The sequence below is a fragment of the Pantoea sp. genome (assembly GCF_028283705.1).
Classification (GTDB): domain Bacteria; phylum Pseudomonadota; class Gammaproteobacteria; order Enterobacterales; family Enterobacteriaceae; genus Pantoea.
The window spans coordinates 572305-629596 of sequence record NZ_JAPWKD010000032.1 but is presented as its reverse complement, the minus strand read 5'-3'; the positions used below and the strand labels follow the sequence as shown (position 1 = coordinate 629596).

56 protein-coding genes and 1 tRNA gene (2 of these 57 running past the window's edge) are annotated in these 57292 nt (G+C 53.0%); 28 read left to right on the top strand and 29 right to left on the bottom strand.

Annotated features, from left to right (window positions below):
- Together cydD and cydC are read left to right on the top strand one after the other, a co-directional pair.
- Positions 1-473, top strand: partial view of a thiol reductant ABC exporter subunit CydD gene (gene cydD, locus PW844_RS25900; protein WP_299457977.1) — the end only. 1282 nt of this gene lie to the left of the window's left edge; the window shows 473 of its 1755 coding nt (coding positions 1283-1755); its start codon lies off the left edge, out of view; the stop codon is at positions 471-473.
- Positions 474-475: 2 nt separating this feature from the next.
- The gene (cydC, locus tag PW844_RS25895) at positions 476-2122 is read left to right on the top strand and encodes a thiol reductant ABC exporter subunit CydC (protein ID WP_299457974.1); all 1647 of its coding nucleotides are present in this window, start codon (positions 476-478) and stop codon (positions 2120-2122) included.
- A gap of 162 nt (positions 2123-2284) precedes the next feature.
- Here cydC and PW844_RS25890 read toward each other — a convergent pair whose 3' ends face one another.
- The 7 genes from PW844_RS25890 to aspA all read right to left on the bottom strand — a co-directional run bounded on the left by PW844_RS25890 (position 2285) and on the right by aspA (position 8595).
- Positions 2285-2461, bottom strand: a complete 177-nt coding sequence (locus PW844_RS25890; protein ID WP_299457971.1) for a YlcI/YnfO family protein — start codon at positions 2459-2461, stop codon at positions 2285-2287.
- A 393-nt stretch (positions 2462-2854) separates the two neighbouring features.
- Positions 2855-2930, bottom strand: a tRNA-Phe gene (locus tag PW844_RS25885).
- A 108-nt stretch (positions 2931-3038) separates the two neighbouring features.
- Positions 3039-3617, bottom strand: coding sequence for a transcriptional regulator (locus PW844_RS25880; protein ID WP_299457968.1), 579 nt, complete (start codon positions 3615-3617; stop codon positions 3039-3041).
- Between the two features lie 64 nt (positions 3618-3681).
- Positions 3682-5379 carry a protein-disulfide reductase DsbD gene (locus PW844_RS25875; RefSeq protein WP_299457965.1) on the bottom strand — a complete coding sequence of 566 codons (1698 nt, stop codon included), beginning with the start codon at positions 5377-5379 and terminating at the stop codon, positions 3682-3684.
- Positions 5355-5678, bottom strand: a complete 324-nt coding sequence (gene cutA, locus PW844_RS25870) for a divalent cation tolerance protein CutA (protein ID WP_299457962.1) — start codon at positions 5676-5678, stop codon at positions 5355-5357. The genes PW844_RS25875 and cutA overlap by 25 nt, the downstream gene beginning before the upstream one ends.
- A gap of 74 nt (positions 5679-5752) precedes the next feature.
- The gene (locus PW844_RS25865) at positions 5753-7054 is read right to left on the bottom strand and encodes an anaerobic C4-dicarboxylate transporter (protein ID WP_299457959.1); all 1302 of its coding nucleotides are present in this window, start codon (positions 7052-7054) and stop codon (positions 5753-5755) included.
- A gap of 104 nt (positions 7055-7158) precedes the next feature.
- Positions 7159-8595, bottom strand: a complete 1437-nt coding sequence (gene aspA / locus PW844_RS25860; protein ID WP_084872109.1) for an aspartate ammonia-lyase — start codon at positions 8593-8595, stop codon at positions 7159-7161.
- A gap of 385 nt (positions 8596-8980) precedes the next feature.
- Here aspA and PW844_RS25855 point away from each other — a divergent pair, with 385 nt between their 5' ends.
- The 4 genes from PW844_RS25855 (at position 8981) to PW844_RS25840 (ending at position 12165) form a co-directional block, all read left to right on the top strand.
- Complete coding sequence (locus PW844_RS25855) at positions 8981-9433, top strand: FxsA family protein (RefSeq protein WP_208617275.1); 453 nt, start codon at positions 8981-8983, stop codon at positions 9431-9433.
- Between the two features lie 197 nt (positions 9434-9630).
- Positions 9631-9924 (top strand): co-chaperone GroES, encoded by a 294-nt coding sequence (locus PW844_RS25850; protein ID WP_013507632.1) that lies wholly within the window; start codon positions 9631-9633, stop codon positions 9922-9924.
- A gap of 48 nt (positions 9925-9972) precedes the next feature.
- Positions 9973-11622 (top strand): chaperonin GroEL, encoded by a 1650-nt coding sequence (gene groL / locus PW844_RS25845; RefSeq protein ID WP_084872114.1) that lies wholly within the window; start codon positions 9973-9975, stop codon positions 11620-11622.
- 195 nt (positions 11623-11817) lie between these two features.
- A complete protein-coding gene (locus PW844_RS25840; protein WP_299457920.1) occupies positions 11818-12165 on the top strand; it encodes a DUF4156 domain-containing protein in 348 nt (115 codons plus the stop codon).
- A 49-nt stretch (positions 12166-12214) separates the two neighbouring features.
- Here PW844_RS25840 and epmB read toward each other — a convergent pair whose 3' ends face one another.
- Positions 12215-13243 (bottom strand): EF-P beta-lysylation protein EpmB, encoded by a 1029-nt coding sequence (epmB, locus tag PW844_RS25835; RefSeq protein ID WP_299457918.1) that lies wholly within the window; start codon positions 13241-13243, stop codon positions 12215-12217.
- Between the two features lie 41 nt (positions 13244-13284).
- Between epmB and efp the strand changes: the two genes are divergently transcribed.
- From efp to epmA, 4 genes are all read left to right on the top strand, one after another.
- Positions 13285-13851: an elongation factor P gene (gene efp, locus PW844_RS25830; RefSeq protein WP_084872120.1), complete on the top strand. Its 567-nt coding sequence runs from the start codon at positions 13285-13287 to the stop codon at positions 13849-13851.
- 55 nt (positions 13852-13906) lie between these two features.
- Positions 13907-14038: an entericidin A/B family lipoprotein gene (locus PW844_RS25825; RefSeq protein WP_013507637.1), complete on the top strand. Its 132-nt coding sequence runs from the start codon at positions 13907-13909 to the stop codon at positions 14036-14038.
- A gap of 102 nt (positions 14039-14140) precedes the next feature.
- Positions 14141-14275, top strand: coding sequence for an entericidin A/B family lipoprotein (locus PW844_RS25820; RefSeq protein WP_299457914.1), 135 nt, complete (start codon positions 14141-14143; stop codon positions 14273-14275).
- A gap of 211 nt (positions 14276-14486) precedes the next feature.
- Complete coding sequence (gene epmA, locus PW844_RS25815) at positions 14487-15464, top strand: elongation factor P--(R)-beta-lysine ligase (protein ID WP_208713811.1); 978 nt, start codon at positions 14487-14489, stop codon at positions 15462-15464.
- 87 nt (positions 15465-15551) lie between these two features.
- On the opposite strand, the gene degS is transcribed toward epmA, so the two are convergent.
- The 3 genes from degS to zapG form a co-directional block, all read right to left on the bottom strand.
- A complete protein-coding gene (gene degS / locus PW844_RS25810) occupies positions 15552-16613 on the bottom strand; it encodes an outer membrane-stress sensor serine endopeptidase DegS (protein ID WP_299457912.1) in 1062 nt (353 codons plus the stop codon).
- A gap of 86 nt (positions 16614-16699) precedes the next feature.
- Complete coding sequence (degQ, locus tag PW844_RS25805; protein ID WP_299457910.1) at positions 16700-18073, bottom strand: serine endoprotease DegQ; 1374 nt, start codon at positions 18071-18073, stop codon at positions 16700-16702.
- Between the two features lie 108 nt (positions 18074-18181).
- Entirely contained in the window at positions 18182-18586 is a 405-nt protein-coding gene (zapG, locus tag PW844_RS25800; protein WP_299457908.1) for a Z-ring associated protein ZapG, read from the bottom strand.
- 184 nt (positions 18587-18770) lie between these two features.
- Between zapG and zapE the strand changes: the two genes are divergently transcribed.
- The 5 genes from zapE (at position 18771) to sspB (ending at position 22429) form a co-directional block, all read left to right on the top strand.
- On the top strand, positions 18771-19898 hold the full coding sequence (zapE, locus tag PW844_RS25795; RefSeq protein ID WP_299457906.1) for a cell division protein ZapE: 1128 nt from the start codon (positions 18771-18773) through the stop codon (positions 19896-19898).
- A gap of 236 nt (positions 19899-20134) precedes the next feature.
- On the top strand, positions 20135-20563 hold the full coding sequence (gene rplM / locus PW844_RS25790; RefSeq protein WP_084872133.1) for a 50S ribosomal protein L13: 429 nt from the start codon (positions 20135-20137) through the stop codon (positions 20561-20563).
- Positions 20564-20578: 15 nt separating this feature from the next.
- Complete coding sequence (gene rpsI, locus PW844_RS25785) at positions 20579-20971, top strand: 30S ribosomal protein S9 (protein ID WP_013507645.1); 393 nt, start codon at positions 20579-20581, stop codon at positions 20969-20971.
- A 327-nt stretch (positions 20972-21298) separates the two neighbouring features.
- The gene (sspA, locus tag PW844_RS25780) at positions 21299-21940 is read left to right on the top strand and encodes a stringent starvation protein SspA (RefSeq protein ID WP_021184232.1); all 642 of its coding nucleotides are present in this window, start codon (positions 21299-21301) and stop codon (positions 21938-21940) included.
- A gap of 3 nt (positions 21941-21943) precedes the next feature.
- The gene (gene sspB / locus PW844_RS25775) at positions 21944-22429 is read left to right on the top strand and encodes a ClpXP protease specificity-enhancing factor (RefSeq protein ID WP_084872135.1); all 486 of its coding nucleotides are present in this window, start codon (positions 21944-21946) and stop codon (positions 22427-22429) included.
- A 78-nt stretch (positions 22430-22507) separates the two neighbouring features.
- Here sspB and PW844_RS25770 read toward each other — a convergent pair whose 3' ends face one another.
- The 3 genes from PW844_RS25770 to PW844_RS25760 all read right to left on the bottom strand — a co-directional run bounded on the left by PW844_RS25770 (position 22508) and on the right by PW844_RS25760 (position 31873).
- Entirely contained in the window at positions 22508-24301 is a 1794-nt protein-coding gene (locus PW844_RS25770) for a glycosyl hydrolase family 18 protein (protein ID WP_299457900.1), read from the bottom strand.
- Between the two features lie 215 nt (positions 24302-24516).
- Positions 24517-26274 (bottom strand): sulfite reductase subunit alpha, encoded by a 1758-nt coding sequence (locus PW844_RS25765; protein ID WP_299457898.1) that lies wholly within the window; start codon positions 26272-26274, stop codon positions 24517-24519.
- Between the two features lie 67 nt (positions 26275-26341).
- Positions 26342-31873, bottom strand: a complete 5532-nt coding sequence (locus tag PW844_RS25760; RefSeq protein ID WP_299457897.1) for a glutamate synthase-related protein — start codon at positions 31871-31873, stop codon at positions 26342-26344.
- A gap of 907 nt (positions 31874-32780) precedes the next feature.
- On the opposite strand from PW844_RS25760, the gene arcB reads away from it, so the two are divergent.
- Together arcB and mtgA are read left to right on the top strand one after the other, a co-directional pair.
- The gene (gene arcB, locus PW844_RS25755; RefSeq protein ID WP_299457896.1) at positions 32781-35126 is read left to right on the top strand and encodes an aerobic respiration two-component sensor histidine kinase ArcB; all 2346 of its coding nucleotides are present in this window, start codon (positions 32781-32783) and stop codon (positions 35124-35126) included.
- Positions 35127-36012: 886 nt separating this feature from the next.
- A complete protein-coding gene (gene mtgA, locus PW844_RS25750) occupies positions 36013-36735 on the top strand; it encodes a monofunctional biosynthetic peptidoglycan transglycosylase (RefSeq protein ID WP_299457894.1) in 723 nt (240 codons plus the stop codon).
- A gap of 5 nt (positions 36736-36740) precedes the next feature.
- Here mtgA and npr read toward each other — a convergent pair whose 3' ends face one another.
- The 11 genes from npr to PW844_RS25695 form a co-directional block, all read right to left on the bottom strand.
- Positions 36741-37013 (bottom strand): PTS phosphocarrier protein NPr, encoded by a 273-nt coding sequence (gene npr, locus PW844_RS25745; RefSeq protein WP_013507653.1) that lies wholly within the window; start codon positions 37011-37013, stop codon positions 36741-36743.
- Entirely contained in the window at positions 37010-37864 is an 855-nt protein-coding gene (rapZ, locus tag PW844_RS25740; protein WP_084872149.1) for an RNase adapter RapZ, read from the bottom strand. The genes npr and rapZ overlap by 4 nt, the downstream gene beginning before the upstream one ends.
- 52 nt (positions 37865-37916) lie before the next feature.
- A complete protein-coding gene (gene ptsN / locus PW844_RS25735) occupies positions 37917-38399 on the bottom strand; it encodes a PTS IIA-like nitrogen regulatory protein PtsN (RefSeq protein ID WP_299458331.1) in 483 nt (160 codons plus the stop codon).
- Between the two features lie 173 nt (positions 38400-38572).
- Positions 38573-38860 (bottom strand): ribosome hibernation promoting factor, encoded by a 288-nt coding sequence (gene hpf / locus PW844_RS25730; RefSeq protein WP_013507656.1) that lies wholly within the window; start codon positions 38858-38860, stop codon positions 38573-38575.
- Between the two features lie 21 nt (positions 38861-38881).
- The gene (rpoN, locus tag PW844_RS25725) at positions 38882-40315 is read right to left on the bottom strand and encodes an RNA polymerase factor sigma-54 (protein ID WP_084872155.1); all 1434 of its coding nucleotides are present in this window, start codon (positions 40313-40315) and stop codon (positions 38882-38884) included.
- A gap of 48 nt (positions 40316-40363) precedes the next feature.
- Positions 40364-41089, bottom strand: coding sequence for an LPS export ABC transporter ATP-binding protein (gene lptB / locus PW844_RS25720; RefSeq protein ID WP_299457887.1), 726 nt, complete (start codon positions 41087-41089; stop codon positions 40364-40366).
- Positions 41090-41094: 5 nt separating this feature from the next.
- Positions 41095-41649 (bottom strand): lipopolysaccharide ABC transporter substrate-binding protein LptA, encoded by a 555-nt coding sequence (lptA, locus tag PW844_RS25715; RefSeq protein ID WP_299457885.1) that lies wholly within the window; start codon positions 41647-41649, stop codon positions 41095-41097.
- Complete coding sequence (lptC, locus tag PW844_RS25710) at positions 41618-42196, bottom strand: LPS export ABC transporter periplasmic protein LptC (RefSeq protein ID WP_084872164.1); 579 nt, start codon at positions 42194-42196, stop codon at positions 41618-41620. Before lptC ends, lptA begins: the two co-directional genes overlap by 32 nt.
- The gene (gene kdsC / locus PW844_RS25705; protein WP_299457882.1) at positions 42193-42759 is read right to left on the bottom strand and encodes a 3-deoxy-manno-octulosonate-8-phosphatase KdsC; all 567 of its coding nucleotides are present in this window, start codon (positions 42757-42759) and stop codon (positions 42193-42195) included. The genes lptC and kdsC overlap by 4 nt, the downstream gene beginning before the upstream one ends.
- A 13-nt stretch (positions 42760-42772) precedes the next feature.
- On the bottom strand, positions 42773-43753 hold the full coding sequence (gene kdsD / locus PW844_RS25700; protein ID WP_084872170.1) for an arabinose-5-phosphate isomerase KdsD: 981 nt from the start codon (positions 43751-43753) through the stop codon (positions 42773-42775).
- A gap of 17 nt (positions 43754-43770) precedes the next feature.
- Positions 43771-44751: a calcium/sodium antiporter gene (locus PW844_RS25695; protein WP_299457879.1), complete on the bottom strand. Its 981-nt coding sequence runs from the start codon at positions 44749-44751 to the stop codon at positions 43771-43773.
- Positions 44752-44977: 226 nt separating this feature from the next.
- On the opposite strand from PW844_RS25695, the gene mlaF reads away from it, so the two are divergent.
- From mlaF to murA, 7 genes are all read left to right on the top strand, one after another.
- Entirely contained in the window at positions 44978-45793 is an 816-nt protein-coding gene (mlaF, locus tag PW844_RS25690) for a phospholipid ABC transporter ATP-binding protein MlaF (protein ID WP_299457877.1), read from the top strand.
- Between the two features lie 4 nt (positions 45794-45797).
- Positions 45798-46580, top strand: coding sequence for a lipid asymmetry maintenance ABC transporter permease subunit MlaE (gene mlaE, locus PW844_RS25685; RefSeq protein ID WP_299457875.1), 783 nt, complete (start codon positions 45798-45800; stop codon positions 46578-46580).
- Between the two features lie 4 nt (positions 46581-46584).
- Positions 46585-47112 carry an outer membrane lipid asymmetry maintenance protein MlaD gene (gene mlaD / locus PW844_RS25680; RefSeq protein ID WP_084872179.1) on the top strand — a complete coding sequence of 176 codons (528 nt, stop codon included), beginning with the start codon at positions 46585-46587 and terminating at the stop codon, positions 47110-47112.
- A gap of 18 nt (positions 47113-47130) precedes the next feature.
- Positions 47131-47763: a phospholipid-binding protein MlaC gene (gene mlaC / locus PW844_RS25675; RefSeq protein WP_299457872.1), complete on the top strand. Its 633-nt coding sequence runs from the start codon at positions 47131-47133 to the stop codon at positions 47761-47763.
- Positions 47763-48068, top strand: coding sequence for a lipid asymmetry maintenance protein MlaB (mlaB, locus tag PW844_RS25670; RefSeq protein WP_299457870.1), 306 nt, complete (start codon positions 47763-47765; stop codon positions 48066-48068). Before mlaC ends, mlaB begins: the two co-directional genes overlap by 1 nt.
- A gap of 115 nt (positions 48069-48183) precedes the next feature.
- Positions 48184-48441, top strand: coding sequence for a BolA family iron metabolism protein IbaG (gene ibaG, locus PW844_RS25665; RefSeq protein ID WP_007886637.1), 258 nt, complete (start codon positions 48184-48186; stop codon positions 48439-48441).
- A gap of 63 nt (positions 48442-48504) precedes the next feature.
- The gene (murA, locus tag PW844_RS25660) at positions 48505-49764 is read left to right on the top strand and encodes a UDP-N-acetylglucosamine 1-carboxyvinyltransferase (protein WP_299457866.1); all 1260 of its coding nucleotides are present in this window, start codon (positions 48505-48507) and stop codon (positions 49762-49764) included.
- A gap of 66 nt (positions 49765-49830) precedes the next feature.
- Here murA and PW844_RS25655 read toward each other — a convergent pair whose 3' ends face one another.
- Complete coding sequence (locus PW844_RS25655; RefSeq protein ID WP_299457864.1) at positions 49831-50115, bottom strand: helix-turn-helix transcriptional regulator; 285 nt, start codon at positions 50113-50115, stop codon at positions 49831-49833.
- Between the two features lie 237 nt (positions 50116-50352).
- Complete coding sequence (gene ispB / locus PW844_RS25650; RefSeq protein WP_084872191.1) at positions 50353-51324, bottom strand: octaprenyl diphosphate synthase; 972 nt, start codon at positions 51322-51324, stop codon at positions 50353-50355.
- Positions 51325-51579: 255 nt separating this feature from the next.
- Between ispB and rplU the strand changes: the two genes are divergently transcribed.
- The 4 genes from rplU to PW844_RS25630 all read left to right on the top strand — a co-directional run bounded on the left by rplU (position 51580) and on the right by PW844_RS25630 (position 56722).
- A complete protein-coding gene (rplU, locus tag PW844_RS25645) occupies positions 51580-51891 on the top strand; it encodes a 50S ribosomal protein L21 (RefSeq protein ID WP_013507673.1) in 312 nt (103 codons plus the stop codon).
- 15 nt (positions 51892-51906) lie between these two features.
- Complete coding sequence (rpmA, locus tag PW844_RS25640; protein WP_006121751.1) at positions 51907-52164, top strand: 50S ribosomal protein L27; 258 nt, start codon at positions 51907-51909, stop codon at positions 52162-52164.
- A gap of 247 nt (positions 52165-52411) precedes the next feature.
- The gene (gene cgtA / locus PW844_RS25635; RefSeq protein ID WP_299457846.1) at positions 52412-53587 is read left to right on the top strand and encodes an Obg family GTPase CgtA; all 1176 of its coding nucleotides are present in this window, start codon (positions 52412-52414) and stop codon (positions 53585-53587) included.
- Positions 53588-53857: 270 nt separating this feature from the next.
- A complete protein-coding gene (locus tag PW844_RS25630) occupies positions 53858-56722 on the top strand; it encodes an SET domain-containing protein-lysine N-methyltransferase (protein WP_299457843.1) in 2865 nt (954 codons plus the stop codon).
- 33 nt (positions 56723-56755) lie between these two features.
- On the opposite strand, the gene PW844_RS25625 is transcribed toward PW844_RS25630, so the two are convergent.
- Both PW844_RS25625 and dhbA read right to left on the bottom strand, forming a co-directional pair.
- Positions 56756-57172 (bottom strand): hotdog fold thioesterase, encoded by a 417-nt coding sequence (locus tag PW844_RS25625; RefSeq protein WP_299457840.1) that lies wholly within the window; start codon positions 57170-57172, stop codon positions 56756-56758.
- A 3-nt stretch (positions 57173-57175) separates the two neighbouring features.
- Positions 57176-57292, bottom strand: partial view of a 2,3-dihydro-2,3-dihydroxybenzoate dehydrogenase gene (dhbA, locus tag PW844_RS25620; RefSeq protein WP_299457837.1) — the 3' portion only. Its footprint extends 642 nt past the window's final position; the window shows 117 of its 759 coding nt (coding positions 643-759); its start codon lies off the right edge, out of view — the gene reads right to left on this strand; the stop codon is at positions 57176-57178.

Here is a 57292-nt window from a genome sequence, read left to right as displayed (position 1 = left end):
GCCCGACTTTGTTTGCCGGATCAATAGCAGACAACATTTGTCTGGCGCGACCGGAAGCCGGGAACAGCGAACTGTATGCCGCAGCCAAACTGGCTCAGGCTGCCACGTTTATCGAGGCTTTACCGACCAGTTATGCCACTCAGGTTGGCGATGGCGGCCAGGGGTTATCTGGCGGACAAATCCAGCGCGTGGCGATGGCCCGCGCGGTGCTGACTGCGCCACCGCTGCTGATTCTGGATGAACCGACGGCGGCACTGGACGGCAAAACCGCACGGCAGATGATGACTGCCCTGGCCGAGGCACTGCCGGATTCGGCACGTTTGGTGATTACCCATGACACCGAAATGGCGGCAATGGCTGACCGGGTATTGGTGCTGGCAAACGGCAGGGTGATCGAATCGGGCAAACCCGGGGAGCTGTTGCAGAGTGGCGGCGTGTTCGCCGAACTCGAACGGCTACAGAAGGGAGCATAAACATGAATGACTTACGACATTTATTGCAACTGGCGCGCCCCTGGCGCTTGCGCATGGCGCTCGGCATTGGTCTATCTGTGGTTGTCATCCTGTCTAACGTCACGTTGCTGGCACTGTCTGGCTGGTTTATCACTTCGATGGCGCTGGCTGGCATGGGAGCACTGACGCTGGAATTCTTCGCGCCTGCTGCTGCCATTCGTGGCTTAGCCGTGCTGCGTACCATCGCACGCTATCTTGAGCGATTGGTCACGCACGATGCAACATTACGGCTGCTGTCGGTTTTACGTGTCTGGTTCTATCAGCATCTTGAGCCTCTGGCTCCGGCGCGATTGCAGGCATTTCGCGATGGCGATGTGCTGGCTCGCCTGCGGGCAGATATTGATAGCCTCGACAACTTTTATCTCAGAATCTTTGCGCCTGCCGTTGCCGGGCTGATCTCATCCATTGTGATTCTGTGCGTATTGTTCTGGTTTTCTCCGGGCGTCGCGGCTATTGATGCTGCCATGCTGGTGCTGGCCGGCGTTATTGTCCCCCTCGTGGTGGTGGCACGTACCCGGACCAGCGGCAACGCGGTTGCGGGCTTACGTGCATCGATCCAGGTCGCCTCAACCGATCTTATCCGCGGTCTGGGTGAGTTGCAGATTGCAGGTGCCGTCAGCCGCCAGGCCCGGCATCTGTCGCAGCTTTCGCAAAAGCTGATTGCTGCACAGCGTCAGCAGGCCTGGATCGGCGCATTGGGCAGCGTACTGTCAGCCCTCGCGGGTCAGATCGGCATGTTTTGCGCCTTTATCCTGCTGGTTAGCGCGGGGCATGCAGGCGGCCTGGCCGGTAATGATATCGTGATGTTGTTGTTTGCCGTGCTCGCCAGCGCGGAAGCCGTGGCCGCATTACCGACCGCCTTTGCCGCGCTGGGCGTCACCCGCGAAGCGGCACGCCGTATTTTTTCTCTGGCAGAACTGACACCTGCCGTCGAGTTGCCCGCAGCCAGCCCGATGCCTGAAACCTTTGACCTGACGTTTTCAGCGGTCACCATGCGTTATGGTCCGGAGCATCCAACGGTGTTCGATTCGCTCAGCTTCCACGTGCCACAAGGGCATTGCCTTGCCATCCTTGGCCCGAGCGGGGCGGGCAAAACCACGATTCTCAACCTGATTCAGGGTTTCTGGCGTTGCGATAAGGGCAGCGTTGCGATTGGCGGCAGTGAAGTAACCGATCTGTCTGACGAGGTATTGCGCCAGGCTATTTCAGTGGTCGGGCAAAAAACCTATCTGTTTAATGCGTCGATTCGCGACAACCTGCGGCTGGTTGCCCCTGACGCGGATGATGACGTTTTATGGCAGGCGCTCAGCCAGGCTTCACTGGCAGAAGAAGTGCGGGCCTTCCCGCATGGGCTGGATACGCTGGTCGGGGAACTCGGGGCGCGTCTTTCTGGCGGACAGGCTCGCAGAATTTCCATTGCCCGCGCATTCCTGTCGCATGCACCGATTATTTTGCTGGATGAACCGACGGAAGGTTTGGATGCCACGAATACGGAAATGGTGCTGAATGCGCTGAAGGAACTGGTAAAAGGAAAAACCACGCTGTTGGTTACGCATCAGATTCAGCCATTAATGCTTGCCGATAGCCGACTGGTGCTTGAAGGCGCGTAAAATAAAAGGCCTGTGACGGATTGGATTATTATCCGGACAGGCCTTTAATTCATGTTTGATATTACCCTTCGCCAAAAATCTGTTATATCCAACCAATACTTCATCCTGAACTATTCCTTTTTCTGCTGCTAAGCTGGATAAATATTACAAGAAAGGCTGCGACTAATCCTTTTTCAGATTCTTCTGTACTTCCCGCACCTTAAGACGGCAGGCATCCACCACCCAGGCTGAGAAGTTCTGGCTGTTTTCACTCCCCATGCTGGCCTCAATCTGATCGAGCAACGAATGCGAGAAGCGAATGTGTTTGCGACGGGTCTTCGAATTTGTCATCTTGTCCATATATTTCCCCTGTGAAATTATCAAAATTTATAAAATGGATGGAAGGAAAAAATAATATTTTTATCAGACGGTTTCTGTAGAAAGAGTATCAGCAGGTGTTTTTTGATATTTTCCCGAACCGGTCAGGTATCTCTGATATGAAATACTATCTTACCAGAAGGTAGTCGAGTTCATCGTTATTTAAATTCGCGGATTCAGGATTATTCCCAGTGGGGTTTTGAGTAGCGAACTTCACGGATGTAATAATTATGCTATAAAAAATTCTGAGATATTGGTACTGAAAGTACCGAATTTTTATTTACAAAGCGTTAGCTAATGTAAACCGGCGATAGTTGCTGACAGGCGGGGGCTGAAAAGCAAAAACCCAGCCATAAGGCTGGGTTTTCTGAATTTTGGTGCCCGAACCCGGAATCGAACCAGGGACACGGGGATTTTCAATCCCCTGCTCTACCGACTGAGCTATTCGGGCAACGGGGCGCATTAAACCCTAATGGCTTACGATCGTCAACGGCTTTCGCGAAAAAACCGGAGGAAACGTGATTGATTGCCTGCTTTTCAGGCAGAACGGCCAAAATCGTCAGGATAGCGCGCCGTTCTTGCGGCACAGCGCGATGCTCAACACGTCTTCAGCCAGATGGCGCGCCATCGCTACATCATGCACGTTACGCTTCACCAGCAGCTTGCTCAGGCAGCCTTCGAGAATCAACTCCATCTGATCGGCAACCATTGGCGGGTTATCCAGCTCAAGATTGACCAGAATCTCGTGGGTAAACTGCCAGGAGGCGCGTTTCTGCTGTTCTGCCAGCTGATGAACCGGCTGATCGGGCTGTGGATAGAAGCTACAGGCGGCAATGAACAGGCAACCGGGGAAACGCCCTTTGCTGACGTGCTCTGCCAGCACTTCGTAGCGTGCCAGCAGCTTTTCCGCACCTGTCAGATGCTCGTTGAGCTGCACCTGGCGTCGCCAGCTATCAATCTGCTGGGCGTGGTAGCGCAGGGCGTCATACAGCAGGGCATCACGATCCGGCCAGTAGCGTTGTAATTGCTGCGGCGATAGATCGGTTTCTCCGGCCAGCTGTTGCAGCGAGGTGGTTGCGGCGAGGCCGCTCTGTTCAAGCACATTTAACGCATGCTCGAGTATCTGTTCACGTTGCAAGTGACTCTCCTCTGGTATGCGGCCCGTTCGGTAGGCGAACGGGCGGTGTCATGCCCAGTGTCGTTTAACGCGGCAGATTGTGCAAATGCGCGCGAAATTCATCAGCGCTCAGGAAGCCGGTCACGCGGGAGTTGGGGATTTCTTTACCTTGCGCATCGAAGAACAAAATGGTGGGTAAGCCCAGCACCTGCAAATGCTGCAGCAGGGCGTTGTCCTGTGCGCTATTAGCGGTGACGTTCGCCTGCAACAACTGCACCTGACTCAGGTCGCTGCGCACCTTGTCGTCGCTAAAGGTATATTTCTCAAACTCTTTACAGGCGACGCACCAGTCAGCATACAGATCAACCATGGTAACGCGACCCTGGGCCTGTTGCAGTGCGCTATCCAGTTGCTGGCTGCTGGCAATCGGCTGGAATGGCAGGTGCGCGACAGTTTGTACCTGGCTGCTGCCGAACGCCCAATCCTGTATAGGGCGGACCGACACCAGCGCCGCGGCCAGCAGCACAATTTGTGCGATGCGCCATTTCCCCTGCAAACCCAGGCTCAGGCGGAACGCCCAGGCAAAGAACGCCACGCCGAGCAGGCTCCACAGGCGCATGCCCCACACGTCACCCACCACGCGCTCCAGCAGGAACACCGGCAGCGCGAGGATGACGAAACCGAAACCTTCTTTGACGCTTTGCATCCAGGGACCACTTTTCGGCAGCAATTTATTGCCGAACAGCGTGATGGCAATCAGCGGCAAGCCCATACCAAAGGCGTACAGCCACAAGGTACCGGCACCGGCCAGCAAATTGCCGCTTTGCGCGATATACAACAGGATGGCGCTAAGTGGTGCGGTGGTGCAGGGGGAACAGATCAGCCCTGCCAGCGCGCCCATCATAAACACCCCTGGCAGCGAACCGCCCTGATGGCGGTTGCTCCATAGCGTCAGGCGTGTTTGCAGACTGGCGGGCAGTTGCAGGGTAAACAGGCCAAACATCGACAGCGCCAGCACGATAAACAGTAGCGAGAGGGCAATCAGCACATAAGGGTGCTGCAATGCCGCCTGGAAGCGTAAGCCCGCCGCCGCGACCACCACCCCGAGCAGGGTGTAGGTCAGCGCCATGCCCTGCACATACACCATCGCCAGGGCAAACAGCCGTCCCAGCGAGAAACGACGCGGTCCACCGAGAATAATGCTGGAGATAAGCGGATACATCGGCAGCACGCAGGGCGTAAAGGCGACGCCAATACCAATCAGCAGTGCCCACAACGGCGAGAACGGCAGCGGTGTAGCCTGGTGGCCCGGTTGCGCGCTCACCGCCGGGGCGGCGTTATTGGCCGCCACGGCATTCAGCGGCACGGAACGTGTTTCCGGCGGATAGCAGAAACCGGCGGCTGCACAGCCCTGATAAGTGACTGTCAGGGTGGCACCCTCGCTTGCCTGATGAATCGTTATCGGCAGGTGTAAATCCTGCGGGTAGATTTCACTTTTGCCATAGAACTCATCTTCATGAGGTTGCCCCTGTGGCAGCACCAGCGGTGCCAGCTGGGCCTTTTGCGGCGTGATGTGAATTTGCTGACGATAAAGGTAATAGCCGGATTTCACTTTCCAGCTCAGCGTCAGTTGATTGCCCTGCTGGCTGAAATCGAAGCCGAAGGCCTGGTCAACCGGCACAAAGCGGCTGTTGTTATTGGGCGAAAAAATAGATGCCTGCGCTGACAGGCTGATAAACAGCGCCAGGCAGATGCCGATCAGGCGAGAGATGCGTGCAACCATGACAAGTATTCACTGTCTCCATGTTGTACCGGCAGCGCCAGCAATTCCGGCACATCATAAGGATGCGCCGCTTTAAGCAAATCCATCAGCGCTTGCTGATGTTGGGTGTCGCACTTCAGCAACATCTGAACTTCGCTGGCCTGCTCCAGTTTGCCTTGCCAGACATAAAACGAGGTGGCACCTGGCAACAGCGTGACACAGGCTGCCAGTTTCGCGGCGAGCGCGCTGGCGGCCAGTTGTTCAGCAATGGCCTGGTTTGGGGCCGTGCACAGCACGACGACCGCAGAATGGATGCTCATCGGCAGGCTCCGGTGGCGAAAGGGTGGATGATAACACGGCCTGATAAACACAAGGTTTACAGGATGTAACCGCGTTACAGGATCAGGCCGCCAAGCAGAAAGCCAAACAGCACCGAGAGAGCGATAGCCAGCACCCCGGGCACGATAAAGGAGTGATTGAACACATACTTGCCAATGCGTGTGGAACCGGTGTCGTCCATTTCCACCGCTGCCAGTAGGGTGGGGTAGGTCGGCAACACAAACAAGGCTGAGACTGCAGCGAATGAGGCGATGGCAGCATGGGGAGAGACCCCCAGTAGCAGTGCGGCAGGCATCAGCGCCTTGGTGGTGGCGGCCTGCGAATACAGCAGGGTGGCAGCAAAGAACAGTACCAGCGCCAGCATCCACGGGTAGCTTTGCAGCATATCGCCCGCCAGGGTCTGAATGTTATTGAGGTGCGCTTTGACAAAGGTATCGCCCAGCCAGGCGACGCCCATCACGCAGATGCAGGCGCTCATGCCGGATTTGAAGGTGCTGGCGCTGAGGATCTCACCGGTATCGATTTTACAGGTCAGACAAATCAGCGTCGCTATGGTCAGCATAAACACCACAATGGCTTCATTGCGTGGCAGCACCGGGTGGGGAATCAGCCCAACACTGTCGCTGATGGCGGTGGCGTACAGCACCACGGCGGCAATGCCAATCAGGAATAGCAGGACGGAACGTTTTGCCCCGGGTTTGAGGTCAAACACCTGCGCACCGCGTAACGTCACTTCTCCCTTCGCCAGCCGGGCCTGGTAGACTTCATCGTCTTTCAGTTCCTTACCAAGAAAATTGGTCGCTATGGCGGCGCAGAAGATCGCCAGCATAGTCGAGGGCACCGCGACGCCGAGCAGAGCCAGATAACTGACGCCGCGCGGTTCCAGCAGTGAGGCAAAAAACACCACGGCGGCTGAAATCGGTGAGGCGGTAATCGCAATCTGCGACGCCACCACGGCGATGGCCAGCGGGCGCGAAGGGCGCACACCTTGTTCTTTTGCCACTTCCGCAATGACCGGCAGCGTCGAGAAGGCGGTGTGCCCGGTGCCCGCCAGCAAGGTCATCAGATAAGTCACCAGCGGTGCCAGCAGGGTCACGTAGCGCGGATGGCGGCGTAGCAGACGCTCGGCCAGACTCACCAGATAATCCATGCCGCCTGCCACCTGCATAGCGGCAATCGCGGCGATCACCGCCATGATGATTTCAATGACATCGAAAGGGATTGCGCCGGGTTTCATGCCAAAAAAAAGCGTCAGCACCAGTACGCCGAGACCCCCGGCGAAACCAATGCCGATCCCGCCGAGACGCGCACCCAGCCAGATCGCCAGCAGGACGATCAATAACTCCACTACCACCATCTTTTTCACTCCCTGAAATGCGACATCTGTTAGTTGTAGTCGCCAAAAAAAAGCACGCCCGCATTTTGTACGGGCGTGCTTACGACAACGTGATCCAGAATGGATTATTGTTCGTTTTCGTCGGTGTAGCGGCGGGCTTTATAGGCCGGGAACATCAGGTTCTGAATGGAGAAGATATCGTCCAGTTCGGCTTCGGTGAGCAGGCCACGTTCCAGCACCACTTCCCGTACGCTTTTACCGGTTTCGGCACAGATCTTCCCGACGATGTCACCGTTGTGGTGGCCGATGTACGGGTTGAGGTAAGTCACGATACCGATTGAGTTGAATACGTAGGCTTCACACACCGCTTTGTTGGCGGTGATGCCATTCACGCATTTCTCCAGCAGGTTGTAACAGGCGTTGGTCAGGATGCTGATGGATTCAAACAGCGCCTGGCCGATGACCGGCTCCATCACGTTGAGCTGCAACTGGCCCGCTTCGGCTGCCATAGTCACCGTGGTGTCGTTGCCAATCACTTTGAAGCACACCTGGTTGACCACTTCCGGCACCACCGGGTTGACTTTGGCTGGCATGATGGATGAACCGGCTTGCAGTTCAGGCAGGTTGATCTCGTTCAGACCGGCGCGAGGACCCGATGACAGCAGGCGCAGGTCGTTACAGATTTTCGACAGTTTCACCGCCAGGCGTTTCAGAGATGAATGCACCATGACGTAGGCACCGCAGTCTGAGGTGGCTTCAATCAGATCTTCCGCCGGGACCACCGGGAGGTTACTGACTTCCGCCAGACGCTGCACAGCCAGCTGCTGGTAGCCGTCAGGCGTGTTCAGACGTGTACCAATGGCGGTTGCGCCAAGGTTCACTTCCAGCAACAGTTCCGCCGTACGCAGGACGCTGCGCGTCTCTTCATTCAGCAGCACGTTGAAGGCATGAAACTCCTGACCGAGGGTCATCGGCACGGCATCCTGCAACTGGGTACGGCCCATCTTCAGAATATTTTCGAACTCGACCGCTTTGCGCTGGAAGCCTTCACCCAGTTGATTGATAGCATCAATCAGTTTCAGGATGGAGGTGTAAACGGCGATACGGAAACCGGTGGGGTAAGCATCGTTGGTAGACTGACACTTATTCACGTGATCGTTAGGGTTCAGATACTGGTAGTCACCTTTATGGTGCCCCATCAGTTCCAGACCGATGTTGGCCAGCACTTCGTTGGTGTTCATGTTGACGGAGGTACCGGCACCGCCCTGGTAGACGTCAACCGGGAACTGGTCCATGCATTTGCCATTGTTCAGTACCTCATCGCAGGCCTGAATAATGGTATTGGCGATATTGCGCGGGATGGTTTGCAGCTCTTTATTAGCAAGGGCGGCGGCTTTCTTTACCATCACCATACCGCGAACGAATTCGGGTATGTCACTGATTTTACTGTTACTGATATAGAAATTTTCAATCGCACGCAGAGTATGAACACCGTAGTAGGCGTCGGCAGGTACTTCACGCATGCCTAGCAGGTCTTCTTCGATACGAATGTTGTTCGCCATGATTACCTTCTTATTATTGCTGCTGAGTGGCTGCCGGGCGTACTCTGAGGCGATCAGATTCGGACGGCGAGTCACGTGCAGGTGATGCAATTATATTGTCGTGGAATACCAGCGCCGACATTTTATCCATCTTCGGTCTGGCGAGCACGATCATATTCTGTCATTCCAGAAAAGCCTGTGCACAGATCACTTTACGGGGTTTTGCAGACGTACCGGTAATAACGATACGTGATGTTTGTCACAATTTTAACCCGGCTGGAAAAATTCGGCAGGATCGGTTGAAAACAGCGGTCCGGATGACCATCTCTTTTTATACGGTCCCTTTGACCATCCCATTCTGCTGCCTGGTATGAAGCGAGGTAGCCCTAACTCACAGGAGATATCGGTGCGCTGGTTACCGTTTGTGATTTTTTTTGTACTGGCCTGGATTGAGATCACGCTTTTCATCAAGGTCGCGCATGTGCTGGGCGTGCTGCTCACTATGCTGCTGGTGATTTTCACCTCCTGTATCGGGGTGTCACTGGTAAAAAATCAGGGTGTGAAAAACTTCATGCTGATGCAGGAGAAGCTGGCGCGTAACGAAAGCCCGGCAGCGGAGATGGTGAAAAGCGTCTCGCTGATTATTTCCGGCTTTTTGCTGCTGTTGCCGGGTTTTTTCACCGACTTCCTTGGCCTGTTACTACTGCTGCCGCCGGTGCAGAAACACCTGACGCTGAAACTGATGCCGCATTTGCGGGTCTGGCGGGGGCCGGGGGCCGGGCCGGATAGTGGCTTTACCGTCGATGGCGAGTATGAGCGTAAAGACAGTGACCGTATCGGCCACGACAAAGACCAGTAATAAATATCAAAGGCGGCGCAAGCCGCCTTTTTTGTCGGGAATTTCGCCATCTGTTACAGAAACGAAAATTTTTTCTCTTTTCCCCCTTGAAACGCTTCGAAGTCACCCTAATCTCTTCCACCACGAGGCCGGAAGCCATGTAGCCCGGCGTTCAACCCTTAACTGAATGATTGGACTTTCTAAAGGAGAGCTATCACATGTCAATTCGTCCGTTACACGACCGCGTGATCGTCAAGCGTAAAGAAGTTGAAGCAAAATCAGCTGGCGGCATCGTCCTGACTGGTTCTGCGGCAGGCAAATCAACCCGTGGTGAAGTGGTTGCGGTAGGTAAAGGCCGTATCCTGGAAAACGGCAACATCCTGCCACTGGATGTCAAAGTGGGCGACGTGGTGATTTTCAACGAAGGTTACGGTGCAAAAACCGAGAAAATCGACAACGAAGAAGTCCTGATCATCTCTGAAAGCGACATTCTGGCAATTGTTGAAGCGTAATTTTTACGCGTAATTCACTGAACGAAACGAATTTAAGGGATATTTGAAATGGCAGCTAAAGACGTAAAATTCGGTAATGACGCACGCGTAAAAATGCTACGTGGCGTGAACGTACTGGCAGATGCAGTAAAAGTTACCCTGGGCCCGAAAGGCCGTAACGTGGTTCTGGATAAATCTTTTGGTGCACCGACCATCACCAAAGATGGTGTTTCTGTTGCGCGTGAAATCGAGCTGGAAGACAAGTTCGAAAACATGGGTGCGCAGATGGTGAAAGAAGTTGCCTCTAAAGCGAATGACGCAGCAGGCGACGGCACCACCACCGCTACCGTACTGGCACAGGCTATCGTTAACGAAGGTCTGAAAGCGGTTGCGGCTGGCATGAACCCGATGGACCTGAAGCGTGGTATCGACAAAGCGGTTATCGCCGCTGTTGAGCAGCTGAAAGCGCTGTCTGTTCCGTGCTCTGATTCCAAAGCGATTGCTCAGGTTGGTACCATTTCTGCTAACTCCGATGAAAGCGTCGGTACCCTGATCGCTCAGGCGATGGAAAAAGTGGGTAAAGAAGGCGTTATCACCGTTGAAGAAGGTACCGGTCTGCAGGACGAGCTGGACGTGGTTGAAGGTATGCAGTTCGACCGTGGCTACCTGTCTCCGTACTTCATCAACAAGCCGGAAACCGGTGCTGTTGAACTGGAAAGCCCGTTCATTCTGCTGGCTGACAAGAAAATCTCTAACATCCGCGAAATGCTGCCGGTGCTGGAAGCTGTTGCCAAAGCTGGCAAACCGCTGCTGATCATCGCTGAAGATGTGGAAGGCGAAGCGCTGGCGACGCTGGTGGTTAACACCATGCGTGGCATCGTGAAAGTGGCTGCGGTGAAAGCACCGGGCTTCGGCGACCGTCGTAAAGCGATGCTGCAGGATATCGCTATCCTGACTGGCGGTACCGTGATCTCTGAAGAGATCGGTATGGAGCTGGAAAAAGCGGCACTGGAAGATCTGGGCCAGGCAAAACGCGTTGTGATCAACAAAGACACCACCACCATCATCGACGGTGTGGGTGACGAAGTTGCTATCTCTGGTCGCGTGACGCAGATTCGTCAGCAGATCGAAGAAGCGACTTCTGACTACGACAAAGAAAAACTGCAGGAGCGTGTAGCGAAACTGGCAGGCGGCGTAGCCGTGTTGAAAGTGGGTGCCGCAACTGAAGTTGAAATGAAAGAGAAGAAAGCTCGCGTTGAAGATGCCCTGCACGCAACCCGTGCTGCGGTAGAAGAAGGCGTGGTTGCTGGTGGTGGTGTTGCCCTGGTGCGCGTTGCTGCTGAGCTGACTGAGCTGACTGGCCAGAACGAAGACCAGAACGTCGGTATCAAAGTTGCGCTGCGCGCTATGGAAGCTCCGTTGCGTCAGATCGTGTCTAACGCCGGTGAAGAGCCGTCTGTGGTTGCCAACAACGTGAAAGCGGGTGACGGTAACTACGGTTACAACGCGCAGACCGAAGAATACGGCAACATGATCGACTTCGGTATCCTGGATCCGACCAAAGTAACCCGTTCTGCTCTGCAGTACGCGGCTTCTGTGGCTGGTCTGATGATCACCACCGAATGTATGGTTACTGACCTGCCGAAAGGCGACGCACCTGACTTAGGCGGCGGCGCTGGCGGTATGGGTGGCATGGGCGGTATGGGCGGCATGATGTAATCGCCCCCCGGCTGCTTTTGTTATCTGAGAACCCCTGATCGGAAACGGTCAGGGGTTTTTCTTTTGCTGGCGAAAGGGTATAAGTAAGGGCGCAATACTTCGGCTTTCCGGGTTAGGGCAATGAATGTTCAGAAAAAATATGCGCTTTTCTGCTACGCTGCCGCCCGATACAGATGATAATAAATGGGGATTACAATGCGGATTAACCTCTTGCTCGGACTGGCAGTCGGTAGCCTTCTGCTGGCGGGCTGCAGCAGCTCAAATCAACTGAGTTCTGGCGGCGAGCGCGTGACCTTCGTCGATCAGCAGCCGGGCAGCCAATGTCAGCTTCTGGGAAATGTCACCGGTTCACAGAGTAACTGGCTGAGCGGTTCTGGCGGTGAGGGCAGTTCACTGCGCGGTGCAGCCAATGACCTGCGTAACCGTGCGGCCGAAATGGGTGGCAACACCATTTACGGTGCAACCAGCCCAACGCAGAATCTGCTGTCTGCTTTTGCCCCGCTCGACAGCAAAATGACTGGCCAGGTTTACAAGTGCCCATAAGGGTAGCGTTGTAAAAAAAGCCGCTGATGCGGCTTTTTTTATTGGTGGGTTACTCCTGGCGTAGCTGCAAATCCAGCGGGGTTTTGCTCGGTTCGCCACCAATCTCACGGGCCAGCTTCGGCACCAGATAACCCGACACCATGGTCAGCAGCTCGCGCACCAGCGCACGGGCTTCATCGTCTGGCACAAAGAAATGCGCGGCTCCCTGTACCTTGTCCAGCACATGCAGGTAATAAGGCAGGATACCGGCATCGAACAGCGCATTGCTGAGGTCAGCCAGACTCCGCGCATTATCGTTAACGCCACGCAGCAGCACGCTCTGATTCAGCAGGGTAACGCCCGCCCGTTTCAGCATCTGCATGCCATAGCGCAGTTCATCATCAATTTCCTGCGCATGATTGATATGGCTCACCAGCAGCACCTGCAGGCGTGTATTGGCCAGCAACTGGCACAATCCTTCGGTGATGCGCGCCGGGATAACCACCGGCAGACGGCTGTGAATGCGTAAACGCTTCAGATGCGGAATTTTTTCCAGCGCATCAACCAGCCACGCCAGTTCGTGATCCTTCGCCATCAACGGGTCGCCACCCGAGAAGATGATTTCATCCAGCTCTGGATGGTCCGCAATATAATCAATCGCAACCTGCCAGTTACGCTTGTTGCCCTGATTATCCTGATAAGGGAAATGGCGACGGAAGCAGTAACGACAGTTGACCGCGCAGCCGCCTTTTACCAATAACAGTGCGCGGTTTCTATACTTATGCAGTAAACCCGGCACCACGTTGCTCTGCTCATCAAGCGGGTCGGTGCTGTAACCTGGCGCATCATTGAATTCCTGACGGCTGGTTAATACTTGCAACAGAAGCGGGTCCTGAGCATCGCCTGTTTTCATGCGCTGAATAAACGCCCGTGGCACGCGCAGGGCAAAAAGTCGCCTTGCATCAGCGCCTTCGGCCAATTCCGCATGGCGTTCGAGAGCTAAAAGTTGCAGTAATTCAGCAGGATCGGTGACAACATCAGCAAGTTGCTGCAACCAATCTTCTCTGGAAGGGGGATTTAGGGTTACAATGTGTGCCATTTTTTTGGCTATTACCAGTTCAATATTTACAGAGGGCCTTTATGGCGACTTATCTTAGCAACGATTTTCGTTCCGGTCTTAAAATCATGTTCGAAGGCGAGCCGTATTCCATCGAATCCAGTGAGTTCGTTAAGCCGGGTAAAGGCCAGGCATTCGCACGCGTAAAAATGCGTCGTCTGCTGACCGGGTCTCGCGTTGAGAAAACCTTCAAATCAACCGACTCTGCCGAAGGCGCAGACGTTGTTGATATGACCCTGCAGTATTCTTACAACGACGGTGACTTCTTCTACTTCATGCACCCGGAAAGCTTCGAACAGTATCAGGTTGAATCTAAGGTACTGGAAGACGTGCAGAAGTGGCTGCAGGACAACGCAGATTGTATCGTTACCTTGTGGAACAACAAAGCCATTGCTGTTCAGCCGCCGAACTTTATCGAAGCTGAAGTTATCGAAACCGATCCAGGCCTGAAAGGTGATACCGCAGGTACGGGTGGTAAGCCAGCGACCCTGGCAACTGGCGCAGTGGTTAAAGTGCCGTTGTTCGTACAGATTGGCGAAGTGGTTAAAGTGGACACCCGCTCTGGCGAATACGTTTCTCGCGTAAAATAATCGTCAAATCAGGCGCATCCTTCGATGCGCCTTTTTTTTAAGTGAGTTCAGAATAATGAAAAAGCTGGCAAAATTCGTCGCCTTTGCGTTGCTGGTCTCCTCGGCATTGAGTGCCTGCAACACCTTTCACGGCTTTGGTGAAGATGTCTCCCATTTGGGTGGCGCGATCTCACGGGCTGCTAAGTAAGCGACAGGACAACGCCTTTTTCTGCGGCTGACGCCGCAGCGTTGCGTATAAAGACTATGCTTTAAAAGCTGTACTTTTACTGCAACCAAAAAGGATATTGTTATGTTAAAGAAAAGTATTGTCGCGATTTTCTCAGTACTGGTCCTCTCCACCCTGCTTTCTGCCTGCAACACCACCCGTGGTGTAGGGGAAGATGTAGAAGCGGGCGGCAAGGCGATTCAACGCACCGCACAGTAAGGTTTTACCGGTGCGGAACACGTTTCGTACCGGGTTTTCATCCCACCTCTGTTTTATCTCAAATGTCTTCTGCTCCTGCCTTTGCGGCTTTTAAACCCTCTGCCCCTGTGGTGATATGGAATGTTCTCGTGACCGGTAAGCGCTGCGGCGTTGTTTGCCCTCGCCATTACGGGTAGACTTCCACCCCTTATCTGTATAAGGAGTCATCAACATGAGCGAAACGGCAAGCTGGCAGCCGAGCGCACCCATTGCCAATTTGTTGAAACGTGCCGCTATTATGGCGGAAATTCGACGTTTCTTTGCCGATCGCGGCGTGCTGGAGGTCGATACCCCGGCGATGAGCCAGGCGACCATTACTGACATCCATCTGGTACCGTTCCAGACGCGTTTTGTTGGCCCCGGTGCCAGTGAAGGGCGTGATCTGTGGCTGATGACCAGCCCGGAATACCATATGAAGCGCCTGCTGGCGGCGGGCAGTGGCCCGATTTACCAGATGGGGCGCTGCTTCCGTAATGAGGAAGCCGGACGTCACCACAACCCTGAATTCACCATGCTGGAGTGGTATCGTCCGCACTACGACATGTATCGCCTGATGAATGAAGTGGACGATCTGCTGCAACAGGTGCTGGAGTGCGATAGCGCAGAATCACTGTCATATCAGCAAGCGTTTATTCGCCATCTGGAACTGGACCCGTTATCCGCAGATAAAGCGCAGTTGCGTGAAGCGGCGGAAAAACTGGGTGATGGTGAGCTGGCGCGTGATGAAGAAGATCGCGACACGTTGCTGCAGCTGTTGTTTATGCTGGGCGTCGAGCCGAAAATTGGGATCGATAAGCCGACGTTTGTCTACCATTTCCCGGCCAGCCAGGCGGCACTGGCTGAGATCAGCACCGAAGATCACCGCGTCGCGGAACGTTTTGAGGTGTATTACAAAGGGGTAGAGCTGGCGAACGGTTTCCGTGAGTTAACCGACAGCCGCGAGCAACGTCAGCGCTTTGAGCAGGATAATCGCCGTCGTGCGGCGCGAGGTCTGCCACAGCACCCCATCGACACCAACCTGCTGGATGCCCTGGCGCACGGTATGCCTGCGTGTTCTGGCGTGGCACTGGGTGTGGATCGTCTGATTATGCTGGCGTTGAAGGCCGACTCGTTGAGTGAGGTTATCGCCTTCCCGGTTGATCGCAGCTAATCGCCAATCTGTAGCGGCGCGATTTATCGCGCAATTTCGTGCGCGATGCCGGAAAAAACCGCGCGATAAATCACGCCGCTACGACGATTAATTGCCGCTTTGCGGGAACTCTTCGATTGTCACTGGCAGCGTCATTTTCTGTTCATTACGCAGAATCTGCACATCAATCACCGAGCCGGGGCGAATCTCGGCGACCTGATCCATGGTTTCCTGGGCCGAAACAGCCGGTTTACCATTGACGCTCAGCAGTACATCGTTGGTCTGAATCCCGGCACGGTCGGCGGGGCCACCTGGCGCGACGTCGCTGACAATAATGCCCTGCACGCGATCGAGAGTACTGCCCTGGCCGTGTAGCGGCGGCAGTTCACGTCCGGTAATGCCGATGAAACCGCGGATTACCCGGCCATCACGAATCAGCTTATCCATGATTTTGGTTGCCAGCACGGTTGGAATGGCAAAGCCAATCCCTTCTGGTGTCTCGCCATCGTTACTTTTATCAAACGTCAGGGTGTTGATGCCCATCAGCTCACCGAGTGAGTTGATCAGTGCGCCACCGGAGTTGCCCTGGTTGATTGAGGCATCAGTTTGCAGGAAGTTCTGGCGACCAGAGGAACTGAGGCCAACGCGGCCTGTGGCGCTGATAATACCCTGGGTCACCGTCTGACCGAGGTTGTATGGGTTACCGATGGCCATCACCACATCGCCGATATGTGGCACGCGTTTGGGGTTGATCGGAATCACCGGCAGATTTGATGCACTGATCTTCAGCACTGCCAGATCGGTCATCGCGTCGGAACCGACCAGCGTCGCTTCGAAGAACCGGCCATCCTGTAAGGCGACGATAATCTGATCGGCATTATTGATGACATGCTTATTGGTAAGGATGTAGCCTTTGCCGTTCATGATCACGCCGGAACCCAGCGTGGTAATGCCGCGATTGTTATTACCATGCGCACTGCGGTTATAGACGTTGACTACCGCAGGCACAGCACGACGCACACCCGGATTAAAGCTGAAGGGTGCCTCATCATTGCTGCTGTCATGTTCAATCAGGGCACTGGTGCCCATACGGAGTGTTGGGATCGCTGCCAGCAAAATACCTGCAACGATCAGGCCCATCACCACAGAACGCAAAAGTTTAAGAAACATGGTGTTAGTTTAAGCCGGATATGATCGCAGGGCAGGATAGCATGAGAAAGGCGGACAAACACCTGATTGTCCGCCAGTTATGATGATTATCGTAAGAGCAGGTAAATGCTGTCTTCGCCGCGCACCACATTGAGTGCCAGCACCGGCGGTTTGGTTTCCAGCACTTTACGCATTTCTGCCAGGCTTTCGGTCCGGTTGCGGTTCACGCCGACAATCACATCATCTTTCTGCAGACCCACCTGTTCAGCCGGTGTGCCTTTCTCGACGGTATCGACTTTCACCCCTTTATCGCCCGCTTTGGTATTACCATCGCTCAGGGTTGCGCCCTGCAATGCCGGTGACAGCAGCTGTGCACTGGCGGTGGTTTGCGCACTTTGATCCAGCGTGACGTTAACGGTGATCGGTTTACCATCGCGTAACAAGCCCAGTTTCACCTGCTGCCCTGGGGGAGTCGTACCGATTTTCACTCGCAGTTCAGAAAAGCTGGTGATGGCCTTGTCATTCACTGAGGTGATGATATCGCCAGCCTTAATCCCCGCTTTTTCAGCTGCGGATTTCGGCAGCACTTCAGAAACGAAGGCACCACGCTGGGCATCGACGTTAAATGCCTTCGCCATATCGGCGGTCATTTCCGTCCCTTTGATACCCAACTGCCCACGTCGCACTTCGCCGAACTGAATCAATTGTTGCGCCAGATTCATCGCCATATTGCTCGGGATCGCAAAGCCGATACCGATATTGCCGCCACTGGAAGCCAGAATCGCGGTGTTGATACCGATCAACTCGCCGTTGAGATTGACCAGCGCACCACCGGAGTTGCCACGGTTAATGGCGGCATCAGTCTGGATAAAGTTTTCCAGGCCTTCCAGATTAAGGCCACTGCGACCCAGTGCCGAGATGATGCCAGAGGTGGCAGTCTGACCAAGGCCAAACGGGTTACCGATGGCAACGGCGAAGTCACCCACTCTGAGGGTATCGGAATCGGCGATTTTCACCTGGGTCAGGTTTTTCGCACCCTGTATTTGAATCAGGGCGATATCGGTCTGCTCATCATGGCCAATCAGTTTGGCGTCATACTCGTTGCCATCGCTCAACTGGACGCTGATTTTGTCCGCACCATTCACCACATGATTGTTGGTCAGCACATAGCCTTTGGCGGCGTCAATGATAACGCCAGAGCCAAGCCCTTCAAAAGGCTGAGGTTGCTGGTTTTGTCCCGGCAACTGACCAAAAAAGCGTTTCAGTGGCTCAGGCAGATCCTGCCCCTGCGCGGCGGTTTCGGTGCCTTCCACATGCACACTGACCACCGCTGGTAACACTTTTTCCAGCATCGGTGCCAGGCTCGGCAGTGCCTGCCCCTGGATTTGCGCCGGGAGAGTGGCCAGTGCGTTTGGCGCGGCGACCAGACTCATCCCAATGCTCAAGGCTAATGCGCTTAACAGTCGTGCTTGTTTTTTCATTGCTACAACGCTCTCGCTACGAAAAGGGGGATTAAAAAAGTGTGACAGTTGTTTGGGGCAAGGGTTCGACAAACAAAAAGGGCACAGCGTCGCTGTGCCCCAAAAAGATTAATTACGCGGTGCGCGTTCGCCGCCACGTAACAGGCCGGAAGCGCCATCAGAATAGTCGCGCGGGATTTGCACCGGCGCCTGATCGTTATCCGCTTCCGCTTCCGTCAGCTGGTAGGCAAACGGATTTTTCTCGCCCGGCAGATTCGGCAACAGGTCATTAGAACCTTTCGCCATATGCTGATACAGCTGGCGGTAATCACGCGCCATGTTATCCAGCAATTCTGCGCTGCGCGCGAAGTGGTTAGTCAGCTCTTCGCGGTAATCCGCCAGTTCAGCCTTGGATTTTTCCAGTTCGTACTGCATGGTGCGCTGTTCGCGCAGTTTTTTGTTGCCAAAACGCATTGCGACTGCGCCGACAATAATGCCAATCACTAAACCAATCAGCCCGTATTCCCAGGTCATAATGACTCCCGTGTAATTTCCGTTGCTTCGTAGGGCATTGCTTCTGTTTCAACTTCAATAGTAGCCACTATACCCGTTAATCTATTGGAAGTGGAACTCTGGAGCGGCATCGCTTAGTGTAGAGCGGCCTAATTTTCGACAACCGACACATGAATCGGACTTTTTCAGGGACTCTGAGAGAACAATGCAAACCTCATCTCCGCTTGCGCGCTATGAGCAAGCGCTGTCGCAGGGCGAATTTCGCCCGGATGACGTACAACGGGAAGCCATCACCCGCTTAGATGCCATTCAGCAAGGACTGGTGGCTCGCCAGCCAGCCGCGGCCCCGGCCAGCAAAGGCTTGTTTGGCCGTCTTTCTAAACTGATGAATAAAGAGAAAAGCAGTAAGGAAGCGCCGGTGCGTGGCCTGTATATGTGGGGCGGCGTGGGGCGTGGAAAAACCTGGGTGATGGATCTATTTTTTCAGTCTATTCCTGGCGAGCGTAAATTACGCCTGCATTTTCACCGCTTTATGCTGCGTGTCCATGAGGAACTGACGCAGTTGCAGGGGCACAGTGACCCGCTACTGATCGTTGCTGACCGCTTTAAAGCCGAAACCGATATTCTCTGTTTCGACGAGTTTTTCGTCTCCGATATCACCGATGCCATGTTGCTTGGCACGCTAATGGAGGCGCTGTTTGATCGTGGTATTGCGCTGGTGGCGACCTCGAACATCCCACCGGATGACCTGTACCGAAATGGTTTGCAGCGTGCGCGTTTTTTGCCTGCTATCGAGCAGATTAAGCGTCATTGTGATGTGATGAACGTGGATGCGGGTATCGATTACCGTTTGCGTACCTTGACGTCGGCGCATCTGTGGAGTTTCCCACTGAATGAGGAAACCCATACGGAAATGGAGCGGATGTTCCGCGCCTTGTCCGGTAAAGCCCGCCATGATGCCCCGGTACTGGAAATTAACCATCGCAGTATGCCAACGCTGGGCGTACAGGACGGCGTACTGGCGATTGATTTTCTGACGCTGTGCGGAGAAGGGCGTAGCCAGCATGACTATATCGAGCTGTCACGCCGTTTCCACAGCGTATTGCTGTATGATGTGCCAGTGATGATTTACAAGACGGAAGATCAGGCGCGCCGCTTTCTGGCGCTGGTGGATGAATTCTACGAACGCCATGTGAAACTGGTGGTGGCCGCTGAGACGTCGTTGTTTGAGATTTATCAGGGCTCGCGTCTGAAGTTTGAATATCAGCGCTGTCTGTCGCGCCTACAGGAGATGCAGAGCGAGGAGTACCTGCGTTTACCGCATCTGCCCTGATTCGGCGCAAAAAACCTGACGTGGGGGCGTAAAAAAGTTCGATCTTTACGGGCGACTTCTCTATAATCTTGCGACCCCACGTTACGGCAGAGGTTTTTCTTCCCAGAAACCTTTGTGATCCGGTAACTCTACCTGAGGGGGTGGGCTTGCTGGGCGAAATGGTCGTGTGAGCCTCAATCGTTAACTTAGCGTTTGGGATTTCACCAACGTGTAACTTTATTTGGGTAAGCTTTTCAATGAAAACTTTTACAGCTAAACCAGAAACCGTCCAACGTGACTGGTATGTTGTTGACGCAACCGGCAAAACCCTGGGTCGCCTGGCGACTGAACTGGCGCGCCGTCTGCGTGGTAAGCATAAAGCGGAATACACTCCGCACGTTGATACCGGTGATTACATCATCGTTCTGAACGCAGAAAAAGTTGCTGTAACTGGCAACAAGCGTACTGACAAGATCTATTATCACCACACTGGTCACATCGGTGGTATCAAGCAGGCGACCTTCGAAGAGATGATTGCCCGCCGTCCTGAGCGTGTGATTGAAATCGCGGTTAAAGGCATGCTGCCGAAAGGCCCGCTGGGTCGTGCTATGTACCGTAAACTGAAAGTTTACGCAGGCAACGAGCACAACCATGCGGCGCAGCAACCGCAAGTTCTTGACATTTAATCGGGATTACAGGCAATGGCTGAAACTCAAAACTACGGCACTGGTCGCCGCAAAAGCTCATCCGCTCGCGTCTTTATCAAGCCGGGTAGCGGTAACATCGTAATTAACCAGCGCTCTCTGGAGCAGTACTTCGGTCGCGAGACTGCACGCATGGTCGTGCGTCAGCCGCTGGAGCTGGTTGATCTGGTTGGTAAACTGGACCTGTACATCACCGTTAAAGGTGGTGGTATCTCTGGTCAGGCCGGCGCGATCCGTCACGGTATCACCCGCGCTCTGATGGAGTACGACGAGTCTCTGCGTTCTGAACTGCGTAAAGCGGGCTTCGTTACCCGTGATGCGCGTCAGGTTGAACGTAAGAAAGTCGGTCTGCGTAAAGCACGCCGTCGTCCGCAGTTCTCCAAACGTTAATTGTTGCTGCTTCGGCAGTCACAGTTGGCACAAAAAACCCGCTTCGGCGGGTTTTTTGCTTTTGCCGAACAGGGATTGTTGCCACAAAAACGCGAGCTTTACCCGCATTTTGCCTGCAAATCACTTTCCCCGCCCCACAAGCTGCTTAAAATCTGGTAAACTGACTGTCACTTTGCGCCCGCGAGCCGGAGCGTTGTGCGTATTATTTCCGCCAGGATGGGCGAAAAATGCCGCAAACGCTGGCTGTGTGCGAATCTGATAAGCAGGTGAGTCGCCGTGTGGTTGGCTATTCGCAGTAATTTTTTGTGAACAAACTTGGAGGTTTTCATGGCTGTCGCTGCCAACAAACGTTCGGTAATGACGCTGTTTTCTGGTCCGACTGACATTTTCAGCCATCAGGTACGTATTGTACTGGCTGAGAAAGGCGTCAGCGTGGAGATCGAGCAGGTTGAAACGGATAACCTGCCGCAGGATCTGATTGACCTCAACCCGTACCGCACAGTGCCAACGCTGGTAGATCGTGAACTGACGCTGTATGAATCCCGCATCATCATGGAATATCTTGATGAGCGTTTCCCGCATCCACCGCTGATGCCTGTCTATCCGGTTGCTCGTGGCGAAAGCCGTCTGATGATGCACCGTATTGAGCAGGACTGGTATAGCCTGATGCGCATCATTGAAACCCGCACCGGTGCAGAAGCCGATGCCGCGCGTAAACAACTGCGTGAAGAACTGCTGGCCATTGCGCCGTTGTTCTCACGTACTCCGTTCTTTATGAGCGAAGAGTTCAGCCTGGTTGATTGCTATCTGGCACCGCTGCTGTGGCGTTTACCGTCTATGGGTGTTGAACTGGCTGGCGCCGGATCGAAAGAGCTGAAAGGCTACATGACCCGCGTATTTGAGCGTGACTCTTTCCTCGCTTCACTGACTGAAGCAGAACGTGAAATGCGCCTTCAAGCCCGGGGCTAATCTATGGAAATGTCGCAATTAACGGCCCGTCGCCCTTATCTGTTGCGTGCGTTTTATGACTGGCTGCTTGATAACCAGCTGACGCCGCATCTGGTGGTCGACATCAATCTGCCTGGTGTACAGGTGCCGCTGGAATACGCGCGTGATGGTCAGATTGTGCTGAACATAGCACCGCGTGCTGTCGGCAACCTTGAACTGGGTAACGAACGTGTGGAGTTCAACGCACGCTTCGGTGGGGTACCGCGTCAGGTTTCAGTACCGATGGCGGCAATTCTGGCTATCTATGCCCGTGAGAACGGTGCAGGCACCATGTTCGAACCGGAACCGGCTTATGAGCTGGCAGCCCAGGACGAACTGGAAGGTCAGGAAGAAACCATGATGTCAGTGATTGATGGCGATCGTCCCGACGATTCAGCTGACGATGAAACCCCGCCAGATGATGAGCCGCCGCCGCGTGGTGGTCGTCCATCGCTGCGTGTGGTGAAATAAACGCCAGTTGACCGATGAGGTCACAATGAAAAAATCCGGGAACATAACGTTTCCGGATTTTTTTATGCGACGTAAGAATTAACCTTTATAAGGCTCCCAGGCCTGTGACCAGTGCTGACCAGCATCAGGCTCGTAAGCCCATGCCGCAGCCCCACACCAGCTGGTATACGGCCAGGGTTTGCACTGATAAAGACCGCCTTTATTGGACACCACATCGCCAGCTTTGTAGTTGGTGCCTTCTTTATAAGCGGGATGCTCAGAAGGGATCGAGTCACCGGCCAATGTCGTCACTTCCAGCGTTTGGCTCTTGTCAGAAACACGGTTGGTCACGCTGACTGCCGCAATCTGATACTGATATTTTGTGGCGGCAGATAATCCGCTATCAGTAAGGCGAGTCTGCGTCGTTTCTTTAATCTGCACGCCGTTACGGTAAATAACGTAGTGTTTGATCGCCACATTACCCACGGCTTCCCAGCTCAGCGTCGCACTGTCTTTATCGATAGTTTCCGCTTTTAATCCCTGAGGCGCTGCAGGTGTACAGTCTTCGCAGTCAATACCCGGCGTGGTCACTGAGGTGGTCTGGCTGGGTAAAGAAACATTGCCCTGCTTATCCTGAGCAGTGACGAAATAATCGTATCTTGTCTCGGCCTTAACATTATTATCCACATAGGAAGGGATAGGTGTTGCGGCGATATTGACGTCATTACGCCACACCTGATACTGGCTCACACCCTGGTTATCCGTTGAGGCTGTCCATGAAAGCGCGATCTTGTTGGCAGCAACATCATGAGCGATGGGATGGCCCGGCTGGCCTGGGGCTTCCTGATCAATATCAGGAACAGAATTTTCATGCACCATTGCTGCATAGCGTCGCACAAATTCGTTACCGTATTGGTTGCCATTGGCACTCGAACCCGCATCCCAGTTAATTGACCAGGTCATCAACCCTTTAATTGGCGTGCCCTGAGCATTCAGTCTTTCCCAGGCACTGCGAACATCAGATTCATTACGCGCATAGCCATTGGCGGCGGCATCAGGATTGCTGGGCAGGCCAATAGCCAGCTTATTAGCAGGGATCTGTATATAACCACGTGTACCGTGGATGAGGGAGTCGGTCATATAAAACAGGAAGTCAGCTTTGCGGGCGTCGTCTCCCTGAATAACTGAACCACCTGGAATATCTGAAGCCCAGATGCCATCCCCGGCCTGGTTATAATATTGTGGGGCAATGAAATCGTAGTAGCCTTCCAATGATTTAATTATCGGCTCATACTGAGCGCCTGAACGCAGGTAGGGAAATTCAGGGGCCATACTGATAATGAATTTTGGATACTGATTTTTAACGATTTTCAGTGCGGCGGGAATTTCAATCTGGTTGGCGCCTGCGGTAATCGAGTGTCCTTCTAAATCGATATCCACACCGTCGATACCATAGAGTTCAATCAGGCGAATAATCTCAGCCGCGAACTTCTGCCCATCACCCGGTTTCAGTGCGATATCACGTGCATCGGCTCCGCCGAGCGACAGCATAACCGCCTGGCCGCGTGCATTAAGGGTTTCGACTTGTTTACGGAACTCTTCATCCGTCATGTTATAAGGGTGAAAAGTCGGGATACCTTCATCCGTCATAAACGCGACCGTCACGACATCATATTCCGACGAGACATCGGATAATTTTATATAAGGTGCAGTACCGCCTTTATATCCGTCTGATTTACTGGCCCAGTTATGCCAGAAACCGACCAGAATAGGTTTTTGGCTGATGTCCGGAATAAATGATGCACCACCGGCGGCAAAGCCCGCCTGGCTGGTTAACCCCATGGTGAGCAAAATGGCAGCTGCCAGGCATTTTTGTTTAAAACTTTTCTTCATGAAGAGTAAACCTTTTAAATAAGCGAAATTATCTCCTGTAGTGTATTTAAAAAGCGAAACAGGCTATTTAGGGGGCATCCCTGAATAAAAGCGAACTGTCTTTATTTGATCGGTGGTATGACGGGTGAGGTGAAGAATTTTCTTAACGCCAAAGAAAAATGCCAGTCAGCATCCACTGACTGGCATTCAACAAACGAAGCGCTTATGTCGCCGTCTTAGTAGACGTCACGCAGGTAACGCTTGTCTTTCTTCAACTGGTCGATATAGGCAGCGGCACGCTCGCTGGACAAGCCACCGAACTGACGAACCACTTCATACAGCGCGGAATCGACATCTTTCGCCATGCGTGATGCATCACCACACACGTAGAAATACGCACCTTCCTGCAGCCAGGCGTACAGCTCAGCGCCTTTCTCCAGCATGCGGTTCTGCACGTAAATTTTTTCTTCCTGATCGCGTGAGAACGCCAGATCAAGATGCGTCAGCAGGCCACTTTGCTGCCACTCGTTCAGCTCATCCTGGTAGATGTAATCGTGTTCCTGATGCTGGTCACCAAAGAACAACCAGTTTTTGCCTTCGGCACCGGTGACTTTGCGTTCCTGCAGGAAAGCACGGAACGGCGCAATACCGGTACCCGGGCCAACCATGATCAGTGGTGCATTGTTGTTGGCGGGCACGCGGAAGGCTTTATTCGGTGAAATAAAGATTGCCGGTTTCTCGCCGCGACGCACACGTTCAGCCAGGTAGGTGGAGCAAACGCCGTTACGGGCGCGGCCAGCGCTGTGATAACGCACAGACGCGATGGTCAGATGGACCTGGTTCGGATGCGCTTTCGAGCTGGAAGAGATGGAATAAGCACGGTGTTGCAGCGGACGCAGCATTGCCACAAATTCCGGCACCGACAGGCTACGCGTCAGCTCCAGTTGCAGCAGGTCAAGAGTGTCTTTGCCCCACAACCACACGCCAAGGGTATCTTTGTCATCGTGCTGTAATACGTGGCGCAGTTCCTGGTTAGTGGTGTTCTGGCCCACCCACTCAATCAGTTTGCGTGACGGTTCAGAGATTTCGAACTGATAAGTCAGCAAGTCACCGAGGTTACGGTCAAAGCCCGGCACCGGCGTTTCATAATCAGCGTTCAGCTGGGTCAGCAGCAGCGTCACCAGCGCAGGGTCATTTACTGGGATCACGCCCAGTGCATCGCCCGCTTCGTACTTTAGTCCGCTGTCCGTCAGATCAAACTCAAAGTGACGGATATCTTTGCCTGACTGCTCACCGGAAAGACGTTTATTGGTCACCAGCGCAGCGGCATACGGGTTCTGTTTATTGCTACCCGGAATGACCGGTGCTTCCGGCGCGCTCTCCAGCACCGTGCCGCTGCTGCCCGCACTGGCGGCAAACTGTGGCATGGTGCTGCCGATCCAGGCGCTGGATGGTTCTTCGTAATCAATATCACAGTCGATACGGTCAACGACGCGTTTCGCACCCAGCTGCTCCAGACGCATATCGATAAATTTACCGGCCTGACAGAAGCCGTCATAACCGGTATCACCAATCGCCAGTATGGCAAAGTGCATCTGCTCCAGACGTGGCGCAGTGCTGGCAGAAATGGCCTGCCAGAACAGCTGTGCGTTGTCCGGCATTTCGCCTTCACCGTAGGTAGACGTGACGATCAACACATGACGCATGGTGGCGAAGACATCAATATCCACTTCACCCAGCGCCTGAACCACCGGCACCAGGCCTTTGGCACGTGCTGCTTTCGCTGCCGTCTGGGCCAGCGCTTCGGCATTGCCGGTCTGCGAACCGAACAGGATATGCAACTGGGTGGTGGTCGCCGCACCAGCCGCCGGAGCGGTCTGCTGCTTGTCTTCTAACACCAACAGGCGCGAGTGGAGACCGGCGAGAAAACCCGCCAGCCAGTATTTTTGATCACCATTGAAAGGTGCATCTTCAGGAATGTAAGGAATCTTCATGGGTACTTTTGCTCAATCCCGTTCAGTCATATTCAGTCGATAATACACAAATTCAATAGCTCAGCTATCAGGATAATTTTCCGACAGCCGCTGCGATTTCCGGCAACGCCGCGCGGGCGAACAGCTCTTCAAAATCAGGCAGATGACCCAGAACATCACGGTTGCGCGCGTCCTGATAGATGATCCAGCCATAGGTCGCCAGGCTATCCATTGAGCGGATATTACGTTGCGTCAGCGCCGCTTTGTAATCCGACATACGTTTGGAGGCGATCAGGCTTGCCAGTTCGTCATCGTTGTAGTTCTCGATAGCGGAGCGCGCATGACGTTGCAGCTTGCTCACCAGCGAGAAATCTTCTGTCATCAGCAGGTTACGCACCGCTTTCTCAACAGCCGGATCTTCCACCGAGGTTCCTTTTGGCAGCTTGCTCAGTGCCAGCTGCTGCGCGAAGCTCAGCACGGTGTAGTTGTTGAGCAGCACGAACATTTCCAGCGTATCGGTGGCACCGTAAGCCGGGACGGCACCATTAGCGATGGTTTTACCGGCACGCCAGGCCGCTTTAAACTTCGCAACCTGATGTGCAGCCAGCGACGTTGACAGCTCTTCCAGCAAATCTTTACGTGACTTGGCCTTCAGAATCTCACCGCCATCCTGATAGAGCAACAGCGAACGCGGCATGACATAGACAAAGTGGTGGCACTCAGTTTCCCAGTTCGCCAGCAGCCATGCGGCACGCGGCGAGTTGGTCGCTTCCAGATGCCAGTTCAGCATGGTCAGCACCGCTTGTTTGTGCACTTTCGCCATTTCGTCTTCATCGGCGATGGAGCCAAACAACACCGAGTCTCCGGCGGCGTGCGCAGCCAGCGACCCGTACGGATCGTACTGGTAAGCAAAGCCGCCGCTCATGCCGTTACCAAAGCCTTTACCGAAGGTGCCGAGGTTGAGAATGGCACCGTTGGTCATGTATTCACAGCAGAAGTCACCGACGCCTTCAACCACAGCGGTCGCGCCTGAGTTACGTACCGCGAAGCGGTCGCCCGCCTGGCCCTGTACAAACAGACGGCCACCGGTGGCGCCAAACAGCGCAAAGTTACCGATCAGCACGTTACCATCGCTGTCCTGTGCGCCGCCGCCTGGAGACATTACCACCAGTTCGCCGCCGCACTGACCTTTGCCGACGCCGTCGTTACAGGTGCCATAGTGTTTCATCTGCATGCCATCGTTGCAGAAGGCACCAAATGACTGTCCGGCAGAACCGGAGGTATGGATCTGTACGGTGGCCGGAGCCAGATAATGACGACCGCGATCGTCTTTAAACACTGCCGGGATGGCCGCTAATTGTTGCGCTGACAGCTCATGGTTCAGCATGCGTTCGATATCGATCGCCAGCTGGCCGCCCACGCTTTTGTTACGGTTGTTAAGGGTGATGCCTGCGCCCAGTTCAATGGCACGGCTGCCTTTGGCAACCAGTTGATCTTTCAGTTCTTCCACCCAGCCATCATCCAGGGAGAAATCTTTTTCCAGATACACCGGTTTGGCGATCTTCTGCTCCGGGACCACGGTCAGCATGGCGCGCAGGTCCAGCTTGCCGACTTCCAGCGGGTGATCCATCAGGTGCAGCAGGTCAGAACGGCCACGTGCTTCACGCAGTGAACGCAGACCGAGGCGTGCGAGGAACTCACGCACTTCCTGCGCCACGTTGATGAAGTACTGCGCCAGCTGACGCGGGTCACCATCAAAGGCTTCGGCGTTGGTGGTCAGACCGGCCGGGCATTTCACGTTACAGTTTTTCGCCATGACGCATTTCAGCATCATCAGCGCAGTGGTACCAAACTCGAAGCTGTCGCCACCGAGCAGGGCAGATTTGATCACGTCGCTACCGGTCTGCTGTGCACCGGAGCAACGCAGCTGGACTTTATCGCGCAGACCATTGGCACACAGCGCCTGATGGACTTCCGCGATGCCGATTTCAGCCACACGACCGGTATATTTCAGGCTGGTAACGGATGCCGCACCGGTACCACCGGTGTTACCGGCAACGTTGATGACATCCGCACCTGCTTTGGCTACGCCAACCGCGATGGTGCCGATACCTTCGGAGGACACCAGCTTAACGATGACGCGCACGCGTGCTGCTTTACAGTCGTGAATCAGCTGCGCCAGGTCTTCGATGGAATAGGTATCGTGATGTGGCGGCGGTGAAACCAGCTCCACACCCGGTGTACCACCACGAGCGGCCGCAATTTCTACCGTCACTTTCGGTGCCGGTAACTGGCCGCCTTCACCTGGTTTTGCCCCCTGGCCGATTTTAATCTCCAGCTCTTCCAGCATCGGATCGGCAAGGTAGGCCGCCCAGACGCCGAAGCGACCAGATGCCAGCTGTTTGATGCGTGAGGCACGGATGGTGCCGTGGCGTGAATAGTGTTCGCCACCTTCACCACAGTTACTCATGCCGCCAACCATGTTGGTGCCGTGAGCCACCGCTTCGTGTGCCGGTGCCACCAGCGCACCATGGCTCATCGCACCCGACGCGAAGGTACGGGTGATTTCGTGCGCTGGCTGAATCTCTTCCAGCGGCAGCGAAGGCAGGGCAGTAAACAGGCGTGACAGGTAGTCAGCAGCTTTGCCGTAAGCGGTGATGTGCAATGCGCTATTCACCACTTCGCTACTTTCGATCTCGTCGGCGAAACGGGTTTTCAGTGCGCGCGCCAGTGCTGCCAGACGCTCGCTTTCCGGTTTCAGGCCCGCGATGGCATCAACCAGACGCAGGGTAAACTGGTTCAGGCTGCCGTTAACCGCTTCACATTGCAGGCCGCGCGTTGCGAAACCGTTGTTGACCAGCGAATAGCGACCCAGTTTGCGGCCAAATTCGGCTTCGCTATCAACGTGGGTCAGGTCACACGGCAGCGCAAGGATATCGCGCAGCGCCGCCGGACGGCGTTTACGTTCGGCATACATCAGGCTGGAGAACTGACGATAATCCGGCGTGATGGCAAAGTTATCGATGACATCGTTCGGAATGCGTTCGAAGCTGCTGTCTTTAAAGGAGTCAGCTTTAATGCTGAAAGCGTTATCCAGTTTCGCCAGCGTCATCAGACGAATAAAATTATCCTCTTCGCGTGCTTTGTCAGCAAAGCGAATCGGCTGCTCCGTCATATCAATAAAGGTACGCACGGCGATGGTGCCGTAAGAGTGTCCTGCGCCTTCGGCACGTTCTTTAAACAGGCCGAGCAACGGCACTTCTGCCTCACCCTGAATTTTCAGCGAGCTTTGATGCCAGTCAACCGCCATCTGGGCGATAGCCGGGAAGCCCGCGCCACCGACCGGCGTTTTGATATTCGGGAAGTATTTTTTCAGCACCGGATCATTGGTATCGAGGAAGTTCGGCTCGAAGAACTCACCGCAGCTGTAGCTTTCCACGGTACACAGACCCACTTTGCCCATGGTTTTCATCAGCGCTTTTTCTGCGGCTTTGGCATAGCGTTTAAAGGCTTTGTTGCCTTCTTCGCCTTCGCCAAATTTCTCTTCGGCACGCATCTGCACGCCCAGCGGGTACACGGCGGATGCGCCGAAGCCCAGTGTGGCGGCGATATGGTGTGAAGAGATGCTCTGGCCGCTTTCCACCACCAGTGAAACATCCAGACGCAGACCTTCCTGCACCAGACGCTGGTTGATGGCAGACACCATCAGCAGCATCGGGATCGCTGCATGGGTCGAGGAGATATGGCGGTCAGTCAGTACCGCGATACCGCCCTGTTGACGGGCGAAATCCACCACCTGTTGTGCCAGGTCATCAATGGCTTTTTCCAGTGCCGCCGCGTTAGCCGCACGGCTGACGATATCTTTGCCGATAACCGGTTGGTACAGCATCTCAAAGCGCTGGTACGGAGCCACTTTCTGCTCGCGCAGACGCAGCATATCGAGGTGAGTCAGGATTGGGGTCGGCACCACAATCTGCTGGCCTTTGCTGCGGCCCAGATGCGGCTTGGCTCCCAGGGCCACGCGCAGCGTCATACCGTCCGCTTCACGGATGGAGTCGAGCGGTGGGTTGGTGACCTGAGCAAAGCGCTGCGAGAAGTAATGCGCCATACCACCTTCATGATCGGACAGGCCATTAATGGCATTGCCGTAACCCATGGCTGAAATTTTCTCAGCACCGGTTTGCAGCATCGGGTCCATCATGAATTTGAAGCTTTCCTGGTTGTAGTAGTAGGCGACAAAACGCTGATAGGTTTTGAGGTCTCCACTATAACGCAGCGGCGATCCGAGTTTCTCCGCCGGGATCTCCGGCAGATCTTGCAGGTCAATACGGGCTGCACTCAGCAGGGCCGGGTAGTCTTTCTCAGCGGCCAGCTTTTCCAGTGCTTCAACCGTGGTGAAGGAGCGTTTTTCACGGTGATCGTAATACAGCATACCGCCCGCTTCGATACGACCACGGCGCAGGACGCTTTCCGGCGGGAAGGCAATCTGGCCCGCTTCAGACATGGCACCGATATATTCTGCGGTCTCGACGGAACGCAGTGGACGCAGACCGAGACGGTCCAGACGCGCGCCAATCACTTCACCGTTACCAAAGATCAATGCTGCCGGGCCATCGTTCTTCTCTTCATACAGGGAGAAATATTCCAGCATGGCGCGCACTTCAGTTGAGAGCGAGGTGTCGTTCTCCCAGGCTGGCGGCATCATGGAAACCACGGCGTTGATCAGGTCAAGATTGTCTTCCATCAGGCGGCTGTGGATGCTCTGGTCCAGACGTGAGCTGTCTGACTGGCCGTTCGGACGAACGATCTTTTTACCACGCGCTAGCGCCAGTGCGGATTCGGCAATGCGGTTTTTACGGTCAGTGTTCAGTTCACCGTTATGGGCCATCAGGCGGAACGGCTGCGCCATGGTGGTGTGTGGGTCGGTGTTAGTCGAGAAACGAGTATGGAAAAACAGACCGCGAACATGGTGGTCCGGGTCGGTTAAATCTTTAAAATACGGAATGACTTCATTGGAGTTCAGGCGCGCTTTAAAGACCTGGGTGCGCGAGGAAAGCGACAGCGGGTAGAGACCGCCGAATTCGCTTTCAGTAAAGGCCTGAGCTTCAATGTCCAGCAGCGCACGATAGATGCGTTGCTCAAATTCGTTCTGGCTGGCGATGTCCTGCGGGGCAGCAAACACCCATTGCACAATCGGCAGCTGGAATTGCAGGGCAGCCGGGCGCGTTACGCTGCCGTCCAGCGGCATGTCGCGTTTTACCAGCACCGGGAAGTTATAGGCTGCCAGGGTTTCTTCGACCAGACGTTCGGCATTGGCGCGCAGTTCGCCATCTTTAGGCACAAAGAAGTTACCCACGCCAAAACGGCCGGCTTCCAGCGGCTGGCCCGTGATTTTGCGGAAGAAGTGCAGAGAAAGGTCGACGTTTACGCCAGCACCATCACCCACGCCTTCTGCCGACATCCCGCCACGGTGCGGCACTGTGCACAGTGCGCTGTGCGCCATTTGCAGGATCTCATGAGTCTGCTCGCCGTCCTTACGGGTAATGAAACCTACACCACAGCTATCACTGCCCGCTGTTGGATCATACAAGCCATAGGGATAAGGTTTTTGAGTGGACATTGAGGGTTCTCCTTAAACAAACTGCTTTGACATTACCTGCATTATTTCAAGCACAGAGCACTGCTGAGTCAGCTCACAGGCGCTGTATCAATTTCTACCCCGCCCGGTAATAAGCGGGCGTCGCAACACCGAGCAATTCCTCTCAAGACATAGTATGGACGTCCTTGGCGAGTTGCTCTTAAATCCGGGTCTCTTAACTGGAGATAACTTGCATCTAGAGGGAGTCTTCTTGCTGCATAGATATGCCGAGACACTGGCCCGACAGGAAAGCATCCAGCGGAGTTCCAACTTATCGGGAAAGCGTACTCAGGTCAAATTGCCAGCTTTATTGAGGGTAATCTGCTTTTTTGTTGGTTAACAATATGATTTTAATGAATTATTTAAGAAAAAAGTTGTCGATGTACCGGTTGGCAATCCCGCAAGAAGTGTGAGCCGTCTCACTGTGGTGCAGCCTTCAAATCTCTGCACCATGCTGGGGCTGGTGGTGTTTTCAGCATAAAATGCTGTTAAGGACACTTCGTGCACAGGATGTATCTGTTTTTCTTATGGCGTCATATTTGAATCAGGATGGGGGGTGTCATTAGTAAAATTAATCATGCTGGGCGTGCTTAAAACATCGCTTAAGTTGAATGGATATGCAAAAAGGAACAGCAACCATTGGACAATATGGCTGCCAGGGTACTGATTAGCACGGCGTGCTGAGAAATGGGCCGCAAAAGCGCGGCCCTCCAGATTATTCAGTTGGCAGAATTAGTCAAGCGCTTTACGCATAAACACTGTAACGTCGGCGAAATTGCGCTGCAATGCACCATTACGGGGCATAACAACAGCGATACGGCGCGGCCAGTCAGCGCGTATACCCAATAATTGCGCTATCATGAGCCAGATTTCGTTCAGGGAGTGGGTAATGAAACAGATTCGTCTTTTAGCGCAATACTACGTTGATTTGATGGTCAAACTGGGGCTGGTGCGATTTTCGCTGCTGCTGGCCTCGGCACTGGTGGTGCTGGCGATGGTGGTACAGATGGCCGTCACTATGGTGTTGCGTGGCCATGTCGAGAGCATCGATGTGGTGCGTTCGGTATTCTTTGGTCTGCTGATTACACCCTGGGCGGTCTATTTCCTCTCAGTGGTGGTTGATCAACTGGAAGAGTCGCGTCAGCGCCTCTCACGGCTGGTGGATAAGCTGGAAGAGATGCGCACCCGCGATCTTGAGCTGAATCAGCAGATGAAAGAAACCATTACTCAACTCAACCAGGAAATCGCTGACCGTATTAAAGCCGAGCAGGCGCGTGAGCAGGTGATGGATAAGCTGCGCGAAGAAATGGCGCGCCGTGAGCAGGCACAAATTGAACTTGAACAGCAATCCTCCTTCCTGCGCTCTTTCCTTGATGCTTCGCCGGACCTGGTGTTTTACCGCAATATCGATAAGCAATTCTCTGGCTGTAACCGCGCGATGGAGCTGCTCACCGGATTGAGTGAAAAGCAGCTCATTGGTCTGACGCCACGTGATATCTATGATGAAGATGCCGCCACCAAGGTGCTGGAAACCGATGAGAAGGTGTTCCGCCATAATGTGTCGCTGACTTATGAACAGTGGCTGCAATATCCCGATGGGCGCAAAGCCTGCTTCGAAATCCGTAAAGTCCCTTATTACGATCGCGTCGGGAAGCGCAGTGGCCTGATGGGCTTTGGCCGCGATATTACCGAGCGTAAGCGCTACCAGGACGCGCTGGAGAATGCCAGCCGTGAAAAGACCACCTTTATTTCCACCATCAGCCACGAGTTGCGTACCCCACTGAACGGGATTGTCGGGCTGAGCCGCATTCTGCTGGATACTGATCTGAATCAGGAGCAGCTTAAATACCTGAAAACCATCCATGTGTCGGCCATCACCCTCGGCAACATCTTTAATGATGTGATCGAGGTGGACAAGATTGAGCGGCGTAAAGTGCAGCTGGATAACCAGCCGCTCGATTTCACCGGTTTCCTGTCCGATCTGGAAAACCTCTCCGGCCTGCTGGCGCAGCCGAAAGGGCTGAAGTTCGTCATGTCACCTGAACTGCCGCTGCCACACAAAATTTGTGCCGATGGCACGCGCCTGCGACAGATCCTGTGGAACCTGATTGGCAATGCGGTGAAGTTCACCCAGCAGGGCGAAATCGTGGTGCGTGTCGCTTATGGTCAGGATGAAACCCTGCGTTTTGAGGTGGAAGACTCCGGCATGGGTATCCCGCAGGAGGAACAGGACAAAATCTTCGCCATGTATTATCAGGTGAAAGACCAGCATGGTGGCAAACCGGCAACGGGCACCGGTATCGGGCTGGCAGTGTCACGCCGCCTGGCACAGGCGATGGGCGGCGATATCAGCGTGCGTAGCGTGCAGGGGCAGGGTTCCTGCTTCATTGTCGAGATCAAGGCTCCACGCGTCGCGGAAGAGGTTGAGGATGACAACCTTGACGACAGCATGCCGCTGCCCGCGCTACATGTCCTGTTAGTGGAGGATATTGAGCTGAACGTGATCGTGGCACGTTCGGTGCTGGAGAAACTGGGTTGCAGCGTTGAAGTGGCGATGACCGGTACCGCAGCACTGGAGATGTTCGATCCCGAGGAGTTCGATCTGGTGCTGCTGGATATTCAGCTGCCGGACATGACAGGCCTTGACGTATCGCGCGCCATTCATCAGCGTCATGCGGGTGAGATATTGCCACCGCTGGTGGCACTGACTGCCAACGTGCTGAAAGACAAAAAAGAGTATCTGGATGCGGGCATGGATGAGGTGCTGAGTAAACCACTGGCGGTACCGGCGCTGACGGCGATGATTAAGAAGTTCTGGGATTATCAACCTGAAGCGGATACGCCGGTGGCAGCCCCTCAGGCCGAGGAGAAAACCCGTGCGCTGCTCGATGTGCCGATGCTGGAGCAATATATCGAGCTGGTGGGGCCAGGATTGATCACCCAGAGTCTGACGATGTTTGAAAAGATGATGCCGGGTTATCTTGATGTGCTGGATTCCAACATGATGGCGCGTGACCAGAAAGGCATTGCTGAAGAAGGGCATAAAATCAAAGGCGCAGCGGGTTCTGTTGGTCTGTTGCATCTGCAAAAGCTGGCGAAACAAATTCAGTCACCGGAGTTACCTGCATGGTGGGATAATGTTCAGGAATGGATTGATGAGTTAAAACAGGAATGGCGACACGACGTGAACGTATTACGTGAGTGGGTAGCCGCGCGGGAAAGTAACAAGCCTTAGAAAAAAATGACCCCAGTCGAAACTGGGGTGCGCGAATACTGCGCCAACACCAGGGAAATTGTCGCTGTTGCTATTATTTGAGGTCTATCCTGAGCAACAGCGTGGTATTGGTTAACGCTTCCAAAACACCTTAGCAAATTCGTCATCAGTTGTGACAAGATTCATTAAATTGTGTGATGTTGAGCAGCGTTTAAATACAGAAAACATTAATTTGATGACACAGTCAAGCAAGGAATCAATTTCTTTGCCTCATTGTGTTATTTTTGACCAAATGTTCTATTTTTGCTGTGATCATAACGTGCTGAAGCGGCAGAAAAACCCGACAAGCGCAGCGAAAGCCAGCTGGTGGCAAAATTTTTGTTTTTTTTCAGGTTAACCGACTGAAAAATGGTGCGAATATGGGAAGAGTGCCCGGGTTATCCAAAACGTTTTGGAAACCGTCGACAGAAAGTTCCGGTTTATGGTTTTAACCCTGTATGTAAACCAAATGTCATATAAAATGCTTTACCACAAATGGCGGAAGTCACAGAGTATCTGCTGCGAAATTACACATTTTTTTCATAATGCTTTCGTTAATCAATGAACATGCTCAAACGCTGAGAAGGCTTAATGTTAAGTATGGTGAATCATTTGGTGTGACTCATATCACATTCGGTTAATTGTCCATAACGAACTCTTCCGATGAGAGTTTGAACATGGAACCGATTCCTTAATAGCGGAAGTGATTGATGTATTTGGCTCTATTAAAGGAACGATAGTTGCGCAGGTAATGACTTTGTTTGATAAATCAACTGGTCACTGAGTAATTTTTAGCACCCGGGTGTCGCTGAGTGTTATCGTGACCGGAGTGATTGATTAATACAGGGAACAGGTAAGAGTAAATTTGATGAGTAAGAATAAAGGGAAACTTCGGCAACGTATTAAAGTGATAATGGCAAAATTCCTGCTCGCCTGGTTGGGTATTTGGCTGGCGGCAATTTTGTTGTTTTCTTTTTTGCCGGTACCTTTCTCCGCGGTGATGGTGCAACGACAGCTCGGGGCCTGGCTGAGCGGCAATTTTGATTACGTGGCGCATTCCGATTGGGTCAGTATGGATCAGATCTCTCCGTGGATGGCGCTGGCGGTGATTGCTTCTGAAGATCAAAAATTCCCGGTCCACTGGGGATTTGATGTGCAAGCGATCCAGTCGGTGCTCGATAACGAAGGGGATGAACGCATGCGAGGTGCGTCGACGCTTTCACAGCAGACCGCAAAAAATCTGTTCCTGTGGGATGGGCGCAGTTGGGTGCGAAAAGGTCTGGAAGCCGGGCTGACGGTGGGTATTGAAACCGTATGGACCAAGCGCCGGATTCTGACGGTCTATCTGAATATCGCGGAATTGGGCAATGGGGTATTCGGTGTGGAGGAGGCGTCACAACGTTATTTCCACAAACCCGCCAGCCGTCTGACGATGTCGGAAGCGGCTCTGCTGGCGGCAGTCCTGCCGAATCCGATCCGTTTCCGCGCCGACGCGCCTTCAGGCTATATTCGTCAACGCCAGCAATGGATCATGCGGCAGATGCGCCAGCTGGGTGGGGAAGGTTTTCTGAATCGCTACAAGTTGCACTGAGGCGATTAATCTTCGTCGAAACCCGCTTCAAACAATTCGATCACCGCAGCCAGTGCCTGAGTCTCTTCCGGTCCGCTGGCTTCGATCTCAATATGGCCCCCTTTAGCGGAATCCAGCATCAGCAGTGCGATTACGCTGCTGGCTTCGGCTTCCGTTCCGGCTTCATTGCGTAGTAGTACTTCAGCGTCGAAACTCTGCACCAGCTCAAACAGTTTCATGGCCGGGCGGGCATGCATCCCCAGCTTGTTACGAATCTCAACGGTCTGCTTCACGGTCATGATTTGCGTTTTTCCAGGGTGCGATGACGGGACTGCACATTTTTTCCACGTGAGCGGAAGTAATCGGCCAGCTGTTCGGCAATGTACACCGAACGGTGTTTACCCCCGGTACAGCCAATGGCGACAGTGAGGTAACTGCGATTATTGGTTTCCAGCATCGGCAGCCACAGCTCAAGGTAACTGCGCGTCTGGTAGATAAAGTTATGTACTTCGGTATGTCGATCGAGAAACGCCGCCACCGGACGATCGAGGCCGGTCATCGGACGCAGTTTCGGATCCCAGTGCGGGTTAGGCAGAAAACGAACATCAAAGACATAATCGGCATCGATTGGAATACCATGTTTGAAGCCAAAGGATTCAAACACCATGGTCAATTCACGTTCGCGTTTACCCAGCAGACGGGTCCGCAGCATCTCGGCCAGCTCATGCACCGACATCTCCGAGGTGTCGATAATCAGATCGGCGCGTGAACGCAGCGGCTCCAGCAGATCGCTTTCCTCATCAATGGCGCTCTCCAGTGACAGGTTTTTACTGGAAAGCGGATGCAGGCGGCGGGTATCGCTGTAGCGACGAATCAGCGTGTTGCGATCGGCATCTAGAAACAAAAGCTGCGGCGCAAAGGACTCCGGCAGATTATTGAGGGCAGTTTCAAAAATCTCCGGCGATTCGGGCATGTTCCGCACGTCAATACTGACGGCGGCTGAGATATTGCGTTCGGTTAACGTATTTGCCAGTTCGGGCAGCAGCACCACTGGCAGATTATCGACACAGTAGAATCCCATGTCCTCAAGCGCACGCAACGCGACTGATTTTCCTGAGCCTGACCGACCGCTAACGATCATCAGCACCATCACATTTCTCCCGTTTTAAACCGGCACCCTGGCCGGTAAAAGTGTCTGTCGCTTAAGGATGGTCGTCCTGTGCTTCTGTGATAATGGCATAGAGTTCTTCATCGTTCTGCGCTGCGCGCAGACGACGACAGACGGTTTTATCTGCCAGGCGTTTAGCCACCAGCGATAGCGTATGCAGATGGGTTTTACACTGGTCCGCCGGCACCAGCAGCGCAAACAGCAGGTCTACTGGCTGATTGTCGACCGCGTCAAAGGCGATCGGCTGATCGAGGCTGATAAACACACCTACGGCGCGCAGGGTGTCTTCCTCCAGCTTGCCATGCGGAATAGCAATGCCATTGCCAATACCGGTACTGCCCATGCGTTCACGGGTGAGGATTGCTTCGAAAAGCGTCTGGTGAGGCAGATTGAGCTGCTTAGCTGCCAGCTCGCTGATAATTTCCAGCGCACGTTTTTTACTCTGGCAGTGTACGCCGCTGCGGGTGCAGTCCAGCGTGAGGACCGAGCTCAATTCCAGTGTCAGATCGTTGTTCATCATCGTTTCACTTGCGAGTTCACATAGCCGCGAGGATCACCCACTTTAACCCGTTAGCGGGGAAAATGCAGGTTCTCCTGTTGGCGCTTGCGCAGATGACAAAACGGGGCGGTCAGCCCGCCCCATTCTGTGCTCTGAGTGCCGAACCGGTCAGCACTCTGCAAGCGTGAAGGTTAGTGTTTTTTCAGTTTGTCTTTATGTTTAGTCAACTGACGGGAAAGCTTGTCGATCAATCCGTCAATGGCCGCGTACATATCTTCCGCTTCCGATGTCGCGTGCAACTCCCCGCCGTTCACATGCAAGGTTGCATCAGCAATCTGCGTTACCTTCTCCACTTTCAGAACAATATAGACCTGATTGATACGATCAAAATAGTGTTCCAGTTTGGCAAATTTGCTATTTACAAATTCGCGCAGCGGTTCGGTAATCTCTACATTCAGTCCGGTAAGGTTTATCTGCATAGGTCTTCCTTCTCAATACATTCAAACCAGCTGTTTACGCTGATTCGAGGGCGGGATGGACAAAGACTCGCGATACTTAGCAACCGTACGGCGGGCCACCATGATGCCCTGTTCAGATAACATGGAGGTCAGTTTGCTGTCGCTCAAGGGTTTTGCGGGGTTTTCCGCAGAGATCAATTTTTTCACCAGCGCACGTATTGCCGTGGAAGAGGCTTCGCCACCGCCTTCGGTGTTCACATGGCTGGAGAAAAAATACTTCAGTTCAAAGATGCCACGCGGGCTATGTAAATACTTCTGCGTGGTGACGCGCGAAATCGTGGATTCATGCATATCCACGGCTGAGGCGATATCCGCCAGCACCATGGGGCGCATATACTCCTCGCCCTGCTCAAAGAACGCCTGCTGCTGCTCGACAATACAACGTGTCACTTTCAGCAGCGTGTCGTTGCGGCTCTCCAGGCTCTTAATCAGCCATCGGGCTTCCTGTAGGTTGCTGCGGATGAACTGGCTATCGCTGTCGTTACGCGCAGCTCCGCCCATCGCGGCATAATGCTGGTTGATTTTCAGACGTGGCACGCTGTCAGCATTCAGTTCGACCGTCCAGCGTGTGCCGGTTTTGCGTACCAGCACATCAGGAATGACATATTCCGGTTCGCTGGTATTCACCGACTGGCCCGGACGCGGATCGAGCGACTGAATCAGCAGCATGGCATCTTTCAACACATCTTCTTTCAGACGCGTCACCCGCATCAGACTGCGGAAATCATGATTGGCCAGCAGGTCGAGATGTTCACTGACGATGAGGCGCGCTTCGGCCAGCATCGGTATATCACTGGCATATTGTGAAAGCTGGACCAGCAGACAATCACGTAAATCACGTGCACCGACACCGACCGGGTCAAAACGCTGCACGCGTTTCAGTACCGCTTCCACTTCGTCCAGCGTCAGCTCCTCATCGCCAATGCTGTCGCAGATATCCTGCAACGTCACGGTGAGGTAGCCGGTATCGTCAATCGCATCCACAATCGAGGTCGCAATGGCACGGTCAGTATCAGTAAAGGGCGTCAGCTCGACCTGCCACATCAGGTAGTCCTGCAATGACTGCGTCGTCTCCCCCTGGTACACCGGCAATTCATCATCCTGATAATCGGTCCCGGTGCCTGAAGGCGTACCGGCGGTGTAGATCTCATCCCAGGTGGCGTCGAGCGGCAACTCTTCCGGCATATCCTTTTGTTCGAGTGCCTCTCGAGTATCGAGCGCTTCGCTCTCCTGATATTCCCGTGTGTCTACTTCTTCATGGAGATCTGATTGTTCAAGCAATGGATTGCTTTCCAGCGCCAGTTGTAATTCCTGCTGGAGTTCAAGCGTAGAGAGTTGCAGCAAGCGGATTGCCTGCTGCAGCTGGGGTGTCATCGCCAGCTGTTGGCTGAGCCTGAGTTGCAAACCTTGCTTCATAATCCGGATTGAATTTCCTAAGCAAACGTCGGAGGTTACGACACCTTATCAGAGTCTGAACTCTTCGCCCAAATAAACACGCTTAACCTGCTCATCTGCAAGTATTTCATCGGGGGTGCCGTGGGCAATCAAATGCCCCTGGCTGACGATGTAAGCGCGTTCACAAACGGCAAGGGTTTCGCGCACGTTGTGGTCGGTGATCAACACGCCCAGCCCGCTATCGCGCAGATGCTCAATGATCTTCTTGATATCAATGACGGAAATGGGGTCGACACCCGCAAACGGTTCATCCAGCAGGATGAATTTAGGGTTGGCGGCCAGTGCACGGGCAATCTCCACACGGCGGCGTTCACCACCGGAAAGCGCCTGACCCATGCTGTCACGCAGGTGCTCAATGTGGAACTCTTCCATTAGTTCATTGGCACGGTCCTGGCGCTGTTCTTCGCTAAGATCATCACGAACCTGCAATACCGCCATCAGGTTGTCGTAAACGCTCAGGCGACGGAAAATCGATGCTTCCTGCGGCAGATAACCAATGCCACGGCGCGCGCGCGCATGCAGTGGCAGGATACTGATGTCTTCATCATCAATGACGATGCGACCGGCATCACGCGGCACAATACCTACCACCATGTAGAAGGTGGTGGTTTTACCGGCCCCGTTGGGACCCAGCAGGCCGACGATTTCGCCGGATTTCACCTGCAGGCTAACGTCTTCTACCACGCGGCGGCCTTTATAGGCTTTCGCCAGGTTTTCAGCGATCAGTGTGGCCATAGAAATTAGTTACTCTTCTTTTGGCTCTGGGATGAACCGTTTTTGTCCTGCAACTGCGACGGCACCAGTACGGTGGTCACGCGTTTGCTCTGGCCCTGACTGAAGGCCTGCATTTTCTGTTCTTTCACCAGATAGGTGATGCGATCACCTTTGATATTGCTATCCAGCTGCTCAATGTAAGCGTTGCCAGTCAGCTCAACAAAGTCATTGGCCAGTTCGTAGTGCAGCTTGGCAGCATGGCCTTGTACCGGCTTGCCGTTATCCTGCATTTGATAGAAAGTCGCGGGGTTGCCCCAGGCATCAACGATGGTTTTTTTGCTATCGCCGCCCGGACGGGTCACCACCACTTTGTCAGCGGTGATTTTGATCGATCCCTGGGTCACGATCACATTGCCGGTGAAGGTGGCGACATTACCCTGCAAATCCAGCGCCTGGTTTTCTGAAACGATATTGACGGGTTTGTCCGAGTCTCCTGTTAATGCCAGAGCGGGCAGACTGGTGGCTAACAGGGCGCTGACCAGCAGTAACTTAAGGCTGTTTTTGTTCATTTTGGATTTCATAGGAGGATTTGACCTTTTCAATCAACTCGGCATTTTTTGTCCGTAAGTTGCCGCGCATCTTCATGCCAGTAGAGTTAAAACTGCGGCCATAAAGGGTGACCTGATCGTCTGAAGTGACATCCTGGGTAACCAGATTGACTACCGCATTATCCGTTTTGATGCGCTGTAACTCGGAATCCTGCGTCAGGGTGTTTACTTCAACGTGGCCGTATAGATAGAGCATACGATCTTTGGTGAGCTTTGCCTTATCCGAGCGAACAGACCAGGTTGGAATTTTGTTCACGTCATAGGTGGTCATCACCGGATTTTCGAACCAGCTCAGTTGATCGGCATCAAAGTAGGTAACTTTATCCGAAATCAGCTTATAGGCCAGCGCACCATCGGGATTGTATACCACGGTGTGAGAAGTCGAGCTGGTATAGGTCGGCTCCTGATCGTTGGTGGCAACCGGTGTTTTGCTCTCATCCTGGTTGGTAAGATTCCAGCCGATCAGCACCAGAGCGATTAAGGCCAGAATCAGCGTTATCCAACGCCTGCTTTTACTCATACTGATTGCCCTTTGGCATCCTCAAATTTATTCTGCGCCATTAAGATCAGATCGCAAAGTTCACGTACTGCACCGCGGCCACCGGCAATGCGGGTGACGTAATGCGCGCGCGGCAGCAGAATCGGGTGCGCATCGGCAACGGCGACACTGAGACCGACTCGCGCCATGACCGGCCAGTCGATCAGGTCATCACCGATATACGCTACCTGTTCGGCAGATAATGACAGTTTATCCAGGAGTTCACGCCAGGCCAAAAGCTTATCCGATTGTCCCTGATAAAGATGCGTAATGCCGAGGGTTTTACAACGATCTTCCATCAGTCTGGCATTGCGGCCGGTAATAATAGCCACTTCGATGCCCGAGGTCAGCAGGCAACGAATGCCATAACCATCGCGTACGTTAAAGGCTTTCAATTCTTCGCCGCTGTTGCCCATGTAAATCAGGCCGTCTGACATCACACCATCAACGTCACAAATCAGCAGGCGGATTTGCGCTGCTCGCGCCATGATTTCTGCGCTCACCGGACCATAGCAGGTTTCCACTGCGGGTGTTTCAACACTCATGTTCTTTTCCTGTTCAGACCACGCCGGCGCGCAGCATGTCATGCATATGTACCACACCGAGCAGGCGATCGTCATCGGCCACCAGCAATGCAGTGATGTTTTTGTTTTGCATCAGGTTAAGGGCATCCACCGCCAGCAGATTGGGGCGTACGCGGATGCCACCACGGGTCATCACATCCTGAATGCGGGCTGACTGGAAATCGATACCCATATCAAACACCCGGCGTAAGTCACCGTCGGTGAAGATACCTTCAATTTTCATCAGATCATCGACGATCACCGTCAGACCGAGATTTTTCCGCGTAATTTCCAGCAACGCATCACGCAATGATGCATCACGCGTGACATGAGGGATCTCGTCGCCACTGTGCATGATGTCACTGACATGCAGTAACAGTTTACGCCCCAATGCGCCACCTGGATGGGACAATGCAAAATCTTCCTGCGTAAAGCCGCGCGCTTCCAGCAGTGCCACCGCCAGCGCATCCCCCATCACCAGCGTGGCGGTGGTGCTGGTGGTGGGGGCCAGACCGAGCGGGCAGGCTTCCTGCGGCACTTTTACGCATAGATGGACATCGGCGGCCCGGCCCATTGCGCTATCGGCACGGCTGGTGATACAGATCAGCTGAACTTTCTGGCGTTTCAGCACCGGTACCAGCGCGAGTATCTCGTTTGACTCACCGCTGTTCGAAATGGCAATCACCACATCGTTGGTACTGACCATCCCCAGATCGCCATGGCTGGCTTCTGCAGGATGAACAAAGAATGCGGGCGTGCCGGTGCTGGCGAAGGTCGCGGCGATCTTTTTGCCAATATGTCCGGACTTGCCCATCCCCATCACCACCACTTTACCCCGACAGGCAAAGATCATTTTGCAGGCGCGTGAGAAGTCGTCATTTATATATTGATCGAGTTGTTCCAGGCCTTCACGCTCAATACGCAGCACCGCTCTGCCTGCCTGTTGAAAGTCAAAATCCGGTTGCTGATGTGACATACTCAGTCTGTCCTTTATTAACCTGTGATAAACATGGGGCTAAGCCACAGCCAGCACACCCACACGATAAATCCTGCTAACAATAAGGCACCTGCCGCCCGGCCAATTCGGCGTCGGCGTTGCAGGCACAACAGGGCGAACAGCACGCTGACACCCAACATCACCCAGTAATCACGGGCAAAGGCATGGGGATCAATGCTGCCCGGATGAATCAACGCGGGCAGGCCCAGAACAATGGCCAGATTAAAAATATTGGCACCGATCAGGTTGCCGATGGCGATATCGTCCTCGCCTTTCATCGCACCAGCGATGACGGTAGCTAGTTCCGGCAGGCTGGTGCCAACGGCGATTAACGTCAACCCCATCACCAGTTCGCTTACGTCGAAGTAATCGGCAAATACGGTCGCGTTATCGATCACCATGCGGGTAGACATCGGCAGGATCAGCAGTGCAACGGCGAGCCACAGAAAGGCAACGGTATTGCCGCTCTCGTCACGCGGCAGCTCCGCCAATTGTTCGCGCGTTAAGGTGTCGTTATTTTCACGCTCGGCCCGCCGTGCGATCCGGATCGCCACCAGCAGATAACCCAGCGCAATCAGCAGCAAGGCTACGCCATCAAGGCGGCTGAGATAATTATCAAACAACATAATCCCGCTCAGCAATGAGACCAGCAGCATTAACGGGAGTTCGCGGCGAATCAGATTGGAATGGACGGTTAGAGGATGCAGCAGGGCCGCTCCGCCGAGGATTAACAGAATATTAGTGATGTTCGAACCCAGCGCAGTGCCTACTGCTAAATCCATCTGTCCGTGCTGCGCCGCTGAAAAAGAGACGATCAATTCAGGGAGCGAAGTGCCGATGCTGACCACGGTCATGCCGATGATTAACGGGGGTATGCCGAAGGATCGACTGAGGATCGCGGCACTGAATACTAATCGGTCAGCGCCGTAAGCCAGTAAAATCAATCCAATGAACAGCAGGGCAGTGGCTACGAACATGAAAAATCCTTGATGGCCAGATGTGTCGGCACGCGTTGCCCGACGGGTATAAACATTAGTGCAGTGAAACAGGCGCTGATTTTGACTGTCTGAGAGGCAAAAGTAAATTTTAAGGCTATTTTCGCCAAACCGGGTGGGTAAGTTTCTGTAAAACTCTCGTGCATCTTGGACTTACAGGCTACCATCCCGGGATACGATAACGCCCGATCCCCATTAAGAGGTAAAGATGATCCAGCAGCAAACGAATCTGGTTGAGGTTCGTGGCGTGAGCTTTTCGCGCGGAGATCGCACCATCTTCGACGACATTTCATTAACGGTGCCCGAAGGTAAAGTGACCGCCATTATGGGGCCATCAGGCATTGGGAAAACTACGCTGTTGCGCCTGATTGGTGGCCAGCTCCAGCCAGATAAAGGTGAAATCTGGTTTCGTGACGAAAACATTCCCTCACTTTCACGCCGCAGATTGTATGAAGTGCGTAAAAAAATGAGCATGTTATTTCAGTCAGGTGCACTTTTTACCGATCTCAGCGTCTTTGATAACGTGGCCTGGCCGCTGCGGGAGCATACGCAACTTCCGCCATCGCTGTTGCACAGCACGGTGATGATGAAGCTGGAAGCGGTAGGATTGCGTGGTGCGGCACAACTCAAACCGGCGGAACTCTCCGGCGGGATGGCGCGCCGTGCGGCGCTGGCGCGTGCGATCGCGCTGGAACCGGATCTGATCATGTTCGATGAACCCTTTGTCGGCCAGGATCCGATCACCATGGGGGTATTGGTAAAATTGATCGACGAGCTGAACCACGCGTTGGGGGTGACCTGCATCGTGGTTTCGCACGACGTGCCAGAGGTCTTGAGCATTGCCGATCATGCCTATATTGTTGCCGGGCAAAAAATTATTGCTCAGGGAAGCGCGCCTGAATTGCGGACCAACCCCGATCCACGCGTGCGTCAGTTTATTGAAGGGCATGCGGACGGCCCGGTGCCGTTCCGCTTTCCGGCCGGGGATTATCTGGCCGATTTGACCCATGCAGGGAGAACCTAAGCTGATGTTGTTAAAGGCGCTGGCGTCACTTGGACGTCAGGGGATTAACACCTGTGCGGCATTTGGCCGGGCAGGGATGATGCTGTTTCATGCGCTGGTGGGAAAACCGGCGTTTCGCAAACATGCACCGTTGCTGATCAAGCAACTCTACAGCGTGGGCGTAATGTCTCTGCTGATCATTATCGTCTCCGGGCTGTTTATCGGCATGGTGCTTGGGTTGCAGGGCTATCTGGTCCTGACCACCTACAGCGCGGAAACCAGTCTCGGCATGTTGGTGGCGTTGTCGCTGCTGCGCGAACTCGGCCCGGTGGTTACCGCGTTGTTGTTCGCCGGGCGTGCCGGTTCGGCGCTGACCGCAGAAATTGGTCTGATGAAAGCCACAGAGCAGCTCTCCAGCATGGAAATGATGGCGGTTGACCCGTTGCGACGCGTGGTATCACCACGTTTCTGGGCCGGTTTTATCAGTATGCCGCTGCTGGCGCTGATTTTTACGGCGGTGGGGATTGCCGGTGGTGCGCTGGTTGGCGTCAGCTGGAAAGGTATTGATCCTGGCTTCTTCTGGTCAGCGATGCAGAACGCGGTGGATTTCCGCACTGATATTATCAACTGCATTATCAAAAGCGCGGTTTTCGCCATTACGGTGACATGGATTGCGCTGTTCAACGGTTATGATGCTATCCCCACGTCGGAGGGGATCAGCCGGGCAACGACGCGTACCGTGGTACATGCTTCACTGGCGGTACTCGGTTTGGATTTTGTGCTGACAGCACTGATGTTTGGGAAATGATGCAATGCAAAGCAAGAAAAACGAAATTTGGGTAGGCGTCTTCATGCTGCTGGCACTACTGGCACTGCTGTTTCTCAGCCTGCGTGTTGCTGACCTGAAATCACTGGGGACTGAACCCACATGGAAGCTATATGCCACCTTCGATAACATCGGCGGCCTGAAAGTGAGCTCGCCGGTCAAGATTGGCGGTGTGGTGATTGGTCGTGTGACGGATATTTCGCTGGATGATAAAACCCTGTCGCCGCGCGTCACCATGGACATCAGCGACCAATACGCCAACAAAATACCGGACACCAGCTCACTGGCGATTCGTACCCAGGGATTACTGGGGGAACAGTTCCTGGCGCTCAATCTTGGCTTCGATGACCCGGATCTGGGGTCGTCTATGCTAAAAGATGGCGGCACGCTGCGTGATACCAAATCAGCGATGGTGCTGGAAGATTTGATTGGCCAGTTCCTTTACAAGAGCGGCGACAACAAAAACGATAACAAACAACAGGGTGCGGAGAGCGCGCCTGCAGCAACTGAATAACCCCAGAGGTAAAACACGATGTTTAAACGTTTACTGATGATTGCCATGCTGGCCATCGTTCCACTGGCCGTGACGGCAGCGGACCAGAGCAATCCCTATAAACTGATGGATGAAGCGGCGGCGAAAACCTTCACTCGCCTGAAGAACGAGCAACCGAAGATCAAGCAGGATCCTAATTATCTGCGTGATATCGTGCGTCAGGAATTGCTGCCCTATGTGCAGATCAAGTATGCGGGTGCGCTGGTGTTAGGTCGTTACTACCGTGATGCCACACCGGCACAGCGTGATGCTTACTTCGCGGCCTTTGGCGATTATCTGGCACAGGCATATGGCCAGGCGCTGGCACTCTACCACGGTCAGACCTATCAAATTCAGCCTGAACAGCCGATTGGCGATGCCGATATTGTGGCAATCCGTGTCACCATTCTCGATCCGAGCGGTCGTCCACCGGTACGCCTTGATTTCCAGTGGCGCAAAAACAGCCGTACGGGTAACTGGCAGGCCTACGATATGGTGGCAGAAGGCATCAGTATGATCACCACCAAACAGAATGAGTGGGGCGATTTGCTGCGTACCAAAGGTATCGATGGTCTGACCGCGCAGTTGAAAGCCTCTGCGGCTCAGCCAATCACTCTGGATAAGCAGCAATAATGAGCGAACCGTTACGCTGGCAGCGTACTGCCAGCACGCTGGCCCTGAGTGGCAAGCTGGACCGTGACACCTTGCTGTCCTTGTGGCAGGAACGGGAAACGGCCATGGTGAATATTGAGACCATTGATGTGGCTGCACTCGACAGGGTGGACTCAGCCGGACTGGCGCTGTTGGTTCATTTGCGCGAGATTGCCAGGGCGCAGGGCAGCACGCCGCTGTTTAGCGGTATCACGGATAAACTTCAGTCACTGATTACGCTGTATAATCTGCAGCAGATTATTGTTTCTGCGGAAAAAATAGCCTGATTATTGCCCTTAATGATAAAGCCCCTGATTTTTTCAGGGGCTTTTGCGTATTTAAGAGTCAGACGCTTTCCTCTAAGATGTCTGCCTTATTATTATCAACTTGAAGCAAAGAGCGATGGAAAATAGTGAAGTTCAGGCGGTGCTGATGCAGGCGTTGCCATTAGAAGAAGTGCATGTTCTCAGCAACGACGGTAGCCACTTTCAGGTGATTGCGGTCGGCGAGATGTTCGGCGAGCTGAGCCGGGTTAAAAAACAGCAGGCTGTGTATGCGCCACTGATGGAATACATTGCGGATAATCGCATTCATGCGGTTTCCATAAAAACTTATACTCCTGCCGAGTGGGCGCGCGATCGTAAACTTAACGGTTTCTAAGCGCACTGCTTTGGTGCGCCCGCGCAGGCGGGCTTGTTTGATTGATAATTGAGAACCGTGTTAATGGACAAATTTCGTGTGCAAGGCCCCACCCGTTTGAGTGGTGAAGTGACCATTTCCGGGGCGAAAAACGCTGCGCTGCCAATTCTGTTTGCAGCGCTGCTGGCAGAAGAGCCGGTAGAGATTCAGAATGTGCCGAAACTGCGTGACATCGACACCACCATGAAGCTGCTGAGTCAGCTGGGTGCCCAGGTCGAGCGTAATGGTTCGGTGCACGTTGATGCGCGCGAAGTTAATGTCTTCTGTGCGCCTTATGACCTGGTGAAAACCATGCGTGCTTCGATCTGGGCGCTGGGACCGCTGGTTGCGCGTTTTGGTCAGGGGCAGGTTTCACTGCCGGGTGGTTGTGCCATTGGCGCACGTCCGGTTGATCTGCACATCACTGGCCTTGAGCAACTGGGTGCAGAGATCAAACTGGAAGAGGGCTATGTTAAAGCCTCAGTTGATGGTCGTCTGAAGGGCGCGCATATCGTGATGGACAAAGTGAGCGTCGGTGCCACGGTGACCATCATGAGTGCGGCAACGCTGGCAACAGGCACTACTATCATTGAAAACGCTGCGCGTGAACCGGAAATTGTTGATACAGCGAACTTCCTGAACACCCTGGGTGCAAAAATCAGCGGTGCTGGTACCGATAAAATCACCATTCAAGGCGTAGAACGTCTGGGTGGCGGTGTTTATCGTGTCCTGCCGGACCGTATCGAAACCGGTACTTTCCTCGTTGCTGCTGCGATTTCGCGTGGCAAAGTGGTGTGTCGCAACACTCAGCCTGACACCCTGGATGCGGTACTGGCTAAACTGCGTGACGCCGGTGCGGATATTGAAACCGGTGCCGACTGGATTAGCCTCGATATGCACGGTAAGCGCCCAAAAGCGGTTAACGTTCGCACTGCACCGCATCCGGGTTTCCCGACCGATATGCAGGCGCAATTTACGCTGCTGAACCTGGTGGCTGAAGGCACCGGTGTGATCACCGAGACCATTTTCGAAAACCGCTTTATGCACATCCCTGAACTGATTCGTATGGGCGCGCATGCGGAGATCGAAAGCAATACCGCAATTTGTCACGGCGTGGAGACGCTGTCGGGTGCGCAGGTTATGGCGACCGATTTACGTGCATCAGCCAGTCTGGTGCTGGCGGGTTGCATTGCGGAAGGTACTACGCTGGTTGATCGTATTTACCATATCGATCGTGGTTACGAGCACATCGAAGATAAACTGAAAGCTATGGGTGCCAATATCGAGCGCGTTAGCGGCGAATAATTGTCTTCCAGGCTTTAATGAGAAAACCAGCCGTACTGCGGCTGGTTTTTTTTGGCTACACGAGCATCACTCTGAAGATTGAGGCACCTTTTTTGGCTTCGGGCGCCCCGTGCGTTTCCGCAAACGCTGAGTCTTAGGATCAAAATAACGGCTTGGCCAGATCTCCGCAGGGTGTACACCCAAGGCGTTGGCAATCAACCACTCTCCTTTGGGCCAGGAACGGGAAATGGCATTCGCCAGAGTCGATGAACTCAGGCCCGATTTACGCGATAACGCTGCCATTGTGGTTCCTTTCTTACGCAGCTTTGCAATGATGTCTGCCGGGTGCCAGTCTTGTTTCCATGCATGCATAAACGCTCTTCTCCATGTCCATGTTGTCTTCTCATCCTTCGGGTGAGGGATTCTTTCCGGTGTAGTAATATCTGGAAATATACGGAAGTATATAGCAAATGGCTCCAGTAATTTTCCAGTAAAATCGTAACCATTGCTTGTAACTGCGAACTGTTTCGCAAAAGCACTGCAAATAATGAAAAGACGTACAAGGGAAGTGAGAGCAGGAAAAGGGGGCCAGAGCTGGCCCCGCAGGGATCAATAATCGCGTTGTACAGACATGTGGGCTAATGCTTCAAGGGCGCTACGCCACGGGCTTTCTGGCAGTGCTTCCAGGGCAGCAATGGCTTTATCAGCTTCTTCTTCCGCGCGCTGCCGCGTCCATTCCAGCGAACCACACTGGCGCATTGCTTCCAGCACCGGTTCCAGTAAATGGCGACCATTACCTTCTTCAATCGCGCGGCGAATCATCTGCGCCTGTTCTGGTGAACCGTTACGCATCGCATGCAGCAGGGGCAGTGTGGGTTTGCCTTCGCTCAGGTCATCTCCAGTATTTTTGCCCAGCGTCTCGCCGTCCGCGCTGTAATCCAGTAAATCGTCAATTAACTGGAAAGCGGTGCCAATATAGCGTCCATAATCCTGCAGCGCTTTTTCCTGCGCCGGGGTGGCTTCGGCCAGAATCGCTGATGCCTGTGAAGCGGCTTCAAACAGACGGGCGGTTTTGCTGTAAATCACCCGCATGTAATTTTCTTCAGTGATGTCCGGATCGTTGACGTTCATCAACTGCAAAACTTCGCCTTCGGAGATGACGTTCACCGCTTCAGACATCAGCGCAAGGATCTTCAGGGATCCCATACTGGTCATCATCTGGAAAGCACGGGTATAGATAAAATCACCCACCAGCACACTGGCCGCATTGCCAAATGCGGCATTGGCTGTGGCTTTACCACGGCGCATATCGGATTCATCCACGACATCGTCATGCAGCAGCGTGGCGGTGTGGATAAATTCGATCAGCGCCGCATTGGTGACATGTTGCGAACCCTGGTAATTCAGTGCACGTGCAGACAACACGGCTATCATCGGGCGAATGCGTTTTCCACCGCCACTGATGATGTAATGGCCCAACTGGTTAATCAGCGAGACATCTGAATTCAACTGGTCGAGGATGGTCTGGTTGACGGCCGCCATGTCCTGCGCGGTTAATTCATTAATCTGTTCTAAGTTCATTCGTCTGTTCAGCTATGACTCGTTTCTCGGCATGGTAAGCGCTTTTACCCAGCGTGAGTTCAGGTAATCTGTTACTGATTGTACTTGAAAAATCGGGTTGATAAACGTTTGCATTCATCCTGCGCTTTTTTTCTGCAAGAGAGTGCAAAGTGCACTTGTCTTCTGCCGGAGATTTGCGTAGAATTCGCGCCCTATTGTGAATATTTATAGCGCCGCCTGATTAACAGAAAGGCAAGCGCAGAAGCGGAGTTTTATATGTACGCGGTTTTCCAAAGTGGTGGTAAACAACACCGAGTAAGCGAAGGTCAGACCGTTCGCCTGGAAAAGCTGGACATCGCAACCGGTGAAACCATCGAGTTTGACCAGGTTCTGATGATTGCAAATGGCGAAGACGTGAAAATCGGCGCGCCACTGGTTTCAGGCGGTGTGATCAAAGCAGAAGTCGTTGCTCATGGTCGTGGCGAGAAAATTAAAATTGTTAAGTTTCGTCGTCGTAAGCACTACCGTAAGCAGCAAGGCCACCGTCAGTGGTTCACTGATGTGAAAATCACTGGCATCAGCGCCTAAGAGGAGATCTGACAAATGGCACATAAAAAGGCTGGTGGCTCGACTCGTAACGGTCGTGACTCCAACGCAAAACGTCTGGGTGTAAAACGTTTCGGTGGTGAATCTGTTCTGGCAGGTAGCATCATCGTTCGTCAGCGTGGTACCAAATTCCACGCCGGTAACAACGTAGGTTGTGGTCGTGACCACACTCTGTTTGCTACCGCAGACGGCAAAGTGAAATTCGAAGTTAAAGGTCCGAACAACCGTAAATACATCAGCATCGTTGCTGAGTAAGGTTGTCGTGACGCAGACGGTTAACGTCTGAACGAACGAATGAAAGGCCCCGCAGCTTTGCGGGGCTTTTTACATTCTGTTGCGGAGTGCACGTAAGCCCAGCACCCTTGCGCAGATTGCTGTACAATTTATGTACACATGGCATTGCCAATCCTGTATTATCCGCCGCCGGTCAGCGCAGAAGACCCTGGCGGACCCGTTCGTCGTCAGAGTTCTGCCGCGAACGACAGTGTGACGGAGAAAGAAAATGAAGTTTGTTGATGAAGCGACGATCCTCGTGGTCGCGGGTGATGGCGGTAATGGTTGCGTGAGCTTCCGCCGCGAAAAATACATTCCGAAAGGCGGCCCGGACGGCGGCGATGGCGGCGATGGCGGCGACGTCTACCTGCTGGCGGATGAAAACCTTAATACCCTGATCGATTATCGTTTCGAAAAATCTTTCCGTGCTGAACGTGGCCAGAATGGCCAGAGCCGTGACTGTACCGGCAAACGCGGTAAAGACATCATTGTTAAAGTCCCGGTGGGTACGCGTGTTATTGACCAGGGCACAGGCGAAACGCTGGGCGATATGACGCGCCACGAGCAGCAGCTGATGGTCGCCAAAGGCGGCTGGCATGGCCTGGGTAACACCCGTTTTAAATCTTCGGTGAACCGTACACCACGCCAGAAAACCATGGGTACACCGGGTGAAAAGCGTGACCTGCAGCTGGAGCTGATGCTGCTGGCTGACGTTGGTATGCTTGGCTTACCGAATGCCGGTAAATCGACCTTTATTCGCGCCGTTTCTGCGGCCAAGCCGAAAGTGGCAGATTATCCGTTTACCACCCTGGTGCCGAGCCTCGGCGTGGTGCGTATGGACAGCGAAAAGAGCTTCGTGATTGCCGACATCCCGGGCCTGATTGAAGGTGCTGCGGAAGGTGCCGGCCTCGGTATTCGCTTCCTGAAACACCTGGAACGCTGCCGCGTCCTGCTGCACCTGATCGACATTGCGCCGATTGACGAGTCAGATCCGGTTGAAAACGCGCGCATCATCCTTGGTGAACTGGAAAAATACAGCGATAAACTGTATCAGAAGCCGCGCTGGCTGGTGTTTAACAAAACTGACCTGCTGAGCCGCGAAGAAGCGGAAAGCCGCGCTAAAGCCATTGCAGAAGCGCTGGGTTGGGAAGAGAAATACTATCTGATTTCTGCTGCCAGCCGTGATGGCGTCAATGAGCTCTGCTGGGACGTGATGAGCTTCATTATCGCCAATCCCAAAGAAGCGGAAACAGAAGAGAAGCAGCCGGAGAAAGTGGCCTTCATGTGGGATGATTACCACCGCGAAGCCATGGAAAACGCCCAGGAAGTGGAAGAAGACGACGACTGGGATGATGACTGGGACGAAGATGACGACGAAGGCGTCGAAATCATCTATCAGCGTTAATCTGCGTTATCTCTGCTGTAAAAGTTAAAATCTGATCTGGCAGTTACACCGGTAACTGCCAGATTTTTTTTCGCGCTGTATAAGATATTTATTAGCGTTTTCCTACCGTTCACCTTCCCTTCATCTGCATTTTATGGCTGGTTTTGTGCATAAGGCACCGTTTCGTTACGGAATATTGTGCCAGGATCGACATCGTTCAGAACAGCCGGCATAAGCGACCAGGATAAGGACGCTTCGGTAATCATATCTGTGTATTTAAAAGGAGTTTAAATGCAACCTGTTGAAAGATTAGCACCTTCTGTTCCCTCACCAGTTCCAGTATCAATGAATATAGAATCAGCCCTGGTTGAAAATATATCTTTTATTCACCAGGCGAATATATCTGATACCCCATCGATTAATCAAACCATTAATATAAAAAAGGAATCGTTAGAGGAGGACGATATTAATCTTTATCATCAGCGTCGGCCCGGAAATTTACCGGTTTTGTTGCACAAAGATGATGAGCTGGAAGCCTTGGGGATAAAACAGGGACCCCTGCGTGAAGAGTTAATGCATGTTGATGCCGAAAACTTAGAAATTAGCATTGCTGATAAAAAGAGCCTGTCAAAAAAAATCGCAGATTCCGCTACGCAACAGATACGGAATCTGGTGAAGAATATTCAGGAGGGAAAGGCCGGAGATGCAGGTGCGGATTGCTATCATATATTTAGTGATGAAGAACACCCTGAATTAGGTTTCGGATTAAAGGCTGCCAGAGCTATCAGGTTAGGTGAGGTGTTACCGGATTTGTATGGCGGATTTATTCTGAGGAATCGCACGCAATGTGATGAAATGTATGTAAGCAGTGACAGTCACTGTCCGACCTATTTTTTTGAAACCAAAGGACACCGTCCCAGATCTAAAAGAGGTTTTCGACGAAAGCCAGTGAATGTATATAGTGGCATTGCAGGTCATTTAAAAAATACGAATCTGGCCCTTGTTAATACCGCCCTGGTGCAGGGCGATAAAGTTGTGCCTTCTGATAAAAATAATTTGATCGCTATTCGGGCGGGCGAAAATATTATTGTTTATATGGCTATTCGTGATATCAAAAAAGATGAGTCATTACTGATAAATTATGGCTCCAGATACAGAATAATGAAACATCATCCCCCGATAGTTAAGACAGAACCCGACTCTATTTCTGTCGGAGATGGACAGCCAGAAGGACTTCCCAGCGGGCTATCATGGCTGGCAGACAACATTGGCAATGCTGATAGCTGGGTTGATGCCAGTTTTGAAGTGTTGCCGCAGTTGATCGCACTATCAGAATGCTTTCGTAAACAAAATGCCTTGCTTGTGATTACCAAAAAAGAGCATGAGGACGATGAAAAGCAACGGGGTGATATGGTTGTTTCTGTTATTGATTCCTCAAATAGTGAGTTTGTTGATCATAAAGAAATCATTAATTCAGATCGTCATTTGGCGGTGATTCAATATATCCCAAATGAAAATCATTATAATGCGGTCTGGTCTCCAGCGGGCAATGTGCATTTTACTCTGGTAGAAAATATTTACAGGCTGAGCACGGAAAAAAGCAGAGTTCAACCCATTGGAAAAACAGGGTTTTGTATGACAGATGCCGCAGCCTTTGCGTTATTCAAAGGGCGAAAAGATAAAACCCTTGCGGGTAAACCTCTCACTGATACGATGTTAACAGGAATTTATGGTCATGATTTGCGGGAAGATATAAAAAATCTTATTAAGATCCTGCCCCAAAAAAATAAGCAGTTAACTGAAGATTTAGAAAAAAAGATTCAAAGCATAAAAATTTTTGAAAAAAATAGAGTTCCCGAGGATGATCAAGTTAGCCAGGAAACAGAAATTGATTCCAGTGATGATTCATCAGTAAAGGAAAAAATCCCTTCGCAGAAAAAGGGAAGGATCACTGCGGATCTTTTGCGGCAGTTTAAAAAATTACCCAGAAAGGAAAGAAATCGCAGGAGGTTTATTAAAAAAAATCAACTTGTTCCTGTCACTGCAATGAAATATATCTACGAAGATGGTAAGTTGACATTGCGAGGGAAACAAAAAATTCAGCTGGATGAAGGACATAAATTCTCAAACCCTAAAGAAGCGATTAATGAATGGCTGAATAAAACGGAAGAAGAACGCGCGATACCTGGGGCAAGAGAAACATTGGCGATAAAATATAATGTGCTTTTTGAAACGCTTGATTCAGTGCTGCGCAGGTCAGGGGTCAATACACGCGGTCTGAAAAGTCTGCAAAGAATAGAAAGTTATGCCCGCAATCAGATAGAGGAGAAAAATCATGTTCAACCCGGGCATATGAAAGAACTTCATGGCATGTTAATGCAAAATAATTCTGAATTATCTCAGGAAGCCCTGCATGCATTCTGTATAAAGAATAATCTTGATGAGAGCAAGTTACCTTATTTTTTCAAAGGCAATAAATTTACGGCACGTGGCAGAGCGGTACTTAACCGCCAGCCAGGTCAGGATGACAGGATAACCGCAGATCTTATCCGGGAATGGATGGCGCTGGGGGAAGTCCGAAAAAATTATGGCACGAAGACCACGTTTTGTGAAAGGAACAATATAAGCCGTCATACATTGCAGGTTTATGCTACCGCGAATGGCCTTAAAGAGGCGGGCGAAAAAATTATGCAAGTTGAGCAGCAAAATGAAGAAATGATGGCTGCAATGGTAAAATGGGCGTCTCTCACTCAGGAGCAACGCAATGGAAACAGATCTATTGAAAAATTTAGTCGGGAATACAAAGTAAGCTATGAACCTTTCCGACAAAAGGTGATGGTCAAAAATGTTTTTAAAGATAAAGGACGAAAGTTTTTAATAGAACGGGGAATGACCTGTGAGGAAATTAATGCCCTTATCGCTCAGAGTGGCGGGAATCTCAACCCTTCTTCTTATAAAAAAATTACCACAGAAATTATTGATGGCTATCGAATATCAACCAATAAGCATAATCAAAAGGCGTTTACAGAATATTGCAGAAAGGTGGATTTTGAGACTCGCCGCCTTGTGCGATATATAGGTTTTAACGGAGAGCTGACACTCAGAGGTAAAGCGAAATATAACAAGAAGAAGCCGCTTGCCGGATCGGGTAAATAATGAAAGGTGAGCACTTTAGTGCTCACCCACGTTCTAACCCAGTACCGCCACCGTCAGACGGGTACTACAGCACAGCTGATCGCGGCCATTGCGAATCTCAATCTGCCAGCTTTGATTACGTGCGCCGAGATGCAGTGGACGGCAGATACCGCGTACCTCGCCGCTGCTGACGGCGCGATGGTGGCTGGCACTCACCTCAATCCCCACCACGCTTTTTCCCTCTTCCACGCTAAGGTAGCCAGCAATCGATCCCATCGATTCCGCCAGCACCACCGATGCACCGCCGTGCAGCAGGCCAAACGGTTGTTGCGTGCGGGCATCAACTGGCATGGTGGCTTCGAGGTAATCGTCGCCAATCACGGTAAACACAATGCCAAGGTGCCCCACCAGTGAGTTTTCACCGATTTTATTGAGTGCTGCCAGATCGAACGGTCGTTTCCAGATAGCCATGCATCAGGCTCCCAATGTTGCGCCACCATCGACCACAATATCCTGCAACACCACATGGCTGGCAAGATCAGATGCGAGGAACAAAATATTGGCCGCGATCTCTTGTGGTTGTGCGATCTT

Bases quoted from the DNA above. Each gene is read 5' to 3' on its own strand.
- cydC (WP_299457974.1), top strand. From the start codon at position 476: ATGAATGACTTACGACATTTATTGCAACTGGCGCGCCCCTGGCGCTTG.
- PW844_RS25890 (WP_299457971.1), bottom strand. From the start codon at position 2,461: ATGGACAAGATGACAAATTCGAAGACCCGTCGCAAACACATTCGCTTC.
- PW844_RS25875 (WP_299457965.1), bottom strand. From the start codon at position 5,379: ATGGTTGCACGCATCTCTCGCCTGATCGGCATCTGCCTGGCGCTGTTT.
- cutA (WP_299457962.1), bottom strand. From the start codon at position 5,678: ATGAGCATCCATTCTGCGGTCGTCGTGCTGTGCACGGCCCCAAACCAG.
- PW844_RS25865 (WP_299457959.1), bottom strand. From the start codon at position 7,054: ATGGTGGTAGTGGAGTTATTGATCGTCCTGCTGGCGATCTGGCTGGGT.
- aspA (WP_084872109.1), bottom strand. From the start codon at position 8,595: ATGGCGAACAACATTCGTATCGAAGAAGACCTGCTAGGCATGCGTGAA.
- PW844_RS25850 (WP_013507632.1), top strand. From the start codon at position 9,631: ATGTCAATTCGTCCGTTACACGACCGCGTGATCGTCAAGCGTAAAGAA.
- groL (WP_084872114.1), top strand. From the start codon at position 9,973: ATGGCAGCTAAAGACGTAAAATTCGGTAATGACGCACGCGTAAAAATG.
- PW844_RS25840 (WP_299457920.1), top strand. From the start codon at position 11,818: ATGCGGATTAACCTCTTGCTCGGACTGGCAGTCGGTAGCCTTCTGCTG.
- epmB (WP_299457918.1), bottom strand. From the start codon at position 13,243: ATGGCACACATTGTAACCCTAAATCCCCCTTCCAGAGAAGATTGGTTG.
- efp (WP_084872120.1), top strand. From the start codon at position 13,285: ATGGCGACTTATCTTAGCAACGATTTTCGTTCCGGTCTTAAAATCATG.
- PW844_RS25825 (WP_013507637.1), top strand. From the start codon at position 13,907: ATGAAAAAGCTGGCAAAATTCGTCGCCTTTGCGTTGCTGGTCTCCTCG.
- PW844_RS25820 (WP_299457914.1), top strand. From the start codon at position 14,141: ATGTTAAAGAAAAGTATTGTCGCGATTTTCTCAGTACTGGTCCTCTCC.
- epmA (WP_208713811.1), top strand. From the start codon at position 14,487: ATGAGCGAAACGGCAAGCTGGCAGCCGAGCGCACCCATTGCCAATTTG.
- degS (WP_299457912.1), bottom strand. From the start codon at position 16,613: ATGTTTCTTAAACTTTTGCGTTCTGTGGTGATGGGCCTGATCGTTGCA.
- degQ (WP_299457910.1), bottom strand. From the start codon at position 18,073: ATGAAAAAACAAGCACGACTGTTAAGCGCATTAGCCTTGAGCATTGGG.
- zapG (WP_299457908.1), bottom strand. From the start codon at position 18,586: ATGACCTGGGAATACGGGCTGATTGGTTTAGTGATTGGCATTATTGTC.
- zapE (WP_299457906.1), top strand. From the start codon at position 18,771: ATGCAAACCTCATCTCCGCTTGCGCGCTATGAGCAAGCGCTGTCGCAG.
- rplM (WP_084872133.1), top strand. From the start codon at position 20,135: ATGAAAACTTTTACAGCTAAACCAGAAACCGTCCAACGTGACTGGTAT.
- rpsI (WP_013507645.1), top strand. From the start codon at position 20,579: ATGGCTGAAACTCAAAACTACGGCACTGGTCGCCGCAAAAGCTCATCC.
- sspA (WP_021184232.1), top strand. From the start codon at position 21,299: ATGGCTGTCGCTGCCAACAAACGTTCGGTAATGACGCTGTTTTCTGGT.
- sspB (WP_084872135.1), top strand. From the start codon at position 21,944: ATGGAAATGTCGCAATTAACGGCCCGTCGCCCTTATCTGTTGCGTGCG.
- PW844_RS25770 (WP_299457900.1), bottom strand. From the start codon at position 24,301: ATGAAGAAAAGTTTTAAACAAAAATGCCTGGCAGCTGCCATTTTGCTC.
- PW844_RS25765 (WP_299457898.1), bottom strand. From the start codon at position 26,274: ATGAAGATTCCTTACATTCCTGAAGATGCACCTTTCAATGGTGATCAA.
- PW844_RS25760 (WP_299457897.1), bottom strand. From the start codon at position 31,873: ATGTCCACTCAAAAACCTTATCCCTATGGCTTGTATGATCCAACAGCG.
- arcB (WP_299457896.1), top strand. From the start codon at position 32,781: ATGAAACAGATTCGTCTTTTAGCGCAATACTACGTTGATTTGATGGTC.
- mtgA (WP_299457894.1), top strand. From the start codon at position 36,013: ATGAGTAAGAATAAAGGGAAACTTCGGCAACGTATTAAAGTGATAATG.
- npr (WP_013507653.1), bottom strand. From the start codon at position 37,013: ATGACCGTGAAGCAGACCGTTGAGATTCGTAACAAGCTGGGGATGCAT.
- rapZ (WP_084872149.1), bottom strand. From the start codon at position 37,864: ATGGTGCTGATGATCGTTAGCGGTCGGTCAGGCTCAGGAAAATCAGTC.
- ptsN (WP_299458331.1), bottom strand. From the start codon at position 38,399: ATGAACAACGATCTGACACTGGAATTGAGCTCGGTCCTCACGCTGGAC.
- hpf (WP_013507656.1), bottom strand. From the start codon at position 38,860: ATGCAGATAAACCTTACCGGACTGAATGTAGAGATTACCGAACCGCTG.
- rpoN (WP_084872155.1), bottom strand. From the start codon at position 40,315: ATGAAGCAAGGTTTGCAACTCAGGCTCAGCCAACAGCTGGCGATGACA.
- lptB (WP_299457887.1), bottom strand. From the start codon at position 41,089: ATGGCCACACTGATCGCTGAAAACCTGGCGAAAGCCTATAAAGGCCGC.
- lptA (WP_299457885.1), bottom strand. From the start codon at position 41,649: ATGAAATCCAAAATGAACAAAAACAGCCTTAAGTTACTGCTGGTCAGC.
- lptC (WP_084872164.1), bottom strand. From the start codon at position 42,196: ATGAGTAAAAGCAGGCGTTGGATAACGCTGATTCTGGCCTTAATCGCT.
- kdsC (WP_299457882.1), bottom strand. From the start codon at position 42,759: ATGAGTGTTGAAACACCCGCAGTGGAAACCTGCTATGGTCCGGTGAGC.
- kdsD (WP_084872170.1), bottom strand. From the start codon at position 43,753: ATGTCACATCAGCAACCGGATTTTGACTTTCAACAGGCAGGCAGAGCG.
- PW844_RS25695 (WP_299457879.1), bottom strand. From the start codon at position 44,751: ATGTTCGTAGCCACTGCCCTGCTGTTCATTGGATTGATTTTACTGGCT.
- mlaF (WP_299457877.1), top strand. From the start codon at position 44,978: ATGATCCAGCAGCAAACGAATCTGGTTGAGGTTCGTGGCGTGAGCTTT.
- mlaE (WP_299457875.1), top strand. From the start codon at position 45,798: ATGTTGTTAAAGGCGCTGGCGTCACTTGGACGTCAGGGGATTAACACC.
- mlaD (WP_084872179.1), top strand. From the start codon at position 46,585: ATGCAAAGCAAGAAAAACGAAATTTGGGTAGGCGTCTTCATGCTGCTG.
- mlaC (WP_299457872.1), top strand. From the start codon at position 47,131: ATGTTTAAACGTTTACTGATGATTGCCATGCTGGCCATCGTTCCACTG.
- mlaB (WP_299457870.1), top strand. From the start codon at position 47,763: ATGAGCGAACCGTTACGCTGGCAGCGTACTGCCAGCACGCTGGCCCTG.
- ibaG (WP_007886637.1), top strand. From the start codon at position 48,184: ATGGAAAATAGTGAAGTTCAGGCGGTGCTGATGCAGGCGTTGCCATTA.
- murA (WP_299457866.1), top strand. From the start codon at position 48,505: ATGGACAAATTTCGTGTGCAAGGCCCCACCCGTTTGAGTGGTGAAGTG.
- PW844_RS25655 (WP_299457864.1), bottom strand. From the start codon at position 50,115: ATGCATGCATGGAAACAAGACTGGCACCCGGCAGACATCATTGCAAAG.
- ispB (WP_084872191.1), bottom strand. From the start codon at position 51,324: ATGAACTTAGAACAGATTAATGAATTAACCGCGCAGGACATGGCGGCC.
- rplU (WP_013507673.1), top strand. From the start codon at position 51,580: ATGTACGCGGTTTTCCAAAGTGGTGGTAAACAACACCGAGTAAGCGAA.
- rpmA (WP_006121751.1), top strand. From the start codon at position 51,907: ATGGCACATAAAAAGGCTGGTGGCTCGACTCGTAACGGTCGTGACTCC.
- cgtA (WP_299457846.1), top strand. From the start codon at position 52,412: ATGAAGTTTGTTGATGAAGCGACGATCCTCGTGGTCGCGGGTGATGGC.
- PW844_RS25630 (WP_299457843.1), top strand. From the start codon at position 53,858: ATGCAACCTGTTGAAAGATTAGCACCTTCTGTTCCCTCACCAGTTCCA.
- PW844_RS25625 (WP_299457840.1), bottom strand. From the start codon at position 57,172: ATGGCTATCTGGAAACGACCGTTCGATCTGGCAGCACTCAATAAAATC.